The 57671-nt window shown below is 61.2% G+C and carries 52 protein-coding genes and 2 pseudogenes (1 of these 54 running past the window's edge); 34 read left to right on the top strand and 20 right to left on the bottom strand.

Features of this window, described 5'->3' with window-relative positions; translation table 11 throughout:
* The 4 genes from AB3X95_RS28130 to AB3X95_RS28145 all read right to left on the bottom strand — a co-directional run.
* Positions 1–840, bottom strand: an 840-nt coding sequence (locus AB3X95_RS28130; protein ID WP_368623114.1) for a cytochrome P450, incomplete at its 3' end; no start/stop codon positions are given.
* Positions 841–878: 38 nt separating this feature from the next.
* Positions 879–1199 carry a 2Fe-2S iron-sulfur cluster-binding protein gene (locus AB3X95_RS28135; RefSeq protein ID WP_368623115.1) on the bottom strand — a complete coding sequence of 107 codons (321 nt, stop codon included), beginning with the start codon at positions 1197–1199 and terminating at the stop codon, positions 879–881.
* Between the two features lie 50 nt (positions 1200–1249).
* Positions 1250–1990, bottom strand: coding sequence for an SDR family NAD(P)-dependent oxidoreductase (locus AB3X95_RS28140; protein ID WP_368623116.1), 741 nt, complete (start codon positions 1988–1990; stop codon positions 1250–1252).
* A gap of 114 nt (positions 1991–2104) precedes the next feature.
* Positions 2105–2908, bottom strand: coding sequence for an SDR family NAD(P)-dependent oxidoreductase (locus AB3X95_RS28145; protein ID WP_184228877.1), 804 nt, complete (start codon positions 2906–2908; stop codon positions 2105–2107).
* Positions 2909–3234: 326 nt separating this feature from the next.
* On the opposite strand from AB3X95_RS28145, the gene AB3X95_RS28150 reads away from it, so the two are divergent.
* From AB3X95_RS28150 to AB3X95_RS28160, 3 genes are all read left to right on the top strand, one after another.
* Positions 3235–4377 (top strand): phosphotransferase, encoded by a 1143-nt coding sequence (locus AB3X95_RS28150; RefSeq protein WP_368623117.1) that lies wholly within the window; start codon positions 3235–3237, stop codon positions 4375–4377.
* A gap of 96 nt (positions 4378–4473) precedes the next feature.
* Positions 4474–5427 carry a spirocyclase AveC family protein gene (locus AB3X95_RS28155; protein WP_368623118.1) on the top strand — a complete coding sequence of 318 codons (954 nt, stop codon included), beginning with the start codon at positions 4474–4476 and terminating at the stop codon, positions 5425–5427.
* Between the two features lie 42 nt (positions 5428–5469).
* Positions 5470–6345 (top strand): enoyl-CoA hydratase-related protein, encoded by an 876-nt coding sequence (locus AB3X95_RS28160; RefSeq protein WP_368623119.1) that lies wholly within the window; start codon positions 5470–5472, stop codon positions 6343–6345.
* A 15-nt stretch (positions 6346–6360) separates the two neighbouring features.
* On the opposite strand, the gene AB3X95_RS28165 is transcribed toward AB3X95_RS28160, so the two are convergent.
* The 5 genes from AB3X95_RS28165 to AB3X95_RS28185 form a co-directional block, all read right to left on the bottom strand.
* Complete coding sequence (locus AB3X95_RS28165) at positions 6361–7944, bottom strand: AMP-binding protein (protein ID WP_368623120.1); 1584 nt, start codon at positions 7942–7944, stop codon at positions 6361–6363.
* Positions 7941–8789, bottom strand: coding sequence for an alpha/beta fold hydrolase (locus AB3X95_RS28170; protein ID WP_368623121.1), 849 nt, complete (start codon positions 8787–8789; stop codon positions 7941–7943). The genes AB3X95_RS28165 and AB3X95_RS28170 overlap by 4 nt, the downstream gene beginning before the upstream one ends.
* 119 nt (positions 8790–8908) lie before the next feature.
* Positions 8909–9826, bottom strand: coding sequence for an NmrA/HSCARG family protein (locus AB3X95_RS28175; protein WP_368623122.1), 918 nt, complete (start codon positions 9824–9826; stop codon positions 8909–8911).
* Positions 9827–10060: 234 nt separating this feature from the next.
* Entirely contained in the window at positions 10061–11044 is a 984-nt protein-coding gene (locus tag AB3X95_RS28180; RefSeq protein WP_368623123.1) for a phytanoyl-CoA dioxygenase family protein, read from the bottom strand.
* Positions 11045–11083: 39 nt separating this feature from the next.
* A complete protein-coding gene (locus AB3X95_RS28185; RefSeq protein WP_176121383.1) occupies positions 11084–11512 on the bottom strand; it encodes a carboxymuconolactone decarboxylase family protein in 429 nt (142 codons plus the stop codon).
* Positions 11513–11884: 372 nt separating this feature from the next.
* Here AB3X95_RS28185 and AB3X95_RS28190 point away from each other — a divergent pair, with 372 nt between their 5' ends.
* Entirely contained in the window at positions 11885–12667 is a 783-nt protein-coding gene (locus AB3X95_RS28190) for a helix-turn-helix domain-containing protein (RefSeq protein WP_217710284.1), read from the top strand.
* A 13-nt stretch (positions 12668–12680) separates the two neighbouring features.
* Here the strand turns inward: AB3X95_RS28190 and AB3X95_RS28195 are convergent, their stop codons facing one another.
* Positions 12681–13661 (bottom strand): LysR family transcriptional regulator, encoded by a 981-nt coding sequence (locus tag AB3X95_RS28195; RefSeq protein WP_368623124.1) that lies wholly within the window; start codon positions 13659–13661, stop codon positions 12681–12683.
* A 222-nt stretch (positions 13662–13883) separates the two neighbouring features.
* Here AB3X95_RS28195 and AB3X95_RS28200 point away from each other — a divergent pair, with 222 nt between their 5' ends.
* Both AB3X95_RS28200 and AB3X95_RS28205 read left to right on the top strand, forming a co-directional pair.
* Positions 13884–15353 (top strand): aldehyde dehydrogenase, encoded by a 1470-nt coding sequence (locus AB3X95_RS28200; protein ID WP_368623125.1) that lies wholly within the window; start codon positions 13884–13886, stop codon positions 15351–15353.
* Between the two features lie 88 nt (positions 15354–15441).
* Positions 15442–16143: pseudogene (locus AB3X95_RS28205) on the top strand (GMC family oxidoreductase); the annotation flags it as partial.
* A gap of 144 nt (positions 16144–16287) precedes the next feature.
* Here the strand turns inward: AB3X95_RS28205 and AB3X95_RS28210 are convergent.
* Positions 16288–17880 (bottom strand): methyl-accepting chemotaxis protein, encoded by a 1593-nt coding sequence (locus AB3X95_RS28210; RefSeq protein WP_184228889.1) that lies wholly within the window; start codon positions 17878–17880, stop codon positions 16288–16290.
* 27 nt (positions 17881–17907) lie between these two features.
* Here AB3X95_RS28210 and AB3X95_RS28215 point away from each other — a divergent pair, with 27 nt between their 5' ends.
* The 4 genes from AB3X95_RS28215 to AB3X95_RS28230 all read left to right on the top strand — a co-directional run bounded on the left by AB3X95_RS28215 (position 17908) and on the right by AB3X95_RS28230 (position 21213).
* Positions 17908–19014 (top strand): LysR family transcriptional regulator, encoded by a 1107-nt coding sequence (locus AB3X95_RS28215; RefSeq protein ID WP_368623126.1) that lies wholly within the window; start codon positions 17908–17910, stop codon positions 19012–19014.
* Positions 19015–19144: 130 nt separating this feature from the next.
* On the top strand, positions 19145–19930 hold the full coding sequence (locus AB3X95_RS28220) for an SDR family NAD(P)-dependent oxidoreductase (protein WP_368623127.1): 786 nt from the start codon (positions 19145–19147) through the stop codon (positions 19928–19930).
* A 342-nt stretch (positions 19931–20272) separates the two neighbouring features.
* Complete coding sequence (locus AB3X95_RS28225) at positions 20273–20659, top strand: hypothetical protein (RefSeq protein ID WP_368623128.1); 387 nt, start codon at positions 20273–20275, stop codon at positions 20657–20659.
* An 11-nt stretch (positions 20660–20670) separates the two neighbouring features.
* Positions 20671–21213, top strand: coding sequence for a nuclear transport factor 2 family protein (locus AB3X95_RS28230; RefSeq protein WP_176121377.1), 543 nt, complete (start codon positions 20671–20673; stop codon positions 21211–21213).
* 91 nt (positions 21214–21304) lie between these two features.
* On the opposite strand, the gene folE is transcribed toward AB3X95_RS28230, so the two are convergent.
* Positions 21305–21940, bottom strand: coding sequence for a GTP cyclohydrolase I FolE (gene folE / locus AB3X95_RS28235; protein WP_368623129.1), 636 nt, complete (start codon positions 21938–21940; stop codon positions 21305–21307).
* A 186-nt stretch (positions 21941–22126) separates the two neighbouring features.
* Between folE and AB3X95_RS28240 the strand changes: the two genes are divergently transcribed.
* Positions 22127–23104: an NAD(P)H-dependent flavin oxidoreductase gene (locus AB3X95_RS28240; protein WP_368623130.1), complete on the top strand. Its 978-nt coding sequence runs from the start codon at positions 22127–22129 to the stop codon at positions 23102–23104.
* Positions 23105–23181: 77 nt separating this feature from the next.
* On the opposite strand, the gene AB3X95_RS28245 is transcribed toward AB3X95_RS28240, so the two are convergent.
* Both AB3X95_RS28245 and bktB read right to left on the bottom strand, forming a co-directional pair.
* Positions 23182–24846 carry an MBL fold metallo-hydrolase gene (locus AB3X95_RS28245; protein ID WP_368623131.1) on the bottom strand — a complete coding sequence of 555 codons (1665 nt, stop codon included), beginning with the start codon at positions 24844–24846 and terminating at the stop codon, positions 23182–23184.
* 40 nt (positions 24847–24886) lie between these two features.
* Entirely contained in the window at positions 24887–26068 is a 1182-nt protein-coding gene (gene bktB / locus AB3X95_RS28250; RefSeq protein WP_368623132.1) for a beta-ketothiolase BktB, read from the bottom strand.
* A gap of 354 nt (positions 26069–26422) precedes the next feature.
* Between bktB and AB3X95_RS28255 the strand changes: the two genes are divergently transcribed.
* From AB3X95_RS28255 to AB3X95_RS28290, 8 genes are all read left to right on the top strand, one after another.
* Positions 26423–28357, top strand: coding sequence for an AMP-binding protein (locus AB3X95_RS28255; protein WP_368623133.1), 1935 nt, complete (start codon positions 26423–26425; stop codon positions 28355–28357).
* 3 nt (positions 28358–28360) lie between these two features.
* On the top strand, positions 28361–29572 hold the full coding sequence (locus AB3X95_RS28260; protein WP_368623134.1) for an acyl-CoA dehydrogenase family protein: 1212 nt from the start codon (positions 28361–28363) through the stop codon (positions 29570–29572).
* A 78-nt stretch (positions 29573–29650) separates the two neighbouring features.
* A complete protein-coding gene (locus AB3X95_RS28265) occupies positions 29651–30811 on the top strand; it encodes an acyl-CoA dehydrogenase family protein (protein WP_368623135.1) in 1161 nt (386 codons plus the stop codon).
* Between the two features lie 19 nt (positions 30812–30830).
* Entirely contained in the window at positions 30831–31568 is a 738-nt protein-coding gene (locus tag AB3X95_RS28270; protein WP_368623136.1) for an enoyl-CoA hydratase, read from the top strand.
* Positions 31569–31615: 47 nt separating this feature from the next.
* Positions 31616–32410, top strand: a complete 795-nt coding sequence (locus tag AB3X95_RS28275) for an enoyl-CoA hydratase/isomerase family protein (RefSeq protein WP_368623137.1) — start codon at positions 31616–31618, stop codon at positions 32408–32410.
* A 52-nt stretch (positions 32411–32462) separates the two neighbouring features.
* Complete coding sequence (locus tag AB3X95_RS28280) at positions 32463–33242, top strand: SDR family NAD(P)-dependent oxidoreductase (RefSeq protein ID WP_176121367.1); 780 nt, start codon at positions 32463–32465, stop codon at positions 33240–33242.
* Positions 33243–33263: 21 nt separating this feature from the next.
* Positions 33264–34256 (top strand): nitronate monooxygenase family protein, encoded by a 993-nt coding sequence (locus AB3X95_RS28285; RefSeq protein ID WP_184228898.1) that lies wholly within the window; start codon positions 33264–33266, stop codon positions 34254–34256.
* Between the two features lie 132 nt (positions 34257–34388).
* Positions 34389–35069, top strand: a complete 681-nt coding sequence (locus AB3X95_RS28290; RefSeq protein ID WP_368623138.1) for a TetR/AcrR family transcriptional regulator — start codon at positions 34389–34391, stop codon at positions 35067–35069.
* 20 nt (positions 35070–35089) lie between these two features.
* Here the strand turns inward: AB3X95_RS28290 and AB3X95_RS28295 are convergent, their stop codons facing one another.
* Positions 35090–35977, bottom strand: coding sequence for an SDR family NAD(P)-dependent oxidoreductase (locus AB3X95_RS28295; protein WP_368623139.1), 888 nt, complete (start codon positions 35975–35977; stop codon positions 35090–35092).
* A 180-nt stretch (positions 35978–36157) separates the two neighbouring features.
* Here AB3X95_RS28295 and AB3X95_RS28300 point away from each other — a divergent pair, with 180 nt between their 5' ends.
* From AB3X95_RS28300 to AB3X95_RS28310, 3 genes are read left to right on the top strand one after another with little or no spacing between them, the layout of a single operon-like run.
* Positions 36158–36601 (top strand): nuclear transport factor 2 family protein, encoded by a 444-nt coding sequence (locus tag AB3X95_RS28300; protein WP_176121363.1) that lies wholly within the window; start codon positions 36158–36160, stop codon positions 36599–36601.
* Positions 36598–37617 carry an SDR family NAD(P)-dependent oxidoreductase gene (locus AB3X95_RS28305; protein WP_368623140.1) on the top strand — a complete coding sequence of 340 codons (1020 nt, stop codon included), beginning with the start codon at positions 36598–36600 and terminating at the stop codon, positions 37615–37617. The genes AB3X95_RS28300 and AB3X95_RS28305 overlap by 4 nt, the downstream gene beginning before the upstream one ends.
* Before the next feature lie 37 nt (positions 37618–37654).
* Positions 37655–38806, top strand: a complete 1152-nt coding sequence (locus tag AB3X95_RS28310; RefSeq protein WP_368623141.1) for a Gfo/Idh/MocA family protein — start codon at positions 37655–37657, stop codon at positions 38804–38806.
* 21 nt (positions 38807–38827) lie between these two features.
* On the opposite strand, the gene AB3X95_RS28315 is transcribed toward AB3X95_RS28310, so the two are convergent.
* The 4 genes from AB3X95_RS28315 to AB3X95_RS28330 all read right to left on the bottom strand — a co-directional run bounded on the left by AB3X95_RS28315 (position 38828) and on the right by AB3X95_RS28330 (position 41641).
* On the bottom strand, positions 38828–39274 hold the full coding sequence (locus AB3X95_RS28315) for a hypothetical protein (protein ID WP_368623142.1): 447 nt from the start codon (positions 39272–39274) through the stop codon (positions 38828–38830).
* Positions 39275–40006: 732 nt separating this feature from the next.
* Positions 40007–40516 carry a GNAT family N-acetyltransferase gene (locus AB3X95_RS28320; protein WP_176121358.1) on the bottom strand — a complete coding sequence of 170 codons (510 nt, stop codon included), beginning with the start codon at positions 40514–40516 and terminating at the stop codon, positions 40007–40009.
* A 97-nt stretch (positions 40517–40613) separates the two neighbouring features.
* Positions 40614–41003 (bottom strand): VOC family protein, encoded by a 390-nt coding sequence (locus AB3X95_RS28325; protein ID WP_176121357.1) that lies wholly within the window; start codon positions 41001–41003, stop codon positions 40614–40616.
* Positions 41004–41107: 104 nt separating this feature from the next.
* On the bottom strand, positions 41108–41641 hold the full coding sequence (locus tag AB3X95_RS28330; RefSeq protein WP_176121356.1) for a GNAT family N-acetyltransferase: 534 nt from the start codon (positions 41639–41641) through the stop codon (positions 41108–41110).
* Positions 41642–41832: 191 nt separating this feature from the next.
* On the opposite strand from AB3X95_RS28330, the pseudogene AB3X95_RS28335 reads away from it, so the two are divergent.
* Positions 41833–42963: pseudogene (locus AB3X95_RS28335) on the top strand (IS110 family transposase).
* A gap of 326 nt (positions 42964–43289) precedes the next feature.
* Here the strand turns inward: AB3X95_RS28335 and AB3X95_RS28340 are convergent.
* The gene (locus AB3X95_RS28340) at positions 43290–43766 is read right to left on the bottom strand and encodes a GNAT family N-acetyltransferase (protein ID WP_368623143.1); all 477 of its coding nucleotides are present in this window, start codon (positions 43764–43766) and stop codon (positions 43290–43292) included.
* Between the two features lie 1319 nt (positions 43767–45085).
* On the opposite strand from AB3X95_RS28340, the gene AB3X95_RS28345 reads away from it, so the two are divergent.
* From AB3X95_RS28345 to AB3X95_RS28395, 11 genes are all read left to right on the top strand, one after another.
* Entirely contained in the window at positions 45086–45658 is a 573-nt protein-coding gene (locus AB3X95_RS28345; RefSeq protein ID WP_176126193.1) for a helix-turn-helix domain-containing protein, read from the top strand.
* A gap of 342 nt (positions 45659–46000) precedes the next feature.
* Positions 46001–48757, top strand: coding sequence for a TonB-dependent receptor (locus AB3X95_RS28350; RefSeq protein ID WP_176369453.1), 2757 nt, complete (start codon positions 46001–46003; stop codon positions 48755–48757).
* Between the two features lie 162 nt (positions 48758–48919).
* Positions 48920–49639, top strand: a complete 720-nt coding sequence (locus AB3X95_RS28355) for an energy transducer TonB (RefSeq protein WP_008917474.1) — start codon at positions 48920–48922, stop codon at positions 49637–49639.
* 108 nt (positions 49640–49747) lie between these two features.
* On the top strand, positions 49748–50656 hold the full coding sequence (locus AB3X95_RS28360; RefSeq protein ID WP_368623144.1) for a MotA/TolQ/ExbB proton channel family protein: 909 nt from the start codon (positions 49748–49750) through the stop codon (positions 50654–50656).
* A 31-nt stretch (positions 50657–50687) separates the two neighbouring features.
* Positions 50688–51113, top strand: a complete 426-nt coding sequence (locus tag AB3X95_RS28365) for an ExbD/TolR family protein (RefSeq protein WP_368623145.1) — start codon at positions 50688–50690, stop codon at positions 51111–51113.
* 9 nt (positions 51114–51122) lie between these two features.
* Positions 51123–51554, top strand: coding sequence for a biopolymer transporter ExbD (locus tag AB3X95_RS28370; protein WP_008917477.1), 432 nt, complete (start codon positions 51123–51125; stop codon positions 51552–51554).
* Between the two features lie 10 nt (positions 51555–51564).
* Complete coding sequence (locus AB3X95_RS28375; RefSeq protein WP_176126188.1) at positions 51565–52761, top strand: lipopolysaccharide assembly protein LapB; 1197 nt, start codon at positions 51565–51567, stop codon at positions 52759–52761.
* A 142-nt stretch (positions 52762–52903) separates the two neighbouring features.
* Positions 52904–54742: an extracellular solute-binding protein gene (locus tag AB3X95_RS28380; RefSeq protein ID WP_368623223.1), complete on the top strand. Its 1839-nt coding sequence runs from the start codon at positions 52904–52906 to the stop codon at positions 54740–54742.
* Positions 54743–54750: 8 nt separating this feature from the next.
* A complete protein-coding gene (locus AB3X95_RS28385) occupies positions 54751–55806 on the top strand; it encodes a microcin C ABC transporter permease YejB (RefSeq protein WP_368623146.1) in 1056 nt (351 codons plus the stop codon).
* A complete protein-coding gene (locus AB3X95_RS28390; protein WP_368623147.1) occupies positions 55760–56869 on the top strand; it encodes an ABC transporter permease in 1110 nt (369 codons plus the stop codon). Before AB3X95_RS28385 ends, AB3X95_RS28390 begins: the two co-directional genes overlap by 47 nt.
* Positions 56866–57671 carry the beginning of an ABC transporter ATP-binding protein gene (locus tag AB3X95_RS28395; RefSeq protein ID WP_184228918.1) on the top strand. 838 nt of this gene lie beyond the right edge of the window, so only the first 806 of its 1644 coding nucleotides appear in the window; the start codon lies at positions 56866–56868; its stop codon lies off the right edge, out of view. The genes AB3X95_RS28390 and AB3X95_RS28395 overlap by 4 nt, the downstream gene beginning before the upstream one ends.

A 57671-nucleotide genomic window follows, 5' to 3' on the forward strand; every position in this document is an offset into this window, starting at 1 on the left:
TTCCTCCACCGCGTTGCCCGCCAGTTCCGGGTGTTCCGCCAGCTGACGACGATGCGCGGGATTACGAGCGAGATAGAGCACCGCAAAGCCCATGGTGGACGCGACAGTGTCGAGTCCGCCAAAGATGACGTTCACCATCATGCCGCGGATCTCTTGCTCCGTGAGGGGCCGGTCGAATACGGTTCCATTCACTATCGCGCTGATCAGGTCCGTACCCGGCTCTTTCTGGCGCTCACGAATGATGCTCTCCAGGTAGCCGAACAGCATGCGCTGCGACCATTCGCGACGCTCGGGATCGTTGGCGCGAACGCTCGCCTCGGTCCACGCAAGCAGATCGTCCAGATCGGTGAGCGGGAGGTTCACGAGCCGCATGAAGATCGTGATGGGAAACTTCATCGCGAAGTCGGCCATGAATTCGCATCGGCCTCTTTCCCGGAAGCTTTCGATCAACGAGACAGCCAGTTCACGGATCTCGCCTTCCATGTCGCGTATCACTTTCGGCGCGAAGAAGCGGTTGATCAGTGCGCGATAGTCGGCATGCTCAGGCGGATCGGCCGAGAGCGGCAAGATCTGCATTGTTGTACTAGCGGGCAGCGTGATTGCGCGCATGGAGAACGGATCGTGATTGCGCTGCGCGAATTCGATGTCTTCCGCTCGCGTGAGAATCCAGTGACCGCCGTTGTACGGCGTCCAGATGATGTCCGGACCATCGTGCAGACGTTTCCAGGCGCCGACGATGTCGGCTTCGCCGCCGGGAGGTTTGCTGAAATCCCAATCCACCACGAGCTCGTGAGGAACGTGGTCGGGGACTGGTACGAGAGGGACCGCGCTGTGAGACATGTGTGTTCTCCGCGAGCAGGTTTTCGCCGTGGGCTTTGTCAGACTTGCGAAGCGGGTAGCCGGACGACTAACCCATCGAGATCGTTGGTCAATTGAATCTGGCAACCGAGTCGGCTGTTGTTGTTGGTATCGATGGCGCCGCCCAGCATGTCGAGTTCCGCGTGTTTTGCAGGCGGAATCTTTGCGGTCCACATATCGTCGACGTAGCAATGGCAAGTCGCGCAATTGCAATAGCCCCCGCAGTCCGCGAGGATGCCGGGCACCGAATTGTCGATTGCTGCTTGCATTAACGACTGTCCGGCAATCGCATCGACGATATGCTCGGTGTTGTCGTGCTCGATAAACGTAATCTTTGGCATTTCAGTGTCCTAATGTTTTGCAGCCGTGCGAGCCACGCAGTCGCAGTTACCTAGCTAACAGTGAAGCCGCCGTCCGCGGCGATGATCTGTCCAGTGACATAGCTAGCGGCAGGGCTTGCGAGGAAGAACACGCTTTGGGCGACCTCGATCGGGGCGGCCATCCGTCCCATCGGAACCCGGCCTGCACCAACGATTGGTCCTCGAATCTTGAAGGTCGCGCTGATGTTCTTGCCGCCTTCGCTGGCCATGCCGCCTGGGAGGATAGAGTTGACGCGGATGCCATCGGCGGCGAACTCGCTGGCGAGTGATCGCGTGATGCTATCAACGCCCGCCTTCGCAGCGTCGTAGTGGGCATTGACGCCCCACAGCGTGGGTCGAAGTGCGCCAACGGAGGAAATGTTGACGATCGAGCCACCGCCGCCCTTTGCCTTCATGCGCGTGATAGCCTCGCGGCAACACAGAAACGTGCCCCGCAGTGTGACGTCCTGCATCTGGTCCCATTGTTCGACGGACATTTCAAAGAATTCGGCTTTCGAACGGTGAGCGGCGTTATTGATCAGAATGTCCACACCGCCGAACTTTGCATCGACGGCGGCGAAGAGTGCCTTGACGGATGCTTCGTCGGCAACGTCGACTTTGCATGGAATCGCGATGCCGCCGTTGGCTTCGATCTCTGCTGCTGTTGCGGAAGCGGCATCCGGGTTCAGGTCGGCGATCACGACATTGGCGCCGGCCTCGGCAAGCAGTCGCCCGGTCTCGCGGCCGAGACCTTGCGCAGAACCGGTAATCACGGCGGTCTTGCCCGTGAGATTGAAAATCTGCGCGAGGCGCGCGCCGATCTGCGTTTCACTAAACATGGAATGCTCCGGTTTGATTGGTCGATGAAGTTCGAGCCGCCGACGCCTTCAACTAATCAGAAATCCGCCGTCGAGCGTAATCGATTGGCCCGTCATATAGCGGCCCGATGGCCCCGCGAGATACAGCACCGCGGCGGCGATATCGACGGGGTCGCCCCATCCGAGCGGCAGACGTCGCTCCGCATCCGTACCGGGTCCGGTGAGTTGTCCTGTCTTCAGGCGAGCCTGCATATCCGGATGAAACTGAACCTTGCCGGGCACCGCGCCGGGCAGCACGCAGTTGACGAGAATCCGGTCTCGGGCATAGTCGAGCGCTGCGGACCGCACTAACCCCGCGACGCCGGCGCGCGCGGCGCCATAGGCGCCATTGCCATTAAGCACGGCATGGGTAGCGCCCATGGTGGTGACGTTCACGATGCGTCCACCCCGGCCTGCGGCGAGCATGTGCTTGATCGCTTCTCGCATGCAAAAGAACACAGACTTCAGGTCGATCGCCATGACTTCGTCCCAGGCGGCTTCTGAGAACTCTGTAAGCGGGCCGTTATTGGTCATCGCCGCGCAATTGACTACGATGTCCGGGCTGCCCCAAGTGGCCTTGACCTGATCGAATAAGGCAATCACCGACGCTTCGCGTTCCACGTCCGTCTCGATGGCGATCGCTTCGCCGCCCGCCGAAAGGATCTTGTCGACGACCGGTTGCATATGCGCGGCACTGTGATCCGCCACTACCACCCGCGCGCCGGCCTCGGCCAGAACCGGCGCAATATCGATGCAGGAATTGCGTCCCTTGTCGGTAACGACAGCGGTTTTTCCGCTAATCCCGAATAGCCGTTCAAGCACGGTCGTGGTCATCGAGTTGTCTCCTGTGGGGCTCGGTGTAGGCCTTTTTATGAATTCTAGCCACAACACCCGACAGAAGATGGTTACCGGATGGAACGATTAGAGTGAAGATATTTCACTAATTCTGCGCTCTCGCGAACCGTTGGAATGAAGCCGGCTCGGCGCGGTGTTAGCAGACGAGTTTGAAGTGGTGCGCAGGAAAGCGTACGTCGTTCTAAAAAAGAAACGAAAATGCCAGCCGGGATTTCCCTCGTTGCGAGCCCTCAGACGTGCCGCGCAACATGCGCGTGGACGATGTCGAGCACGAACGCACACGGAACTCACAGGAGCGCGTCAAGATGAGTGTTGCGAAGAAAAGCCTCGCCCTGACGGAATCACACGGGCCACAGTCAGACACCTGCAGGCTTCCGTTGCAGGTCGAGGAAATCACCCCTTCATGGCTGACCTCGGCGCTCGCCCAGAGCCATGAGGGCGTGGCGATTGAATCGCTGGCTATAGACGACGTGATGTACGGCACGGCTACCAAAGTCAGGGTGCGTCTCGCTTACAACGCAAGAGGACGCGAGCTTGGCATGCCGGAGTCTCTGATCGTCAAGGGCGGCTTCGTTCACGAGTATCGCGATCTGAACGCCTACATATACGAATACGAGGCGAGATTCTTCAAGGAAGTCCACCCGTGCTTACTTGCGAATGTGCCTGCCTGCTTCTATGCAGAGACGGACAGTCGAAGCGGGCAGTCAATCGTGATCCTCGAGGATCTACGTTTTCGGCAAGTGGAATTCTGTCGCGTGCAGCGGCCGCTGACGTTTGCGCAGGCGGCGGCAAATCTGGATGCCCAGGCGCGGTGGCATGCGCAGTTCTGGCAATCGCCTGCACTCGAGAACGGTGGCGAACTGGGCTGGCTCGCCGCGCAGGACCCGCTGCCCGACGGCGAGGCGGGCACGTATCACTGGGGCCAACTGAAACCGGATGTGTTCGCCAGCTATACACAGTTGCCGCGCGGCGCTGCAGTGCCTAAGCGGTTTCATGATCGTGACTGGATGGAGCAGGCGCTCCTCGATCTGCGTGCTTTCGACCGGATCGGGCCGATGACGTTTCTTCACGGCGACGTACACCTCGGCAACCTCTATTTCGACCGCGACGGCACGCCCGGCTTTCTTGACTGGCAGTCGTATCGACGCGGACCGTGGGCCCATGACGTCACGTACTTCCTGATATCGGCACTCGATATCGCGGATCGGCCGCGATGGGAGCGTGAGTTGCTCGAATACTATCTCGAGCGGCTTGCCTTTCACGGCGTGGACAAGCCGCCGTCATTTGAAAGCGCGCTGGATGCTTACCGGCGCCACATCGTCTATGGGCTGTTCTTCTGGCTTGTGAATCCCGTGGAATGGCAGGCAGAAGTCAACAATTGCGCAGTTGCGCCTCGGTTCGCGATGGCGGCGCTCGATCACGAGATTCACGACCTCATGGGCCGATAACCTGCATATGCGCTTGACGTAGCCACGTCGGCAGGAGTACATTTTTGCGATCGGCATTCACAAATGTGAATGATTGCGTGATCGAGGAGGCAACGCATGTCGGAAATGGTCGCCCCGCGCAGCAGTACAACCTGGCATAGGGTGTATGCGTGGGCAGCGCTCGGTGCGCTTTTCGCTTTTGCACAAAGCCGCGCCTATGTGGCATGGATTCGTTCACAGGACTTCCGCCCCGTGGAATTGGGCGCGGATCCGATTCCAGAGTCCGTGAAAGCGACGATCGACCATTACCAGTGGGTCAGCGTGCTGATCCTGATTCCAGTAGCGATCTGGTATGTCTACGGAATCGTCAAGAGTCGCCGCATCGACGCGGTGCGTTTGATGATGATCGGCTGGCTCTCAGCATATTGGCTTGATCCGTGGCTGGACTTTCTTCGACCGATGTTCACCTATAACGCCCATGCGCTGAACTTCGGCTGCTGGTGCCGTTTCATTCCGTTCTGGCAATCGTCGCATGCTCGCATCGCCGAGCCGATCCTAATCGACGCGCCAAGCTACTTCTATACCTTCACGGGCACCGCCGTGGTGGCGTTGTGGGCGATGCGTGCGACCCGCAAGCGTTGGCCTCGTGCCGGCAACCTGCGACTCGCGCTCGCGGGCTTCGCCGTGATCTGGATGACAATGGGCTTGCTCGACATCGCTGCCAGCCGGTTCATGGGGTTCGACGCGTGGCCAGGTGCGTTCCAGAGCGCTTCTTTCTGGGGTGGTCACTACTACCAGTTTCCGGTCTATGAGTTTTTGCTGTTTCCGTCTGCTTTCGTGGCGTCGGCCTTCCTTCTGCTGAGCGTGGACAAGAACGGACATACGGCCATCGAGCGAGGCGTCGATCGTATCGACTGTCATCCAGCGGTTCGCGCGGCGCTTCGGGTGTTGGCTTTCATCGCGTTTTGCAACGTACTGAACCTGGCCTACACGACCGCGATGGGTGTGCACGCGGTGTACGCCGATCCGTGGCCAGCAGACATGCCCAGTTGGCTTTCGAACAGCCGCTAGCCACACATTACCGGCCTCGTCAAACGCTACAGCCAACAACAGATGATGCATTGCCAGCCGCAGCGCTTCGCCGACGTAACGTATCGTGTAGAAGACGACATCGCTATCGTCACGATGGACTATCCACCGGTCAACGGTCTAGGGCTGAGGCTCCGCCGTGGGCTCGTCGCTGCGTTCGACGCAGCCCAACGCGATGCGCTTGCTCGCGCGATCGTGCTTACCGGCAGTGGACGCGGTTTTTCGGCGGGAGGCGACATTCGCGAATTCGGCACTTCTGCTGCAACCGCTGCGCCAGCGTTGTCGATGCATGTTCATCCGGTGATCGAGGCGAGCGACAAGCCTGTTGTAGCCGCCATCCACGGGTTCGCAATTGGTGGCGGCCTGGAAACCGCGCTGGTGTGTCACTACCGTGTGGTCGAGGACAGTGCGCAGATCGGTCTGCCCGAATGCAAGCTCGGCGTGATCCCTCTTTCCGGCACGCAGCGTTTGCCGCGCGTGCTGGGCCTCGCAAAGTCGATCGATTTCATTCTTGGCGCTCAGATCTTGCGCGCAGGAACGTTCCGCGGCACCGCGTTATTCGACCGGATCGTTGAGGGCGATGAGGAGCACCTGTTGCGCGTTGCGATAGAACTGGCGCGTGAGAAGGTAGGGAGCACGTCATTGCCGTTGATTCGCCGGCTGCCGTTGCCCGATTGCGATTCGGTTTCCGTGGTTGCCGAGGCGCGCTCACGCCTCAGCTGTAGCGAGGCGGTAAAAAGCGAGTGTCTGAATGCCATCGCCGCCGCGGCCGAATCGGCCGATTTCGATGCGGGTATGGCCGCGGCGCGTGCGATCTATGACCGGCTTATTTCGTCCGATGAGGTGTCAAGGCAGCGAGATCGGTTTTTTAAGTCTCGCCACGACGGCCCCGCTGGATAAGCATCGACCGACCCACTATTGCGCCACAAGCTGCTTGCGCAAATCGCCTTTTTTCACCTTTCCCGAAGCCGTGCGCGGCAGTTCTGAAACCACGCAAAGGTGTTCCGGCGTCTTTTGCTTCGCCACTCCCGCAGCGGCAAAGTGGGTCTGGACTGCGCTCAGATCGAGCGAGGTGTGTTCGTGCAAGACGACGACCGCACAGACTCTTTCGCCATATCGCGCGTCTGGCTGCGCGACGACGGCGACATCGCGCACGGCCGGGTGCGTGGCAAGCACTCGCTCTACTTCGAGCGACGAGATATTTTCTCCCCCGCGAATGACGATGTCCTTCTTTCGATCCGTGATGGTCAGGCAGCCGTTCTCGTCGACGCGGCCGATATCGCCGGTCCGGAACCAACCATCGTGCGTGAATGCGGCCGCATTGAGCGCTGGATCGGTGTAGCCGACAAACAACTCCGGTCCCTTGATCAGAATCTCACCGTCGCGTCCCGTAGGCAGGTCGCTGTCCAACTCGTCGACGACGCGCACCTGCGAGCCGGGTTGAATGCGGCCGTCAGTGCAGGCCCGGATATCAAAGGGAGAATCGGCCCATCCGACGCTCACTGTCGAATGCTCGGTCAGCCCGTACGCGCGGGTTCCGGCGAATCCGGCCTGGTCGGCGATCGCGACGTGCTCCGGCGTGACGCCTGTGCCGCCCAGGCCGTAAGACACGAGGGATGCCAAACTGCGTCCGTCGCAACGAGCGGCTTCTAGAAGTGCCTGGAGATGGAACGGTGTGCCGCCAGAAAGGCGCACGCGATACTCATCGACCAGTCGCGCGGCAAGTGAGGCATCCCATCGGTCCATAAACACCATCTCGGTGCCGGTTATGAACGGACGCAACAGGAAATTGAAGCCTGCAATATGACCAGCAGGGAAGGGTGTCATATACGGCCCTGGCCCGTCGATGAACGGAATCTGCCACTCTGCGCCTACGGTGCGATGAGAGTGCTGCACGCCTTTCGGCGAGGCTGTCGTTCCCGACGTGTACAGCAGCAGGCAGATATCTTCCGACGTTGGCAGGTCGACAGGGCGCTGATCATGCGTTGTCGCGGCGAGTCGTTGCAGCGCGCTAAATGTGATGCCGTTCGAGGGTGCCCGATCGCCAACGACGATAACGCGCTCGAGGTCGGGCGTGTTGCCAAGCGCGGCGACACGCTCCAGATAGTCGGTGCCGGACCAGAAGTCGGGCACGCAAAGAAATCGGGCGCGCGATTGTCGAAGGATGAAGCCGACTTCGGCGGGACCGTAGATGTGCACGATTGGCACGAGCACCGCACCAATCTCGAGTCCAGCCAGATATAGCAGCGCAGTCTCACGCTGCGTGGGCAGTTGTATTGCGATCACATCGCCTCGACGCAGGCCGATGGCTCTCAGCGCCCGGCCGATCTCCTTCGCGTCGTGCAGCAGGGACCGGGTGGTGCAAGTGTAGGCACCGCCCTGGGTATGAAAATGCAGCGCAGTGGCGCCGTGCTTTTCGACCGCGTGCGCAATCAGGGCCGAGAGAGGCAGCTCGGTCGACCACGGCGTTGTCATCGGTTCTCGCATGTCGGGGTTCATGCCAGCAATGCTCGTAGCAGGCTCACCAGCGCGAGTGGCTGGTCAAGCATCATGTGATGGCCTGCGCGTGGCATCGTGATGGGGCCCTTCGCGCCGGGAATCGCATCCACGATGCGGCGAGCGCGATCGGCGCTGACCACGCTGCTGCACTCGGCGTGAACGTAGCTGACGGGTACTGTGATGCGATTCAGCAGGTCTTCCTCGCCTTCGACCGGCTGGAGAACCCGCAGCTTCGGGTCGAAGCGCCATATCCAGCCGTCGGCGCTTTGACGAAGCGATGTTTGCGCGAGATGCTCCAGCAGCCACGGTTCGCAATCTTGTCCAGGGATGAGTCGAAAGCGACTGACGGCGGTATGCCAGTCCGGATAGGGGCGTGGCGGCGGGCGTCTTTCCACCGTCGGCAAATTGTCACCGCGTAGCATGAAATACGAATCGAGCACGATTGCATGCGAGAGACGATCGGGAAAGGTCGCGCACGCCTGAAGCAGACGCGATCCGCCAAAGCTGTGGCCGACCACGAGGCACGGTCCGGAGCCGATTGCATCCACGACGGCGACGAGGTCGCGCACGAAAACGCCGGCGCTGTATTCCTGCCTGTAGGCACTGTCGCCCATGCCGCTGAAATCCAGGGCGAAAACGCGAAAGCGATCGGTGAAGAACGGCGCAATGAAGTCCCACCAGTGCACGTGCCCAAGAAAGCCGTGCGCGAAGACGAGGGGCGGCTTAGCTGTGTCTTCGGCATTCCACGAGACATAGTGCACGCTGACCCCGCTGCCTTCGGTGAAGTGGGATCGACGCGGCTGAGTCATCGCGCCATCGAACCATGAGGGTGCACGGTCATTCATCGTGGATTTTCCATTGCCTGAGGCTTGCCCACACCGGTTCACAGACGGACGGTGCGGAACGAAATGACATACGAAGGACTTCTCGCACGTGCGACAGATCGATTGCTTCGCAACGACCGCTATGCGAGTGGGATGCGCTGTCGATTCGCATCGATCCAGTCCACCATCGGAGTGAGCTGGACACCACGTTCGGAAAGCGCATCGAGATCGACGCGATACCCGACCGCGTTGATCCATTCCTGTGCATTCACCCATCCCGGTAAGAGTCCCTTTGCTCTGGCTTCATCCGGCGAGACGTGCGAAACGCTGATCTGTACACCCATTACGTTGGCGAGGCGTTGCGCGACTTCGGACATCGTGAGCTTTTCGGACGCCAGCGGCACGGTGTGACCGTGCCAGCGTTGCGGATCGGTTAGCGCGCTGGTTGCGAGCGCGCCCACGTCGTCGGCGGCAATCCAGTCGAGTCGTGCGTCGGGTAGTAATGCGGTGAGCAGCAGGCCTTCGCGTAGGTGCGGAAACATCGCGGCTGCTTTCGGCTCAGCCAGATTGTCCATCATGAATGCGGGTTGCAAGACCGTCCACGATTCGAAACCCGCCGAGCGAACGGCCTCTTCGACGTCCCATTTGTCCGTCCAGTATTTTCGGTTCCAACGCCTGTCGTTCCAGCCGGGAAACGTTTCGTGATTGCCCGCCTGCGCCACCGAGGTATGAACGAACTGCGCGACGCCCGCGTTACGTGCTGCGTTGATGAGCGCAATGCCTTGGCGGCGTTCGCTGTCGCTGCGATCAAAATCAGGAAGGAGAACGGAGAAGACGGAACCAACGCCCTCCAGCGCTTTTTCGAGGGACTCGCTGTCGTCCAGATCTCCCTGGAGGGCCTGCGCATTCATTTCGACAAGTGCACGCGCAGCCGGCGAGTCTGGATTTCGCGTCAGGAAACGCACCTTGCGCCCAGCCGCAACGAGATGCCGAGCCGTGGCACCGCCTTGCATGCCAGTGGCGCCGATGACGAGTACCGCGTCGGATGAATCGATCATGACTTGTCCCGTGGTCGAACGATACGCAAGCCAGGCGTGTCATGCCTGGACGGTTCGCGCGCGATGCCGCTGATCCCGGTGACAGTGATTGCAGATGCGCGGCCTCGTGCTCCGAAGCACGCGTTCTGATATTAGCACGATGTTCAATTAATGGGGGGCGTGAGCCGATGCTTAAAAAACGTAAGGCGTGTGGCGGCGCGAAGACGAACCTCGTCTTCACGCCTGATGCGGCGATCAGTGCTGCGGCCGCAGCGTTTGAACGAGGTCGCCTTCATGCGCAACGATCACTTCGCAGCCCGGCTGATAAACGTCGGCGATTTCGTCTCCGCGCAGACGATTGCCCTGGAAACCGCGCAGATAGCTCGTCTCGTCGAGTCGCAGAACGTGTTCGCCATGCGCGTCGCGCACGACGATCTGGTCCGATGCGATCGACGTCAGCGTCCCCACATACGGCAGGCGCGGCTCGAACGGGAAACTTCCGCCGTGCGGCAGAATGCGCGTGTCGAGAGAAAGACGAAAACGGTCCGAATGATTGCTGAGGCCGGAGTGGGGCGTGCGTCGACTCATCAACAGCACGTCGCCCAAGCGGTAATTCGTGCGGCGCCATGCGTCTTCGGGCACGCTAGCGAGATCGATCGGGATGATCTTGTCGCCGTCTTTCCTGTGCAGGCACGGAAGCTTGTGCAATCCTTCCGCTACGGCCAGCCCGCCAACTTGCGCATCGATATCGCTGAGCGGAATCCAGCAGATGATGAAATCGAGCCGGTCGCTGTAGATGGCATCTTCATGAATGAAGTCGAAGCGCGTGCGGCTTTTGTCGATAGCGGGCGGCGACGTGCGGTATTCGGTGAACGGCACCCAGTAAAGCGGTACGCCGAACAGCCGCTGAAAGAACGCACGAATCGCCGGGTCTTCCATCACGGTGCGTGCGGCACGCTGTTCATTCATCGCCTTCACAGGAAAGAAGCTGAAGTTTTCGCGTTCTTTGCCGGTCCATCGCACGTCTCGATCGTTGCGGTCCACGAAGCCGTGGCTGTCGAGGTGGTCAACCAGCAGACCGCGCATGCGCTCCAGCGGCTCATGGTCCAGAACGTCGCGGAAAAACAGGTAGCCGTCTTCGTCCCATCGTGCTTGCAGCGCGGCGTGATCGCCGATCAGGTCGTTGGAAACGTTGAATTCGCGCATTGCCGGCACGATATCCACGATTGGTGTGCTCATAAATCGTCTCCTTAGATCGCGGGGCGCTCCGATGGCGCCTTACAGCAAGCCGCGTTCTTCCGAGGTGCGGGTGGTGGTGTCGATGCCCAGTTCCCGCAGCGTCTCGAGAACCGCCGTGGTAGCGGAGGCGACGGCAGGAAAGCCGACATACGGGAGCGCCTGCATGAGTACACCTTCGAGTTCGCGCGCGCTCAGACCGTTGCGCACGGCAATGCGGACGTGGTTCTTCAGTTCGAGCGTCTGCCGGTTGGCGATGAGGATGCCCAGCGTGACGAGGCTGCGCTGCTTGCGCTCGAGTTTGTCGTCGCCCCATACATCCGCGAACGCGTAGTTGACGGCAAGGCGCGAAATGTCGGATCCGAAGCCGCTGGACTCGCTCGCGGCGCGCAAGCCGGCTGCCTTGTCTTCACCCATGATTTCGCCGAACACCTTTAAACCGTAGGCAAGCTTTTCTTCGAGGTTCTTCACTTCTGTCTCCTGTTTAACCGCGGCGGCGCGGCTATTGGCAGCGGATGCGATTCCGCGTTCCCCGCCGTTCTGGTGGCCGGCGATAGCAACGATGATGCGTGCTAAGATCGCGGCGAAAGAGGATCAAAATCTGCATATTGGGGGATCGAAATTCGCAAGCCCGCCGCTCCGACTGAACCGGTAAAAGACGTTGCCGCGCTCGTGCTGCCAGGCAGCTATCTATCGAGCGTCGGCGCGCTCGTAGACGGATTCGCGCTGATCGCACGACACATATTTGGGCAGTTCGCTCCTCCCTACCGGCACACGATGAAGACGCAGGTGCGTCTTCTCGGCGCCAACGGAAACGACCTGGAGTTCGCCGGCGGGCGAAGGATGGAGAGTGACGGGAACCTGCTCGGCGATACCGAGTACCGCATCGTCTATGTCCCGGCTTTTGCGGTCGCCAGTGAAGAGGCACTCGTTACGCTCCTCGACCACGCGGAGCCCGTGACGGACTGGTTGCGCTGGCAGCGTGCGCGGGGAGCAGTATTGGCAGCGAGCGGCACGGCAGGGGCGCTGCTCGCGCAGGCGGGCTTGCTCGACGGTGGCCCGGCAGCGGTCCCGCGAGTGCTCAGAAGCCTGTTCCGGTCGCGCTTTCCAAAGGTGCGCGTGGACCCGGGTTCCACGATCGCCGAGCATGACGGCGTGCACACTTGCAGCGTGCCGGCAAGCGAGTGGCAACTCGTGGCCCGTCTGGTCGATCGTGCGATATCGCCGCACACCGCTCAATGGCTCGCATCGACGACCGGCACCGACGGCGAGCGCGAGGAAGGCCGCCTGACGAGCGACGATCCGCTCGTGAGCAGCGCGCAATTCTGGCTCGCGCAGCGTTTCGCTCAGGACTTCAAGATCAGCGAGCTGGCGGACCTCCTCGCCGTCAGTCATGCCACGTTGCTGCGTCGCTTTACACGTAGCTTGGGCGTGACGCCGCGTGCCTATGCGAGTTCACTGCGCATCGAGTCTGCCAAGAGGATGCTGCGCAACACGCAGATCTCCATCGAGCAGATCGCCGTCATGGTTGGCTATTCGGACGTGCGCGCATTTCGCAACATCTTTCGCAAGCACGTTTCGACGAGTCCTTCCGCGTATCGGCGGCGCGGCACCGACCGCGAGTGAAGGCGGCCGGCGCTCAGGCCGAATATCTGTCGAGTTCCGCTTTGCCGAAATCGGTTGTCCGAAAGCGTTCGAGCAGGTAGTCCACGAAAACCCTGACTTTCGCGGGCAGATACTGGCGGTGGGGATAGTGCACGTAAATGCGTGGTCCCGCACCCTCCGCCTCGTCTCCGCGCACCCTGTAGTCGGGAAGCACGATCTTGAGCGCTCCGGAGTGCAGATACGGCAGCACCACAGGCACCGAGGACGGCGTGATGCCGGCGCCGCTGAGCGCGGCGATCAGGCTGGTATCCGGCTGACCCGCGACGGTGAGACGGCCGCGGGGATGATGGATGAACCCCTTTTCCCCGCGATTGGTTCGTTTTCGCGTACCGCCGGGCAAGCGTTCGAGATGAAGCGCCGCGAGCCCAAAAGGCATCCGGATGCCGATGAAGTCATGTGCGGCCAGTTGATCCGGCGATTGCGGCACGCCCTTGCGTTCGAGGTAGTCCTGACTCGCGACCAGTACGATTGGGTAGTCGCACAGCGGACGGGAGACATGGTTGGTTCCTCGTCCGCGCGCATGTTGAATGCTCACGTCGACACCGTCATTGACCAGACTTGGCGCAACCTCGTCATAGCTGATGTCGATTTCGACGAGCGGGTAACGTTGCAGAAACGCCGCGATCACCGGAGTCAGGCAATGCCTTCCGAACGTGGGCGTCACCGAAACCTTGATCACCCCCTCCGGATGCTCAGGGCTGCGCCGCACATCCGCGACGGCTTCGTCGAGTTGACTCAACAACGGCGCCACGCGTTGAAAGAACTGCCGCCCTTCGCTCGTCAGACTGAGCTTGCGGGTGGTCCGGTTGAAGAGGCGCACCCCCAGTTCACGCTCCAGAGCGGCAATGCTCTTGCTGACGGCAGGCGGTGTGACCTGGAGCCGGGTGGCCGCTGCGATGAAGCTGCCGCAACGGACGGCCTGAACGAAAGGCTGCAGGTTTCGGATTTCGGGCATCGTCAATTAATGAAAGAAAGTCACTCTAGATGTTCCGTTCGGTAAGCAGTGTAAAGCATGGGCCATCGCTAGAATCGAATTTATCAGAGCCGGCTCGCGTCGCGCGCCAGCCGGCCAGGAGAACATTCAGGAGACGACACGACCGACCGCGACGACGCGCCCGGCGTCTGTTCCTGCACGCGTCTTCTGCCTCCAGAAGTCAAACGCTCAATGGAACAGCACATGTCACTTTCCCCCGCGCACCAACACCCGCTCGACGTCCCCGGCCGACTCTTTATCGGCGGCGCATTTGTCGAAGGTGATGGCGACGCCATCGAGCACGTCAACCCTTCGACGGGTCGTCCTCAGGCCGTTGTGCGCCTGGCTAGCGCGAGCGACATCGACCGCGCCGTCAAGGCGGCCAAGGCGGCCCAACGCGTATGGACGGAGATGGGGCCGCGCGCGAGGACACGATGCTTCAGGCGCCTCGGCGAGCTGCTCGAAGCGAACCAGCAGCAGTTGGCATTTCTCGGTGCCCGGGAGTCCGGCATTCCAGTGGGACTGCCGCTGATGGACATGGCGCTGGGTTGGGTCGATCACTACATGGGCTGGATCGACAAGATCGAGGGTTCGTATGGCGAGTCTTATCCGGCGCCAGGCTTCAATTACACCCGGCGAGAGCCTTATGGTGTGGTGGGCGTCATCATTCCCTGGAACGGTCCGCTGATGGCGACCTGCATGATGGCGCTGCCGGCAATCGCGGCCGGCAATGGCGTCGTTCTGAAGCCGCCAGCGCTTGCGCCTTTCGTCGCGCTGCGAATTGCTGAACTCGCTCATCAGGCCGGCTTGCCAGCGGGCCTGTTCAATGTGGTGCCCGGCGAGACCGAGGCTGGCGAGGCGCTCGTGGCTCACCCCGACGTCGCCAAGGTCACGTTCACGGGCGGCGAAGGCGTCGCGCGGCGCGTGATGGCGACAGCGGCGGCATGTCTGAAGCCGGTCGCGTTGGAACTGGGCGGCAAGTCCGCCAATCTCGTCTTCGAAGACGCCGATCTCGACGCCGCAGCGATGCAGGCGGTATATGGCGCATTGGGGCTGAGCGGGCAGGGTTGCGTGAACCCGACCCGTTTGCTCGTGCACCGATCCCGCTACGACGAAATGGTGTCGCGCGCCGCGGCGGTGGCTGCCAGCATGAAGATAGGTGATCCCTTCGATTCCGGCACTGTCGCCGGACCGGTGATATGCCAGTCGGCTTGCGATCGTATCCTCGGCATCATCGCGCAAGCGCGACGCGACGCGAAGCTGGTTGCGGGCGGCGAGCGATTGGGCGGCGAACTGGCCGACGGCTTCTTCATCCAGCCGACCGTGTTTGCCGATGTGCAGCCCGGAAGTGCGCTGGAACAGAACGAGGTGTTCGGTCCCGTGTTGTCGATCACTCCGTTTGCCGGTGACACAGAAGCGCTGGCGATCGCCAACGGTACGCGTTACGGGCTCGGTGCTTATCTGCACACCAATGATCTCGATCGGGCGCACGCATTCGCCGAGCGCCTCGACGCGGGCTACGTGAACATCAACGGCTTCGCGTCGATGGCACCCGTCGCACCGTTCGGCGGATACCGCCAAAGCGGCTTCGGCAGGGTGGGTGGCTGGGCCGGTATGGAGGAGTATCTGCAACTCAAGAACGTCTTCGTTGCGCGCAGAGAAGGCAAGCGATGAGAGAAAGCGTTTTCGACTATATCGTGTCGGCGGCGGTTCGGCTGGATGCGTCATTGCGGCGAGATTGAGCGAGAATCCTTCGACACGCGTGTTGTTGCTGGAGGCGCAAGGAAGGAAAGGGATTTCTCTTCGACATGCCAGCCGGCAGTTTCGCGCTGATGGGCAATCCCCCAGGGCGGACTGGATTTATCCGACCCGCGCCAGATCCCTCCGCTTGTGTGGAAGCAGCAGCATCAATGGGATGGTTTATATCCGTGGCCAGCGTGGGGATTACGACGCGTGGCGGGACAGCGGGTGCCCGGGCTGGGGATTCGACGATCTGCTTCCGTATTTCCGCAAGTCCGAGAATTTCACCGGTCGCGCGTCCATGGCGCATGGCTCTGATGGCCCACTGACCGTCTCGCCGCCGCGCGTACTGCATCCATTGGCTCACACTTTTCTCGAGGCTGCGGGGCAGTGCGGGATGCCAGCGCGTGCCGAGTATTGCGCAGGCGACCTGCATGGATCATTCATCGTCTATGGCACGACCCGGAAGGGCAAACGCTGCAGCGCTCGCAAGGCCTACCTCGAACCTGCGCTAGATCGGCCCAATCTCACTGTCACGACTGACGCGATCGTGGACCGTGTGCTCTTCGAACAACGGAGGGCGATTGGTGTGAAGGTGATTGTCGCAGGCGAGAGGCGCACTTTTACCGCTCGCCGCGAAGTTGTGCTGAGTGCGGGAACGATCGCTTCGCCCGGCGTGTTGCTGCGATCCGGCATCGGCGCTGGTGCCGATCTGTCCGCGATGGGTGTTGAAATCGTCGCCGATCTGCCCGGCGTCGGCCGTAACGTGCAGGAACATTGCGTCGTAGCTATGACGTCGGAGATCAGGACGGTGTTATCGAATGGCCGGGACGCTGGAGACATCGTCCAGACATCTACCATTACGGCTTTACGCGGCAGTTCCGCTCAGCAGCGCGTTTCGTTCGTCGCGGGAAAGCGTGAAAACGCACAGCATTTCGGCGAGTCGCTGGGTCTGCTGCTTCATGCTATCGGCTGCGGCCGTGTGCTGCTGAACGAGCGTTGAGTTCACCTGCGTCATGCGGTCCAGCTGTTCTACCGCAACGCTGACCTGACTGACTCCGGCCGACTGCTCTCGCGATGCCTCCGCGATCTGGCTGACCAGATTGGTTACGCCACGAACTTGTGCGACGATGTCGGCAATCGTCTTGCCTGCCGAATCGACCAGCTTCGATCCTCCTTCGACCGTTTCGACGCTTTGCGTGATCAACGCCTTGATTTCCTTTGCGGCCTGCGCGCTGCGTTGAGCGAGATTCCGGACCTCGCCCGCTACCACGGCGAACCCACGTCCGTCTTCGCCGGCTCTCGCGGCTTCGACCGCGGCGTTCAGGGCCAGAATGTTGGTCTGGAAGGCAATGGCATCGATGACGGAGATGATGTCCGAAATCTTGCTGCTCGACTGCGTGATTTTCTCCATCGTCGAGATGACCTGATCTACTACTCGTCCCCCATCTTCGGCCGCCTGGCTCGCGCGGGCGGCCAGACTACTCGCCTGTCTGGCTGCGTCGGCATTGTGACCCACCGTCGAGTTGATCTGCTCCATCGAAGCAGCCGTCTCTTCGAGACTGCTGGCCTGCGTTTCCGTTCGTCCGGAAAGCTCGAACGTGCCCGCGGCAATATCGTTCGTGGCCTGTTGCATGGTCTTTACGCCATTACGGACGTCGAGCACGGTGGCACGCATGTTGATACTGACCTGATTCAGCGTTCGGAGCACATCACCGATTTCATCGCTTCGAGCGCTGTGGCACGTGGCGCTCAGATCGCCCGCGGCAATCTTCATCGCAGTTCGCGCGGCTTCCTGCAACGGGGCAGCGATGACGCGAGACAGGAACACGCCCGCAGCGGAGGTCAGCAGAATCAAGGCGACGAGTTCGCTCCAGAAAGAGAACGAGGAAAGCCCCTCGGCGCAGCTCGCCAGTCCGAGTATGTCCACCAGAGCGAGCACGCCGAGGACGCCCCAGATGTAGCGCTTCAGACCAACCGAGCGAATCCGGCCGGCGGCCTTGCCAAAAATGCCGCGGCGCACGATGCGCCCTTGCTCCCATCCGAGCTTTCCGTCATGGTCAGAGCGAAAACGTCGATACAGTGCTTCGGTCTGCTCGATCTCACCATGAACCGGCTTGCTGAGAACCATTAGGGAGCCGATGTATCGTCCGTGCGAAACGAGTGGCGCCATGTTCAGGCGGCACCACACGAGGGTGCCACGCTTGCAGGCGAGCTTGATCAGTCCGCTCCAGGGCTTGCCCTGCTTAACAGCCGCTCCGAGGTCGGCCAGTACCGGTTGGGGAACGTCGCGTATGCGGTCCGCTCCCTGCGTAGCCTGGAGTTCCTGCAGCGAAAAGCCCGTGACGCGTTGATAAACCGGGTTCGTATAGACCACCTGAGATTGCACGCCTACGCAGCAGACCATCAGTTCATGGTCCTGTAGCTCGTAATCGCGATTCGTATTGTCCTGTTGCCCCATATCTGTCCAAGCTCACCTGAGCTGTCTTTGGTTATTATTCGTATTGTAGAACGTCATTCTAAAATGTATGTGGATCGATGCTTGACGTCAAGCTGGGGAGCACCCGATATGTCGTTGGGGCCCCCGCGTTCACCAAGCGGCGTTCAACAATGTGACCAGGGTTCGTCCGCAGTGCCCCGCAACGGGACAAAGGCGATATGCTGGCGACACTCGATATCAAAGTCATATCAGCTCATGGAATTGCGGCATCTCAGACATTTCGTTGCGGTTGCGGAGACCCAGCATTTTGGCCGTGCGGCTGCGCGACTGGGCATGGCGCAGCCGCCGCTCAGCCAGTCGATCATGCGGCTGGAGGAGCAGCTTGGTATCAAACTGCTCGAACGCACACCGCGAGGCGTTTCGCTCACGCCCGCCGGAGCCGCGTTGCTCGCGGAAGCCAAGCCACTGATTGCGCAAGCCGAGCTGGCCGAGCGGCGCGTGCGGCAAGCCGCCGACGAACTGGCGAGTTTGAGCGTTGCGTTCGTGCCGATGTGCGCGGTTCGAATCATGCCGCTAGCCATTCAGGGGCTCCGCAAGCAATGGCCCGGTGTCGACGTCCGGTTGATCGAGCGCGGCAGTGCTTTGACCGTCGCCAGCGTGAAAAACGGCAGCATTGACCTGGGCGTGGTGGTCACCAGCGCCGCGGACGTCTCGGGTTTGGAAAGCGTGGTTATCGAGCGTCTGCGTGTGGTCGCCGCGGTTCCGGCGAAGTGGCCGGTGGCGACGCAGCGTTCGATTCGCATCGCGGATCTCGCGCGATATCCGCTCATCATGTTCCCTCAGCAGATGTCGCAGCCGCTCTTCGCCGCGTTCGAGGCCGCGCGCCGCGAGGCGGGGCTGTCGCCGCGCGTGACCCAGCAAGCGCGCCATCCTTATACGATGCTCAATCTCGTGGCTCACGAGCTGGGTGTCGGCCTGATGCTGGACTCGGCGCGGTACTTGCCCGTGGAGGGGGTCGCCTACATCGACATCGAGGATGTTCCAGCTTCGGGCGAAACCGAAGTGTCGCTGGTGTGGGCGGATAGGCCTCACAAGCCCTACCATCGTTCGATGCTCGACATCATGCGTGAAATCGCGTCGTCGACTGCTACGTGATATCCACAGTAGCTGCTCCTTCCGTCATGCGGATCCTCGTTTATCTTGACACCTTCAAACGGGGCGTTTATGTTTCCGAATGACGTTCAGAAAATAACTTTGCTCGCGACGCGAGCCAAAAGGAGGAGCAGTGAGCACGAATGTGGCGAGTCTATTCAATCTCGATCAGAAAGTAGCGGTGGTGACAGGGGCAGGTTCGGGCATCGGACGTGAGACGGCCTTGCTGCTAGCGTCGGCCGGCGCGGCGGTGGTCGCGGCGGATCTGAACGAGGAAGCGGCACAGCAGACGGTCAAACAAATCGAAAGCGCGTCAGGCAAGGCTATCGCGGTCAAAGTGGACATCGGCAATGAAGCGTCGATTCTCGCGATGTACGAAACCGTGCAGGCGAAGCTCGGGCGCCTCGATATTCTCGTCAACAACGCGGGTATCTATCCGAAGACGCAATTCGTCGAGACGTCGGCCGAGAAGTGGGACAAGGTGCTCGGCGTCAACCTGCGCGGCACCTTCCTGTGCATGCGCGAAGCGATCAAGCGGATGCAGGGTGCCAAAAACGGCGGTTCGATCATCAATATTTCGTCGGTGGCTTCGCTGCAGCCGGTGATTTTCGACAACGGCGACTACGGCGCATCGAAGGCGGGTGTCAACAACCTCACCAAGGTCGCAGCTCTCGAATTCGCACCATATGGAATTCGCGTGAACGCAGTGCTGCCCGGCGGCGTGGCAACGGAGGGCGCGGCCGCATCGACGAAGGTTCATCAGGCCCACGGGCCCATTACGCAGCCTGGCCGCATGCCGCTGGGCCGCATCGGTGTCGCCTCCGATATCGCGAGGGCTGTGCTGTTCTTCGCGTCGCCGGCATCGGACTATGTCACCGGACAGCTTCTCGCTGTCGATGGCGGCTTCCAGGTCTCCTGATTGCCCGTCCGCGTCTCATTGCCGACCCCGTTGCACACATGACCATGTGTGTGCAACGGCCGCTCGCGCATGCGATCCGGTCTATCCCTTCACGGCTAGTGAAAACACCGACGCCATTAATTGAACGACTTGTTGCATAACAGTTTTCCGTGACCTAGGATGTCTATCTAGAGGCGTCATGCAAGCGCCCGCCAGGCATAAGTCTGATCGGAGACATGCGATGTACTTTCTCGACAGCGATTTACGAGGTCCACTTGCGGACTACACGTTCGACTATCGTCGTCAGCGCGCTGAAAACGGCGCTCCCTCGTCGAACGAATCGGCTCGCGCAAGACAGCCGAATTGGGTGACGCGCGCGCTGGAAGCAATGGCGGCTGGTACTCTCGGCAAACCGCGCATGGGGGGCCGGACACGATGAAAACGCTGACTCGCGAGAGCGCACGAGAAGCGCGCAGAGTATGGCTGCCGCTCATTCTTCTGTCGATTTCGGCAGCAGCGGTCTGGCTGCTGCAACGTGACCTGCACATGGAAGAACTAGGTCGGTCCGCGCTGTTCGGCGTCGTGATGACGTTTGCCGTGCTTGGCCTGACGGCACTTGCGGGCATCATCGGATGTGCGATCGCGAGCCGTGCGCGAGCGCAGGAGACTGATTTGTCGGCAGGAGAAGGCTATTGCTTCGTTGGCGCCGTGATTGGCGCGGTCGTCTTTTTTGTCGCCATGACCATCTAACGGTAAAAACGATGAATGAAGAGTTGAACGCACGCGTGCAAGCGCTGCTGGACAAACAGGACATACTCGAATGCGTGCACCGGTATTGTCGCGGGGTCGACCGCATGGACCGTGAGTTGACGCTGTCGGCATACCATCCGGGCGCCATCGACGATCACGGCGCATTCGTTGGAAATGCAGAGGAATTCGTCGACTGGGCTTTTGGATACCATACCGAGCATCAGTTGTCGCACCACCATATGGTGTTCAATCACAGCGTCGAATTGCAGGGCAATGAGGCGCACGCGGAAACATACTGGCTTTTCTTCGGAGAAAATCGCGTCAAGCCGGACACGCTGGCGGTGGGGCGCTATATCGACCGCTTCGAGAAGCGTGATGGTGTGTGGGCCATTGCCGCTCGTGTTTGCATCTCTGAAGCGATCAACGAACTGACGCCTGCAGAAGTACCTGCTGCATGGCGCGAAATCCTGATGAGCAACGGCGTTAGTTCAAGAGATCGTGAAGACGTTTCTTATGAACGGCCTCTAACGACGCGTCAACCCGCCGAGGTTTGACGCCGCACGCAAGCCTGTAACGACGCTCGCCGCGCATACGCAAATCGATTTGCCCAAAAAGCCAACGTCGGCTGGAAGCCGACGTTGGCTTTTAGCTATTGGGTAATGAGGTATTCCCGCCGTGACCGACAATCGAGAGAAACTCGCGGCGCGTGGAATGATCGTCACGGAATGCGCCCAGCATTCGACTCGTCACCAGCGACGCGCCCGGCTTATGCACGCCCCGCGTGCTCATGCACTGATGTGCGGCTTCGAGAATGACGGCGACCCCCTTGGGTTGCAGCACGGTGTTCAACGCGTCGGCGATCTGAACGGTCATCTTCTCCTGAATCTGCAAGCGCTTGGCATAGACATCGACGAGGCGCGCGAGTTTGGAAATGCCGACCACGCGATGCTCGGGCAAGTAGGCAACGTGCGCGCGTCCGATGATGGGCACCATATGATGTTCGCAGTAGCTTTCGAAGCGAATGTCCTTTAGCACCACCATCTCGTCATAGCCATCCACCTCGGAAAACGTGGTTGCCAGGATCTGCATTGGATCGGATTCGTAGCCCGAGAAGAACTCGCGGTATGCGCGCGCGACGCGCGCGGGTGTTTGAATGAGGCCTTCCCTTTCGGGGTTGTCGCCTGCCCATCGGATGAGTGTTCGCACGGCTTCTTCCGCTTGATCCATGGTCGGGAGAACCGACACTTCCTCAGCGCTAATCTCGTTGTCTCGCTTGTTCATCAATTCTCCTGATCGTTCATGCCGCGTGCAATCACATGCGTGTCCGCGAGTGCAGCACATGAGCATCGGCAATGGAGAAGTGTATATAATGGCACGATGTTCGTAAATATAAACGAATGACGCATTTCACACGCGACGACCGCTGCACGTTGACGAATCAGGATGCACTTACACAGGAATCAGCAGATGAAAACGCGCATTACAGAGTTGCTTGGGATTCGATACCCGATTGTTCAAGGGGGCATGATGTGGGTGGGCCGCGCGGAATTGGCCGCTGCTGTCTCGAACGCCGGTGCGCTCGGCACCATCACCGCTCTCACTCAGCCCACACCGGAGGCATTGCGCAACGAGATAGCTCGCGTTCGCTCGATGACGGATCGGCCATTCGCCGTGAACCTGACAATTCTGCCGACGATCAAGCCGGTGCCGTACGACGAGTACGTACAAGCGGTCGTGGAGAGCGGTGTGCAGATCGTCGAGACGGCGGGACGCAATCCCGAGTCATATATGCCGTCATTCAAGGCTGCGGGGATCAAGGTGATCCACAAGTGCACTTCGGTGCGTCACGCGCTGAAAGCCGAGGCGTTGGGGTGCGACGCCGTGAGCGTGGACGGATTCGAATGCGCCGGCCATCCCGGTGAGGACGACGTGCCGAATCTGGTCCTGTTGCCGGCCGCGGCCGCGAAGCTGCGCATCCCGATGATTGCCTCGGGTGGCATCGCCGATGCGCGCGGCATGGTCGCCGCACTCGCGCTCGGCGCGGATGGCATCAACATGGGAACGCGTTTCATGGCAACGCGGGAGGCGCCGATTCACGAGAACGTCAAGCGCAGGCTAGTAGAGCATGATGAGCGCAATACGGCATTGATCTTCCGCACGCTGAAGAACACGTCGCGTATCTTCAGGAATTCGGTAGCGGAGCGAGTGCTGGAGCTGGAGCATAAAGAGGGTGCGACGTTTGCGGATCTCAAGCCGCTCGTCAGCGGGGAGCGCGGCAAGCGTATGTACGAGACGGGCGATACGGAAGATGGAACGTTCCCGGCCGGTCTGGCAATCGGGCTTATCGAAGATATTCCCACCTGTGCGGAACTCGTGAATCGGATGGTGGCTGAGGCGCGCGCACTCATTCATGACCGGCTGACCGCGCTCGTAGCAGAGAGTTGAAGCCGAAAGAAGACGGCAATCGAATGCGGCTGTCCGCGCTTGAGATTCAGGGGGCGAGTGGACAGCCGATACATGCATTACGAGCGCAAGCACGCTCGCGCGGTCAGATGACGGTGTTCGTCGAGCCGATCCAGATGAGCCAGCAGCGACCGGGAAGCGGCTGGCCAAAGTCTTTCGGGAACATCGGTGTAAGCAAGCCGCAGCCAATCGTCGATCGAACCGCTCGGCAGCGCCTTGACCGCGGCGGCGATCTTGGCTTCCCGGGCGAACCGGTGTGCCTTGAGGTGCGCGATCTGGTCACGCGCACGGTCGAGCACGTACCCGTGTGCGGGGAGAATAAATTCGATCTCACGTTCGGTACAGATCGCGTCGAGTCGGTCTAGTGACGCAAGGTACGCCGTCATATTGCCGTCCGGAGGATCGATGATGGTCGTGCTGCCATTCAGAATGTGATCGCCGCTGAATAGCAGTCCGTCCTCCAGAAGGACCAGGCACACGTGGTTGCTTGCGTGCCCGGGCGTCGAGACCACCAGCAATCGATGCGTCTCTCCGTCATGCGCAAGCGTGAGCACCTCGCCGTCGAGCAATTCACGGTCGGGGACGAAGTGATTGCTTGCCTTGGCGGCAGGTCCGGACGGCACGCCGAGGATGGGTGGCTTGTGCGGGCATATGGACTGCAGCGGCCTCGCTCCGGGCGCATGGTCCACGTGGGAGTGCGTGCAGACGATCATGCGAATGTCGCCGCCCGTTGCCGAGAAGATGCGTTGAAGGTGCGCCTGGTCGTCTGGTCCTGGATCGACGACGATGAAGCCAGTCGTCGCCGTGCCGACGATGTAGCTATTCGTGCCTGGACCGGTCATCAACCCGCCGTTCGTCGCGGTCAATCGCATCACGTTTCGCAGGAGTGGGATCGCTTCTGTGGATCGCCAATCGAGACAGTGGAGGACCTGGCCATCGGGGCACACGAGGCGCAGTTCGCCGTATGGGGTATCGCCTTCCATGCACCGCATGACACTGCCTGCTTTCATCCCACCACGCGGACAACTGCTCCAGAGTGACTTTTCCGCCCTACACGCGGCGAGCAGTGCATCAACCGAGTCGAACGAGCGAAGGCGCTCGAGCGTGCGCACCGTTGGGAAGATCATCGCGAAGTCGCCAGCGGCATGGCGTGCCAGCGCCTCGTCGGGACGGACCCACAAGGGTTCGAACTGCTCGGCGCCGTCCGCGACCGCGGTTTGATCGACCGGCATGCGCGCCACGAAAAACTGGACGTCAAAGCGCCGCGGCAGATCACGGTCGGTGATCCAATGAGCAAACGGATAAACGCAATCCGCAGCGAGCGTGAGCCCATGCTGCGAGCAATCCTCGATCGCTGTTGCCCGCTCGAGCTTCGCAATGTCGTGGTCGTCGACGAGCACACCGTCGTGTCGCCATGCCAGCAGCACGCCGAGTTCTTCGAATGTTTCCCGAATGGCAGCCACGGCCTGAACCGCCTGCGTATCGTCTTGCGTGGCGCGCCGTCGTGCGCTGCCGGCGATTCGTGCATCGGAGGAGTCGATCGCTCCGCCGGGGAAGACGAACGCGCCCGGCGCGAAGCTCGCCTGCGCCGACCGTCGTGTCATCAGCACTTCGATGGTTGGCGAACCTTCGTACTGCGCGTCGCGGACCAGGAGCATCGTCGCAGCGGGACGTGGCGCCACCGGCTGTCGTTGCGCGTGAAGCAGTTGTTCGGGACGTACCACGTCGCTCCCTCTGGTTGAACGAATAACGCTGCGGAAAGCCTTAAATGCGCTCGAAGATGGCCGCGATGCCTTGGCCCCCGCCGATGCACATCGTCACGAGCGCATAGCGGCCGCCGCAACGATGCAACTCGTGAATGGCTTTGACCGCAATGACGGCGCCGGTCGCGCCAATCGGATGACCGAGCGAAATACCCGATCCGTTCGGGTTGACCTTCGCGCTGTCGAATTCCAGTTGCTTCGCCACCGCGCAAGCTTGCGCGGCGAAAGCCTCGTTCGCTTCGATCACATCGAGGTCGGCGACGGTCAAACCCGCGCGCTGCAGCGCCTTCCGTGTTGCAGGCACCGGACCAATGCCCATGAATTGCGGGTCGACGCCCGCGTGAGCCCAGGAGACCAGTCGCGCAAGAGGACGAAGGCCACGTTGTTCGGCGGTGCGGCGGGCCATCAGCAGGACAGCTGCGGCGCCGTCATTGAGACCGGACGCATTGCCGGGCGTGACCGTACCGTCTTTCTGGAACGCCGGGCGCAATTTGGCGAGATCGGCGAGGGTCGTGCCCGACCGCACATGCTCATCGGTATCGAAAGCGATTTCGCCTTTTTTCGTACGCAAGGCTATCGGCACGATCTGCTCGCGGAAGTTGCCGTCGTGAATGGCTTGCGCAGCGCGCCGGTGCGATTCGACGGCGAGCGAGTCCTGGTCGTCGCGCGTGATGCCGTACTTCTTCGCGACGTTCTCTGCGGTTACGCCCATATGGCAAGCACTGAACGGATCAGTCAACGCGCCGACCATCATGTCGATCAGACGGATGTCGCCCATGCGCGAACCCCAACGCGCGCCGGTGGCCACGTAGGCTGCGCGCGACATGCTTTCCGCACCTGCGCCGATGGCAATTTCGGTGTCGCCGTGCGCGATGGCCTGGGCGGCGGAGATGATTGCCTGGAGGCCGGAGCCGCACAGCCTGTTGAGCGTCAGCGCCGGTGCTTCGGCGCTGACGCCGCCTTCCATCGCGGCGACGCGCGCAAGATACATGTCGCGAGGCTCCGTATGGATCACGTTGCCGAACACCACATGACCCACCTCTTCACCCGGCAGATTCGTACGCTCGAGCAGCGCGCGAACGACGGTTGCGCCGAGCGTCGTGGGCGGAACGCTCGATAGCGCGCCACCGAAATCTCCAATAGCGGTGCGAACGGCAGCGGTGACGACGACCTCATCCGACATGATGGCTCCTTGGTCCCGAGAATCGGTGACGATCCGGTTCGTGTTTAACAATATGAATGATGTTCGAAAAGTAGCGCATTTTCGCTTTCGTGTCCACGCAATTGTGCAGTGCGCAAGGGTGAGATCGTGCCGAGCATTTCGTGCTTCATTCGCGCCAGATCGCGGCTTTGATATCCGGGCTTCCTTGTGGGTGACAACGGATAGACGCGCGTTCGATTTCACGCTATGCTGGTTCAACATGGTGATCGACGTTCAATTATTGGTTTATCTTGATCCGCGAGATTTTGCGTGTATCGGATGGCGATGCGAGCGCGCGCGGGACATGACTTGCCAGATAACAACAGGACGACTCAGATGGATGCATGTACGGCTTCGCACGATGCCCTGATGGATGTGCCGTTTCGCCCGATCCGCCTCGGCAGCATGGACGCGATCGTCGAGCGAAGGCCCGATGGAAGCGTGGTGTATCAACTGAAGGAACCGCTCGAACCGTATCCCGTCCGCTTGACGGAGCGGCTCGAACACTGGGCGAGTGTCACACCCGAGCGTGCGCTGCTCGCGCGGCGGACGCCGGACGGCAAGTCATGGGAGTCCCTGACCTATCGGCAGGCGTTCGACGGCGCGCGTGCGCTGGGGCAGGCGTTGCTCGACCGAGGCTTGTCGCCGTCCCGTCCGTTGATGATTCTTTCGGATCGGAGCTTCGAACACGCGCTGTTCGCGCTCGCCGCATTGCACGTCGGGGTTCCCTATATTCCGGTGACGCCCGCATATTCGCTGTTGTCGCAGGACTTTTCGAAGCTCAGGCAACTCGCTGCCGTATGCACGCCCGGCCTCGTCTTCGCTGATGACGGCGCGCAATATGGCCGTGCGTTGCGCGAGGTGTTTGGCGACGTCGAATGTGTCGTCGTCGGTCCGTTGCCGGAGGGGCGTGCCGGTTCGCGTGTCGCCGACTGGCTGAAGACGCCGGTTACGGCCGACGTCGAAAAGGCGTTCAATGCGGTCGGCCCGGATACGGTGGGCAAGATCATGTTTACTTCGGGAACGACGGGCGTACCGAAAGGCGTCATCTACCCGCAACGCATGTTGTGCAGCAATCGACAGCAAGTCGCCCAGGTGTTCGCGTTTCTTCAGGATGGGCCACCGGATCTCGTCGACTGGCTGCCGTGGCATCACACCTTTGGCGGCACGCACAACTTCGGCATGGTGCTGTACGGCGGGGGTACGTACTACCTGGACCCAGGCAAGCCGACGCCGGAGGAAATTGGGCCGACGGTGCAGGCGTTGCGCGAAATCGCACCGGTCGTCTACCTCAATACGCCTCAAGGGCTGGCCTCGCTGATTCCGCATCTGAAGGCGGACGACGCGCTGCGCAAAAAATTCTTCAGCAAGCTCGCGCTCATCTACTACGGCGGCGCCAGCCTGCCGAAGCACATCTGGGCGCAACTCGACGAGCTCGCGGTGCGAACCATCGGCCAGCGCGTTCTTATCATGTCGGGCATCGGCGGCACGGAAGCGGGCCCGACGCCAATGTCGGCAGCCTGGGATCCGCGACGCGAGGCGATTGCGGGCTTGCCCGTGCCCGGCGTCAAAGTGAAAGTGGCTCCGGTGGACGAGAAGCTGGAAATCCGCTTTTTCGGCGACTGTGTTACGCCCGGCTACTGGAAAGATCCCGAGCGCACCGCCGCCTCGTTCGACGAGGAGGGCTATTTCCGCTCGGGTGACGCCGCAACCTTCATCGACCCGCAGCGTCTGGAACTTGGACTGCGTTTCGACGGACGCATCGCGGAGAACTTCAAGCTATCCACGGGTACATGGGTCAACGTCGCGGAGTTGCGACTGTACGCGCTGAACGTGTTTGGCCCGTATGCGCGCGACATCGTGATCGCCGGGCACGACCGCGAATACCTGAGCGCGCTCGTCTTCCCCGACATCGAAGCGTGCCGTGCGCTTTGCGACGACCTTCACGATCCGATGCCGGACGTCGACCAGATCATCAACAGCCGCGGTGTGCGCGCCTTCTTCCAGGCGGGGCTCGACAAGCTCGCCGCGCGTGCTGGAGGTAGCTCTGCCCGCATTGTCCGCATCGTGCTCGAAAGCGAGCAGCCGACGCTCGATAACGGCGAATTGAGCGCGAAGAGCGCAATCAGCCAACGCAATGTGCTCGAGCGGCGGCGTGGCGTCGTCGACGAGCTGTATCGCGTGCCGCCCACGCCGCGCACCCTGGTCGGTAACGCGGCCGCGGCAGCGGATGCAGATCGAGTTCAACGTACTGAAAACGCTGGAAGCTAAACAATGGATTTTCGCGTAGACCCCGCGGACTTGGCGTTCCGTGAAGAAGTTCGGGCGTTTCTCAAGCAGCATCTGCCGGCGGATATGGCCTTTCGCGGGCAGCAGGGCTTTCTCGCAGGCGACGACGATTCGCAGCGCTGGACCCGCATTCTGCATGAGACGCGCGGATGGTCAGTGCCGCATTGGCCGGTTGCGGACGGCGGCACCGGCTGGAGCGCGATGCAGCGCTACATATTCGAAGAAGAGTGCTATCTGGCGGGCGCGCCGGCGCAGAATCAGGCGGGTGTGTCGCTAGTTGGCCCGGTGATTTGCGAGTTCGGCAATGAAGAGCAGAAGCGCCGCTTTCTGCCGCCGATTCAACGCGGGGAAGTGTTCTGGGTACAAGGCTTTTCGGAGCCGGGCTCGGGCTCCGATCTCGCGTCGCTGCGTACGACGGCGGTTCGCGATGGAGACCATTACATCGTCAACGGGCAGAAGATCTGGACCAGCTTTGGCACCTCTGGCCAATGGAATTTCGTGCTGGTGCGCACGGATACCGAAGCGAAGCCGCAAAAAGGCATTTCCTTTTTGCTGCTCGACATGACGTCGCCGGGTGTTACCGTGCGACCGATCGGCTCGCTCGACGGCTGCAACCACCTTGCCGAAGTGTTGTACGACAACGTGCGCGTGCCCGCCGAAAACCTGATCGGCGAAGTGAACAAGGGCTGGGGGTATACGAAATTTCTGCTCTTCAACGAGCGCGCGTTCCTCGGCGCCGAGGCCCCGGCGCTCAAGCGCTATCTGCGCAAGATCCGGCACTACGCGTCGCGCGAGCACGCGGCCGGCAAGCCGTTGATCCAGGACCCGACGTTTGCGGCGCGTCTTGCGCAGTACGAGCTGGAGGTTCGCGCCATCGACATGGCGGTGCAGAAGATCCTGCATCAAGGGATCGACGAGCGCAGCGGCGGAATGGCAATCGGCTCCATGCTAAAGGTGCGAGGCTCGGAGCTCCATCAGAAGCTGACCGAGATGCTGCTCGAGGTGATCGGCGACTACGGTGCCGTGTTCTATCCCGATCCGAACGAAGAGCGAGCGCTGCGCGACGCGTCGTTTATCGGGCCCGAGTACGCGCCGGGCCTCGCGGCAGAGGTTTTCTATCGACGTGCTTGCACGATCTATGGCGGGACGGCCGAAATTCAGCGAAACATCATCGCCAAGGCGATGTTCGACCTGTGAGCTCGAGTCGATCCACGAACATCCGTCGATTCCCGTTGGGGGGAATCGCATCAATTGCCGGCAGAAAGAGGGTGCAGCATGGATTTTGAGTTGAGCGACGAACAGCGGATGCTACAGGAAAGCGCGCAGCGCTTTGTGCAAAAGAGCTATACGTTCGAACATCGCCGCAAACTGGCCTCGGAACAAGGAGGCTTTTCGCGCGACACGTGGCGCACGCTCGGCGAAATGGGCTGGCTCGGTATCGCGGTTCCGGAGGAAATGGGCGGGCTCGGTTTCTCGCCCGTCGAAAGCGCCATTGTGGCCGAGCAGATCGGCCGCGCGCTGGTGTTGGAACCGTATGCGATGTGCGGTGTGTTTCCCGCGTCGTTGGTGACTCGCTGTGGGCGCGAAGGGCAGCGCGAGACGCTGCTTGCCGAGATCGTCTCGGGGGAGGTTGTTTATGCGGTCGCGCACAGCGAACGCGAGGCGCGAGGCCAGGTGCACTATGTGACGGCCACCGCCAAGAAGACCACCGACGGGACCTGGCGGCTGGATGGCTACAAGACGCTCGTGGTGGGCGCACCTGTCGCCGATCGCCTCCTCGTCGTCGCACGCACGGCCGGTGCGGCCGGCGACAAGGATGGCATCGGTATTTTCGTCGTCGATCCGAAGCAGGCAGGCGTGACGCTCAAGACCTGCGCGTTGCTCGACGGCACGCCATCGGCCGACTTGCTGCTCGAAGGCGTCGTGGTGGCGCAATCCGATGTCTTAGGCGAAGCGGGCAATGCCTTCGAAGGGCTGCAGGCCGCCGTCGACGAAACGATCGTCGCGATCTGTGCGGAACTCGTAGGCGATATGGAGGATGCCATCGAACTCGCTTCGGAATATCTGAAGACCCGCAAGCAGTTCGGCGTCGCGATCGGCAGCTTCCAGGCGCTGCAACACCGGATGGCCGACATGGCGATCGATGCGATGCAGGCGCGAGCAACACTGCATCGCGCATTGCTCGCGCTCAGCGAGAACGGGCCAAATAGAAGCGTCGAGGTTTCAGGCTGCAAGGCGCAGACCACTCGCAGCGCGAAGTTCGTGACGCAGCAAGGCATCCAGTTGCACGGCGGTTACGGCATTACGAATGAATACAAGGTCGGCCATCACTATCGCCGCCATCTGGTACTCGGCGCGTTGTTCGGCAACATGGACTATCACCTGAATCGTTACGCGCGCCAGATTCAGTGCGAGGTATTGGCTGCGCTGGCGTGAACCCTATCGAGGAATTGCGATGGACGCGAAAGTAACCGATTTGCTCGGCGTGACTCGAGAAGACGCCGTTCTTACGCTGACACTGAATCGGCCCGAAGCTCGCAACGCGCTGAACCTTGCATTGACCGAAGCACTCGTCGGCGCGTTGAACCGCTTCGAAGCGGACGAAAGCCTGCGTGTGCTGATCGTGACCGGCGCAGATCCGGCCTTTTGCGCGGGGCTCGATCTGAACGACTTCTCGGCGCCCGATGCGCCGCGCTCGTGGGTCGCGGAAATGATCGATATGTGGCCGCGCATCACCAAGCCGGTGATCGCGGCGGTCAACGGCGCTGCCGTTACCGGCGGTCTGGAACTTGCGATGGGATGCGATTTCATCATCGCGTCCGAGCGCGCGCGCTTTGCCGATACGCATACGAAAATCGGCGCGCTCGCCGGCGGCGGCATGACTGCGAGATTGCCATATATCGTGGGTCCGAGGTGGGCGAAGCAGATCAGCTATACCAGTGAGCCGATTGACGCGGCCACGGCTTTGCGCATTGGCCTCGTCAACGAGTTGGTCGGCCACGATCAACTGATGGAGCGGGCAAGCTCACTCGCGAAGACGATCGCGAGCCGCCGGCCCGATCTCGTCGCGACGGTCAAGCGTGTGATCGATCAGGGTGCGCTAACTTCACTGGAGGAGGCCTTGCGAATCGAGAAGGCTGCTTTGGCGCAAAGAAAGAAGAATGGCGGCATGGCGTGGCAGGTGGGGAAATAACCGGCTGCTCAACCAAAGCGCTTAACTCAAGGGACGTGGGTACCCGCATGACAAATCTCTACGATCTTCCAGACGATATTCAGGTGACAGCCGCCGGCGGCCTGCGCATCATCACGCTCAATCGGCCAGACGATCTGAACGCGTCGACCACGGAGATGCTGTTCAACTATCCCAAGCTTTTTGCTGCGCTAGCCTCGGACTCCGACGCGCGTGTCGGCATTCTCACCGGTGCGGGACGAGCGTTCAGCGCTGGCGGAAACATGCATCACTTCGTCAAGACGCTCGACGACCCCGAGTTCGCCACGCAGGTCCAGGAGAACGCACGTCGAACGATACACGGCTTCATCGACGTGCCGATTCCGCTTATCGCTGCGGTCAACGGGCCGGCCGTCGGCTGGGGCGCGACAATGGCGACCTTGTGCGACATCGTTCTGATGTCGGAGAAGTCGTTTCTCGCGGAACCGCATATCAACATCGGTCTGGTCGTCGGTGATGGGATCTCCGTGGCGTGGCCGCTCTACACCAGTCTGCTGCGAGCGAAAGAACTGATCTTCACCGGGGACCGGATCACACCGCAGCAGGCGGTCGAGTTCGGTCTTGCCAATCGCGTCGTCGAGCCCGAAAAGCTGATGGACGAGGCCTTGGCGCTCGCTGAAAAGCTGCTCAGGCAACCACGCAGCGCGCTGCGTGAAACCAAGAAGCTGATGAATCTCCATCTACATCGCAGTGCGGCGCAGGTGCTCGATACGACGCTTGCGCGGCAGTTGGCGGCGACGCTCAGCAACGAGCATCATCAGATCGCGTCGGCTTTCATCGCTCAGCAGAAACGCAAGCAAGGCTAATTCCGCTCGCCGAGTCTCGTGTTCATCCGTCCGCTCATTTCGTGGAATACCAATGCGCTCATCACTATTCGACCTCACCGACAAGGTCGCGATCGTCACCGGATCGAGTCGCGGCATCGGTTACGCCAGCGCCCTCGGCATGGCGGAGCACGGCGCGAAAGTCGTCATTTCCGGCCGGAACGCCGACGCCTGCGAAACTGCCGCGCAAACCATCAACGATAAGATCGGCAGCCGCGTGGCCATGCCGTTCGCGTGCAATATCGGCCGGAAAGCCGAACTGCAAGGACTAGTGGCCGCGGCGAACGGCGAGTGGGGCCGAGTCGATATCGTGATGGCGAATGCGGCGATTCATCCGTGGATCGGATCCACCCTGGATCTGCAAGACGAAACGTTCAACAAGTTCATGCAGGTCAACGTTCAGAGCAATATCTGGCTCGCGCAATTGACCGTGCCCGGCATGATCGAGCGTGGCTATGGCCGCTTCATTTCGGTGGCATCCGTGGTTGGACTGTTCGGTGATGTCGCGACGGGAACTTACGGGCTCACCAAAGCCGCCGACATGCAGCTCGTGAGGAACCTCGCGATGGAATTCGCAGCAAAGGGCGTCACCGCCAATTGCATCGCGCCCGGAACGTTCAAGACCGAGATGGCGCGATCGCAATGGGAGGACGAGGCGATGGTCGAATGGTACCGTGGCCGCAATCCATCGCAGCGCTTCGGCGAGGTCGAGGAGATCGCCGGGCTCGCCGTGATGCTCGCTTCGCCTTCGGGCGGTTATATCAACGGCCAGACGATCGCGGTGGATGGCGGCCACACGATCTCGTTTCGCTGACGTGCGGGAGGAAATGGCATCATGCGTCCCCACACGTTCCGCACGCGAATCACCGATCTGCTCGGTATTCGCCACCCGATTCTTTGCGGCGGTCTCGGGCCGCGCGTATCCGACGCACGGTATGTCGCGGCGGTGGTCAACGCAGGCGGCATGGGCTTCATTGTCGGCGCGGGCTTTCCCGATTCCGACGAATTCCGCAATGAGTTGCGCACCTGCCGTGAGCTCACCGGTGCCAGGAACTTCGGCGTCAATCTGTACATATCGCGGCAAGCGGGTGGCGTGGAGCGGGTCAAGCAACAGATCCGCATTCTGATCGAAGAAAAGGTTGCCTGCGTGGAGACGGCCGGTGCGAGCCCGGAGGCGGTCGTGCCGCTGCTCAAGGAGGCGGGCATCAAGGTTTTGCACAAGGTGCCCGCCGTGCGCTATGCACATACGGCGGCGCGGATGGGCGTCGACGGCGTGATCGTCGTCGGTAATGAATGCGGCGGCCATCCAGGCGTCTACCAGATCGGCAGCATCGTGCAGGCCGCGCAGGCGCCGCGGGAAATCGGCTTGCCGGTCGTGATCGGCGGCGGCATCGGCACCGGGCGGCAGCTTGCAGGGGTGCTCGCGATGGGCGCCGACGCGGTCCTGATGGGTACTCGCATGATGGTCGCCGAGGAGCTATGGATTCATCCCGAGGTCAAAGCGAAGGTCGTGGCGGGCGACGGCAGCGAAAGCGTCGTGGTCAAGTCTGCGATTCGCGATCACCACCGCGTGCTGCGCAACGAGAGCGCCGAGGCGGTCATGGAACTGGATCGTGCGCAGGTGAGCGAGTTCGAGCGGTTCCGTCCGCACGTGATGGGCGCGCTCGCGCACGAGGCTTACGTGACTGGCGACACCCGCAAAGGCATGATCGACTACGGGCACGCCGCGGTCTTTGCTGACGCGGTCCGGAAGGTCGAGGCAATTTTCGATGAGATCATTGACGACGCGGTGGCGGCGTCGAGCCGGTTGAACAGACTGATGACCTAGACGGCCAGCGCGGCGACGATAGAGCGGGCAGCAGCGCGTCACGAGGCTCAGGCGGCTGCGACCCCCAGGCTACAATCTGACGCGAAATGGTTCCAATACCGGCGAGCCATACGCATCATCTATCGACAAGTCATGAGCGCAGAAAAAGGATCGCGAGCCGCGCGTAAGGGGGAGGCTTTACCACGCGCAAAACGGGGTCGCCCATTCAAGGCCGATGCAGAGAGGCGCCAGGACGAACTGCTCGACCATACGCTGGAACAGTTCATGGCCGTCGGCTATCGAGCCGCGACGATGGACGGCATTGCGGCATCGTTTGGCGCGAGCAAGTCTACGATCTACCGGCGCTATGGAAGCAAGGCGGGCCTGCTGCGCGCGGCGATGGAGCGCGGCGTTCCGCTGCTGCTCGATCCGCTCACCAACGTGTCCACCGACGCACGTCGTTCGCCGCGCTCCGTGCTGCGCGACTATGGGGAAATCATCCAGTCCTATCATGCGGACCCGAGCATACGCGCGATGTGGAGGGCGGTAAGCGAGGCGCGAGAGGAACTGAACGAGATGCTCGAAGACGTCGTCGATCAGCAAGACAGGGCGTTGGCTCCGATCGCTGACTATCTCACTGCGTTGGCAATCAATGGAAAGATCGTGGTCTCCGATCCGCGCGCGGCGGCCGCGTGCTTTGGCGCGCTGACGAGTGGCGGCCTCGCCAGCTTCCTTGGCGAGCCGCTTCGCGATAAAGAGCGGCATGCCGCGCTAGAGCTCGCGCTTACGCTGTTCCTCGACGGCATACTTCCGCGCGCAATGGATCGGAAGTAGTCGCGATTTTCGTTACGGCATTAGCCAAACAGTTTGCGCAAGGTGCCGCCCATCGGAACGGGGAGCGTTGCGCCATCGTCGTATGGCCAGCGCAACATGCCGAGGGCGGCCGCGGCGCCTCCATCCACATGCAGCACCTGACCCGTGACCGATTTCGCAAGGTCAGACGCGAGGAACAATACGGCATTCGCCAGATCGTCCGCACTCGGAGGAGCTTGCAACGGGATGTACATCTCGAAGGCCTTCGCCCACCACTCGGGCGGGGCATCGGCGTTGAGGGAGCGCCAGGGTTCGGGAATAGCCGCGGCGTTGCCCGCGCTGGGCGTCGTGTCGGGCGCAATCAGGTTCACGCGGATTCCGAGCGGCCCGAGCTCCCAGGCCATTGCCTTCGAGAAGTGGGTCGTTGCGGCCTTCGCGCCAGCGTAGACTGCGAAGCCGCCGGCGCCGCGATGCGCTTCGATGGTCGTAAAGTTCACGATCGAGCCGCCACGGCCGCCGCGCTGTAACAGCGGCACTGCGTGACGCATGGATTCAATCACGTAGCCGAAGTTGCGCTGAATGTCGTCCGCGCAATCGCGTTGCGTGCGTTCGATGAACGGCTGCATACCAGTGCCGCCAACCACGTTCACGAGTAGTTCGATCGCACCGAAGAAGCCCGCAGTCGCATCATAGAACTGCGCGAGCTGCTCTGGCTGTGTGGCATCCGCGTGCATGCCGAGCACGCGGCGGCCGAGCGCTCGCAATTGCGCCGATGTGGCCGCAATGCCTTCGTCATCGATGTCGCACAAAGCGATATCGACGCCGGCCTCGCCTAGTGCCAGGGCGACCGCTCTTCCAATTCCTGCGGCGCCGCCAATCAACACCGCTCTGCGACCTTCAAGTGCGCCTCTGCGATCCAGAATACCCATTCGCCTTGTCCTTTCGTTTAGTGATGTGCGCGACCGAAGCGTGTCGCAATCTCATGTATTGAATAATGGTACTGGCGGTGCTATTGTTGATCAAGAACATCAAGGCAATCAGCGGAACACGCGATAGCGGGTTTCGATAAAGACTCCGATGCGACCGCGTCGATCAATGGAGGAACCCGAGTGACCGACATCGAAAAGCTCGTTGCAATCGAGGAGATCAAGCAACTCAAAGCGCGCTATTTCCGTTGCATCGACACAAAGAACTGGGACGGATTCAAATCCGTGTTCGCGCCTGATGCCCGGTTCGATATCAGCGATGACGTGCCCGGATGCATTCTTGTCGGCAGGGAAAAAATCGAACAGGCAGTCAGTGTTCCTCTTGCGGAATGCGTGAGTGTTCATCACGGCCATTGTCCGGAAATCGAGATCACGTCGGGCACGACGGCGAGCGGCATCTGGGCGATGGAAGACATGTTGCGCTGGGAAGCGGACTCGGGATATCCGAATCGCACGCTCCACGGCTACGGCCACTATGTCGAGACCTACGAGAAGATCGACGGCCAGTGGCATATCAAGAGCATGAAGCTGCAGCGACTGCGCGTCGATGCCGGAGCGCCGGCATGAACGCGCAGGACGTGTTGGATGCGGATTCGACAATTCGCTTCGACGGCCGCGTTGCGATCGTGACTGGCGCGGGAAGCGGATTGGGCCGCGACTACGCGAAGGCGTTGGCGGCGCGTGGCGCCGCCGTCGTCGTGAACGATCTGGGAACCGATCCGCGCGGCAATGTGCTGTCGGACATCGGTGCCCGGAGCGCGGCTCTGGGTGTCGTCGAAGAAATAGAAACCGCAGGTGGCAAAGCGATCGCCTGCCATGAAAGTTGCGCGACGAGAGCCGGTGGAACTGCAATCGTGGACGCCGCGCTGGACGCATTCGGCAGGGTTGATGTCCTCATTCACAACGCCGGATTTCTATGCAACGCGCCATTTGAGGAACTCACCGACGAGCAGATTCGCTCGATCATGGATGTTCACCTGATGGCCGCATTTTATGTGGGCCAGCCAGCGTGGCGCGCGATGCAGGCCGCGAAATATGGGCGAATCGTCTTGACCAGTTCCGCATCCGCGATGTTTGGTTCCGTGTGGCAAGCCAACTACGGTGCCGCAAAGGCCGGTTTGGTGGGGCTGATGAACAGTATCGGCGTGGAAGGCGAGAAGTACGGCATTCGGGTCAACGCGTTGCTCCCGTGCGGCGCCAGCCGGCTCGGTCAGGGCAGCGACGAATGGCCTGCCGATTTCCACCACGGTATGCCGGAAGATTTCGCGCTGGTCGCGCCGGGCATCCGCAACGAATTCGTCGTGCCGATGGCGATATGGCTGGCAAGTGAACGGTGCAAGGCCAATCGCGCGCTCTACACGGCAACGGGCGGGCGGTTCGCACGCGTTTTCGTCGGCGAGGCCGATGGGTGGTTGAGCCAGCACGGCCGTCCTCCTACGCCGGAAGACATCGAGCGACATCTGGCCGAAATCGATGACACGACGCACTTCGACCAGCCGCAAAGCGTTTGGGGAGAGTTCGAATCGATCATCAGCGGCTATCGGGCCGAGGCAAAGCGGCGGCTGGACCCGCCAGGCCTTTGACCAACGACAGGGAGCAACGAGACATGGAGAAACGATCGTGACACGCAGAATCGGCATCATCGGCGCCAACTGGAGCCTGAAAGTGCATGGCAGCGCCTGGCGGCTATTGCCGGATGTGGAGGTGGCGGCAGTCTGCACCGCGCACCGCGAGACCGCCGAAGCAGCGGCGAAAGCCTTCGGCGTGCCGCGCGCCTATTGGGGCGTCGCGGATCTCGTCGCCGATCCCACTCTCGACATCATCGATGTCGGCAGCCGGCCTTCGTATCGCTATGACATGGTGATGGCCGCGCTCAACGCGGGCAAGCACGTCTATGACGCGCTGCCGTTCGCGGTCGATACGGAGCATGCGCTCGCGCAGAGCGAACTGGCTGCGAAAAAAGGGCTGGTCGGTGTGGTCGACGCGCAGTTCCGCTGGGTGCCCGCGGCGATGCACATGCTGAAGCTTGTTTCAGAGGGCTTCCTTGGCGAGCCACTCGGTTTCAATTTTCAGCTTCTTCAGCCATTGCGTAACCACGATGGATTCATTTATCCCCATGCCTCCTATCCTGGTGGCGGCGTGTCGCCGTACAAGTGGTTAGCCGAATCCACAAGCGGCGGCAGCGCATGGCGCAATTTCGGCAGCCACATGGTCCTGTTTCTGATGCCATTGCTCGGCCGTGTGAAGGCGGCGACCGGGTCGGACACGACGGGCATCAAGCAATGGCGTTTGCCGGACGGTAGCACGTACGCGCCAGACACCGCCGATCTCGGCTGCGGCGTGTTGCGCATGGAAAACGGCGCGTTGGGCACGATCCAGACAAGCTGGGCAGTCGCCGACGGCCCCGGCATTCGTGCCGAATTGTGGGGAACGAAAGGACGCCTGCTCTACGTCGATCCTACGTTCGGCGATGGCATTTCATCGCGTCTCTATGCGGGCAAGCCGGAGCCGTTCGAGTTCGGCACGGCCGCGGGCGAATGGCTCGAAACCCCGGAGCACTATTTCGCCGTGCCGGGAACGGGGTTCTCGAAACAGAATGCTCCGTCGTACATGGTGTCGATGGGCTGGATGTTTCACGACATGCTCGAAGCGATCAAGCACGAGCGCACACCATCGCCGAGCTTCGAAGAGGCTGCCCACGCGCACCGGGTAGTGGAGGCGGTGATCGAGTCCGGCCGCAGCGGACGATGGATCGAGATCGCCGATCGTTGAAGCGGCCGGCGTGGCCACCCACTACTCGAGCCACGTCCTGATGCCCGCGATGTACTCGGCAATCTGCCCGCGAGCCTGTTTCCTGTCGCGGGCGATGATTGCCCGTGCGATCTCATGCGCATCGGCCAGTTGCAGGACGATGCCGCCGGCCATCCCAGATCGATGATGTGTGTCAGCATCGATACGAAGAGCGTCTGCGCGCGCGTGACTGGCGCGCCGAGCGCATTGCGTTTGCGGCGCGGTGCGCATCCGATCAATCGATGCATAGACTTGCGTAGCGGGCTTGGCGTTTTCGTGGACGCACGTCTGATTCGGCATCAGCGGATTATCGGACTGGTACAGATGGGTGTCCCCGTTGATGACGAGGCCAGGCTTGCCGAATTCAGCGGTACGGCGAGCAATGATGTCCACGTGCTGGGCATATTCCGATAGACGGGAATTGTTGCCCAGGTTTTCCGCATTCCACATGTCCGCCTGCACAGCGATTACCAGTGCAGTTGCCTTCTGTGCTTCCGCCTGGTCGAACGCGTTGTTCAGCTAATCGATGGTTGCCTGCGTACGGTTCGCGACTTCCGTAGCCTGTCGCGAAGTCATATTCGCCCAGTCCGGAGTTTGCGGCTTCTTACCCGAGAACCAGACGTCAGTACAATTGTTTGAACCGCCCGGAATGTTGACGGTAGCGAACACCACGCCTTCGGTCGCCCACCAGACGTTTCCACAAACTGTTTGTCGGCAGCGTTCGTCCCTTCCTGGGCCTGACTGTGAACCTGGAGAGCACTCGAACCCAGTGTCGAGCCGGCAGCGGGAAAGAACAGTTGGCGAATCAGGGCCAAGGTTCCAAGCGAAAATAGGAGTAGATGCACTGCGACTCCTCAGTTGTTGTTGTGCGCCATCAGGGACAGCCGTCGGCTAACAACTATTGAAGCGGCTAGGGTTTGAGCGTGAAGGCTTGGCTCGTTCCTATCTGAGGATCAATGGGGTATGGGTCGACCACGTTCTCACATCGCTAATCAACCACATTCGAGAACGTTGAACCAGTCTGGCAGCTTTCGCTCCTACCTTTCTATCTTCACGGACGCAAAGCTGGCGGCGCCGTCGGAAGGGCGGAAATAAGTTGAGCCTACCGGAAAGGGGCCCAACGGATCTTCATCGTGAGCGATCAATATCGTCACTTCCGGGCCGCAGTCGCCGGTCGCCGGCTCAGGCGCACGGAATATCCAACAAGGTCCGAATCCGCTTTCCCATCTCGAACGCGCGAATCTCGTAGCCCAATTCTCGGTACAGATTGACCGCCTGTTCGTTAAACTCCCAAACGGCTAGTCTGATATCGGTGGCACCCTGCTTCCGCGCCCACTCTTCTGCGAGTTTAATAAGGGAGCTGCCGACCCCGCGTCCTCTGATTTGTTCTAAAACCGCGACGGAACCGATGCGACCGACGACCATCGGTTGCAATAGCGGGCTTATCGGCTTCACCACCTGAATCGTAATGAAACCGACGGCGTTGCTGCCAAACTCCGCAAGAAACGTCGCTCGATCTTCTCCTTGGAGGCTGGCGAGCCAGTGCGGCTCGTCGCGGCCGAATTCTGTGGTGGCATCTGCGTAGATGTCGGGGCGTGCTAAGTGGTGGCTCGCATTCAAAATTTGACCCAATTCGCAGATTGTCAGAACGTCTTCGATTGTCGCGCGTCGATAGCTTATCGGATAGGTCATTGTCAGCCGTGATGAGGGAAATTTTCGGGGGCGGTCGCCTCAGTGCGACCCCACAAGACGTGCGGACAGCCGGTAAGAAGACCGATACGCGATAAGGTCAGGCGCTCCACGCTGCATTTTGCAAGACGAGCCGATAGCCGTCAGGATCCTCGAATGTTCGACCCGACACGTCCCAGTAAGGATTGAACGACTTTACGCAAACAAATCCATTTTCGACAAGGCGATCACACATCGCCCTCCACACTTGTCGATCCGGTATGTAAAACACCAGCAAGTCCTCACTCGTTGGGCGAGGCATCACGGGATGTTCGCTGCAATGGGTAAACTCAAAATGATAGTCCATGCTGGGACTTCCAAGCATCACCCCGTCGAATTCCTGATGATCCTGAAATCTGGCGAGGACGGCCAGACCAAGCGCTGAGCAATACATGCGTTCAGTACGGGCAAGATCGGAAACGGGCCGTGCGACTCTGAGATGCATCGTCATCGAATGGAATCGTGGAGATTGTTGAAAACGTATCAAACATCTGCTTGCAACACAAAGCCGAGCGACATCCGTGCCGAAGGATGTCGATCTGAAGGCCGAACCGCTTACACCTGGTTTGTGACTGGCAGGCGTGGAATTCGGTAAACGCAGGATGTGTACTTTGGCGTCACGCGGCTTTCCACGATGACGCCGCCTAACGATTCGGCAATGTGCCGGCTCGAGCGGTTCTCTTCTGCGACCGGATAGGTGAAGCTTGCACAGCCAATGGTTCGCGTTGCCCATTGCGCAACAGCAGTTACGGCCTCGCGGCCGAAGCCATTTCGATGACGATCTTCACGAATCCATATGCCGAGTTCCGGGCTCTCCATGCGTACGCGGTGGAGTCCGGCCAACCCAAGAAAACTCCCGTCTGCGCGGTGCCGTATCGCGAATACATAGTCTGACCCGTCGTCTATCGACGGTATCCACGACTGCCAGACCTCGTCGAAGTCTTGCCGGGATGCTGGCGTGTCCCAGGCCATGTGACGGGTGAGCGAAGGGGTGATGCATGCGAACGCGGCATCGGCGTCGCTGGCCGTGAACGGTTTAATCAGGAGCCGGGTTGATTCAATCTGGATTTCTGTTGGCCGCTGCAGCATCTCAGGTTTCCGTCGAGGTTTGTTCATATGTCGACGAATTAGAAACATGCATCGACCGGTTGAGGCAGTATGACTTTCCGTGAGGTGGTGGCTGGCCCGCCGTGAGAAACCAGACGCGGGTTAGCATTGCTGCCAGAGCCGCATGGTGTGCACGAGGGCGACACCCGGCGATTTCCAGCACGGAGGCCAGCATGGGACACGATAACACGGTGTACGTCGGTCTGGATGTCCACAAGGAATCCATCACGGCAGCCTACGCCGTCGGGATAGGCGAGGTGGAATTGCTGGGCAAGATCGGCACTTTGAAGACTGACATCGACCGCCTGTGCCAGCGCGTGCAGTCCAAGGCGACGCACGTTCGCATCGTCTACGAAGCAGGGCCATGCGGCTATGGTCTATACCGGCAACTGGTGTAGAAGGGATTCGACTGCATGGTATGTGCCCCGTCGCTGATTCCGAGGAAACCAGGCGAGCGGGTCAAGACCGACCGCCGCGACGCCCTCAAACTCGTGCGCTCGTTGCGCGCAGGTGATCTCTCGTCAGTCTACGTGCCGGGCGTCGAAGATGAGGCATTCCGGGATCTGGCCCGGGCGTGGGCTACCGCCAAAGCGGATCTCAAACACGCGCGTCAGCGGGTCAAGTCCTTTCTGCTCTCCCACGGTGTTCGTTATACCGGCAGCGCCAACTGGGGTCCGGCACATCGAAGGTGGATCAGCACCTTTGCGTTCCCCAACCACTGGCAACAACTGGCCTTTGACGAGTGCCGCCGTGCCGTCGAAGACAGACTCGCACAATGCGACCGCCTCGAGGCGGCACTACGCGAGGCTGTCGTCAACTGGCGCTTCTATCCGGCGGTACTGGGCCTGCAGGCAATGCGGGGCATTCAGTTCACCACGGCCGTAGGCATGCTCGCCGAACTCGGCGACCTGTCGCGATTCGAGCATCCGCGTCAACTGATGGCCTGGCTCGGGGTGACGCCCTCCGAACACTCTTCAGGAGACCGGCGCCGTCAAGGCAGCATTACAAAAAACGGGAACAGCTATGCAAGAAAGCTGCTCGTGGAGGCTGCGTGGAGTTACAGATACCCCGCTCGGGTGAGCCCGGACATTCAACGCCGCCACGAAGGAATCCCGAAACCGATCATTGACCGCGCATGGGATGCCCAACTGCGGCTATGCCGGCGATATCGCAAGCTCGCAGCGCGCGGCAAGAATGTGAACACCAGTGTGGTTGCCGTTGCGCGAGAACTCTCAGGGTTCATCTGGGACATCAGCAGACTGGCGATGTCCCTCGCCATACCGAAAGATGCCGGGCCGGTCTGACACTCCATCATCTTAACGAGGACACTGAGAGTTTCCTGAAGGCGGCGTAGCCCGGCACCCGAGTAACCCGCGAGCGGATTATGCAACACATCTAATGCGATTTGCGACTTGAGGCAGCGGCAGGCTCATAGGGCGGACCACAGTAATGCGGTAACCAACCCGCGGATATCAGTGTGACCCACCGTCGAGACGTACTGCTACGTCGCCCTCAGGAAATTCAGATGAACCAAAACCGAGAACCGATCGCGATTGACACGGAAAGTCATATCAATCCGCCGCCGACCATTACCCCCTGCGGGCAACAGTCGTCGGCCAAGAGAGGCACCTTAGCCACCCACGATGACAAGCTTCGTCATTGGCACGCAAGCCAATTCCAGTCCGCGCGCGGTACGGTACGTTGAAACCGAATCGCCCGACCAGCCACACTTACGATAGAACGGTACCGCGTTCAGCGTCGCATCGAGCCGCATTGCGTCAAGGCCGTGCTCGGCGGCCAACGCCTGAAGAAAATCCAGCATCTTGCGTCCAATGCCGCGACCCATATGAGACGGCCGGACGAAGATCGCGTCGACTTGCCCGCTGGCGAGCGTAAGCATCCCTGTTCCGACAACCGATCCCCGATCGACGGCGACATAGAAGTCACGTTCGACAACGCTAACCCATTTGTCGCCTGGCGAGCCATCGACCCACGCCGACAGGGCCGCTCTGGGATAATGCTCAGCGCACGCAGCATGCACCGATGTTTTACGGATATCCCACGCGTCGAACGCGTCATCGCGATTCGCTTTTCGTATCGTCAGCACGCAACGCTCCTTGATTCGAGCGGCCAAAACGGCACGTCGGCAACGTCACCGAGAACGGAAACACGTACTCTGTCATGCATGCAATCATTCCTATTTGCGCCAACGCAATTCGGAGCGGCGTAAAAGACGCGGCCCCCGTCATGATTCGCGGGGCCGTTGGAAAAGGCTATGTACGGTGTATGGACGTCGCGCTCCCCTCGCCTTACCACTGCCGGTCACGGTGCAGGTGATGACATTGAGCGCGTTGGAATTCATTGAAGCATGTTGCCTTTTGAAGAAAATGCCGTCAATGTCGATTTGCGCATTATCAATAATCCGCGGGGCGTCGTGAATCTCTGAAAGTAGCCGGTCAGCGTCCCATCGCTGACGGGCCATCATCCTACTGCTTAGTCTGTTCTGCCATTTCAGGTGCGTCGTCTACCTCGATGCAGGTAGCGCACCGTACCTGCCAGTTTGTGTGGCCACGCAGTAGCTGCACAGCCCGGAGGTTCTTGCTGCGACGATAGATCGTAAGCGGTCGCTTGCCGACGTCCCTCGGAGGCCAGGCGCAGCCGGGGAGTACTTATGGCATGAGCCCGGCATAGTCGTCGGCGTTTTTCGACGAGCGAGTAAAGATCAGCACTGGCTTGCGCCCCGGCAACGGTGTCGGCGAACAGCCATGACTTCCGGTCAACGACGACTGGGGTGATCATGAGCGATGCCGTTGCATAGCTCGTTCGTTCATCTTGCTAAGGGCTTTTACGCTGGCCACTTCACTTCCTCAACGGCAAGTCATGCACGATTCCGCTCCTATTTTTTTGGGTGAAGCTCGATTCCACTAAACTTGTCCATGCTGGCGGTGTTCGCACCATGACTCCACGCCTCCGTTCGGCTCGAACGGTGGGCGCTAGCTATCTAATTATTAAAACTAGCAAGAAGGGTTGACTAGAGGAAGTAATCTAAAGCGACGTTCTGTGCATAGAGAAAGCCATGACATTTTTGGTGCGATATCCCCAATGCGATGCATTTAGGGGAATTGTGTCTAAGGTCGTTGCGCCAAGGCGGCGAATTTCCGAAGGCTGGAACTTCAGGTTTTCTCAACCAACGTTCTTATTTCGGCTGCCGCCCGGCGACGCTACTCATTTGATAAACAAAGCAATCTTGATCAGCCGGGGGCGCAATGCCGCTTTTACCTTCAAAGCTCGAGCGACGCGCTGAAGTGAAATGAGTGCAAGCACCAATACGGCGCATTGGCGTAGCGTGGCCTAAAAGAAGAAATATTTTGCTGTCATCAAACAAATTTTGACGCGGTTTTTTTACTGATATCTTTGGTTACAGACATGAAACGTGATGACAGAAAAAGCAACGCCCCTCTTGTGATGGGCAGCAAGATAAGAGCGCTGCGCAAGCGACTCGAGCGTACCTTGGACGAAACTGCAACGGCGGCCGGAATCTCGAAGCCGTTCCTTTCCCAGGTGGAGCGAGGGCAGGCGACACCGTCCATTTCGTCATTGGCCGGTATTGCGCAAGCGCTTGGAGTAACGATGCAGTACTTCGTCGAAACGCCGACCGAAGCGAAGTCCGTGCGCCGCGCAGACGAAGGGCAGTACTTCAGCTTTGCCGACTCGGCGAATCGGTTTGCTCGCCTCACCAATGCAGCGGTCGGCAGGCAGCTTGACGCGATTCTCGTCCGAATGCCTGCTGGTCAGCCGCCGTCGGAAGTGACGACACATGCTGGAGAGGAGTTTCTCTATGTACTCAGCGGTAGGCTTTCGCTGAGCCTGGAGGGTCGTACGTTTATGCTTGATCCGGGTGACAGCGCGCACTTCGAGTCGACGGTCCCACACGGCTGGGCCAATGCGGCTAACGAAGAAACCGTGATTGTCTGGGTAGGTTCGCCGAGGTTGTTTTAAGCATTGGTGGCTTCGCTGCGTTCGCGGCGAATCTCCGTTTCATACATTTGACAGTCCTAAGTGTATGAATCTATGTTGAATACAGAGTGATCCATCGATTCCTTGCGAACGATGGTTAGGGATTCGTTTTCCCTGGATTTTTCAGCAACTTCAATATGTACATTTTGGTCTCCTTTGATATTCGACGAAGTGGTTCAGGAGTGGCTTTGGTTGTTCGCATAGTCGGTGGTATGCGGGCGTCATGAAGTAACGGGGCGGTCTCGGACGGGTGCCGCACGGGGGAAAGTGCCAAAGGTCTTCTCTGGCATGTCGACTTGGGTCAATGACACACGAAGGGAAAAAATGAAACTCACGGTTTTGGGATCTGCCATACGGAAAATAGTGTGGGCAGAGATTGCGCTGACAGCTGCGCTTGGGACCACGGCGTTTGCACAGGTTCAACCGGCAGCAACCGCGGCGGCGACGAAAGCTGACACTGCCTCCGCTCAGAAGGATGGCCAAGACGCGAATGCGACGGCCGCCGCACCGACCGCAGCATCGGGCGCTTCGGCGGGCACCAGCTCGGTGAAGCAACTGCAGAAGTTCGAGGTGACGGGTTCTCTGATCCGCAGCGCAGACAAACAAGGCCGCACTGAAGTTCAGGTCATCACCGCGAAGGAAATTCAGCAAAGCGGCTACACAACCGTGGCCGACTTCCTGCGCGGCACAGCGGTCAACTCCGCAAGCAGCTGGTCGCAATCGACGGCTCAGAGCTCGGCACCGGGCGGTGCGGGCCTTGCGCTGCGCGGCCTCAGCGAAAAATACACGCTCGTGCTCATCGACGGGCAGCGCGTGGCCAACTACGCGCAGCCCGTCAACTTCACCGACACGTTCTTCGACATCAACACGATCCCGATGAACATCGTGGAGCGCATCGAAATCGTGAAGACGGGCGCCGTGTCCGTGTACGGTTCGGACGCGATCGCGGGGGTCGTGAACATCATCACGAAGAAGAACTTCGAGGGCTTGCAGATCGACGGCCAGCTTGGCAAAGCCCAGCATCCCGGTAACGCTCAGGGCACCTTCAGCGTTCTGGGCGGTCTCGGCAACCTGACGTCCGACCGCTGGAACATCACGGCGGCCGCGAGCTACTACCGCGACAGCGGCTCGACGCTCGCCGACCGCGACATGACCAAAAACCAGGACTTCACGCAGTTCCCGGGCGGTAACGCGGCGCCGCTAGGTCCGAATCAGCAGTCGTACTGGCAGCTCGCGGACGGCACCCATCAGGCGTTCAATCCGTGTCCGCCGGGCAGCAACGCGACGGCGACGGGCGGCCAGTCGTGTACGTACAACGTGGCGAACAGCACGTCGCTGATCCCGTCAACGACACGCCTGAACGCAAAGGTGCGCGGCACATTCAAGATTGACGACACCACCGAAGCCTATGCGGGTTTCTGGGCGAGCCGCAATGAAACCGTGCAGTTGAACGGTCCGGCGTCGCTCAGCAGCCAGACCAACGTGTTCGACCCGTCGACGGGCACGGTCTCGCCGGTCGGGCGCACCGTCTCGGCTTCGAACCCGTTCAACCCCTTCGGCGTTCCTACGCGGATCAACCTGACGTTCCCGGACAACAAACGAGTCACCGATACAACCTCGACGTTCCTGATGGCGAACACGGGCGTCAAGGGTTCGTTCGACACCGCGAAGTTCGGCAACTGGGATTGGTCGGCAGAGTACGCCCATTCGCAAAGCACCGTCGCAAGCACCTTCAGCAACCAGCTAAATGTGGCTGGCCTTGAGAACATGCTCGCGAACGGCACCTACAATTTCTCGAACCCGGGTTCCACGCCGAATGGCCTGAACGGCGTGTTCCAGGATGACAACCAGCTGTCGATCACGAAGCTTGACCAGGTGCTCGCGAAGGCCTCGACGACCAGTCTGTTCACGCTGCCGGCCGGCGGCGTCGGCCTCGGTGTCGGCACTGAGTTCCGTCACGAGTCGACGGTCATCAACTCGCAGACCTATGCGACGCAAGGCATCACAGCACCTGCGAACGTGCAATCGGTGGACGGCGAGCGTAACGTCGCGGCCGCCTTCTATCAGGTCGACATTCCGATCATCCGCAATCTGACGTTCACGCAGTCGGGCCGTTACGACCACTACAGCGATTTCGGCGGCGCCTTCTCGCCGAGCTTCGCGCTGCGCTTCCAGCCGATTCGCATGCTGACGGCCTACGCTTCGTACAGCCGCGGATTCCGCGCGCCGACGGCGGTCGAGAACGCGCAATCGGTCTATCTGGCCCACCAGAACCTGGTGGACCCGAACGATCCGAGCGGCGTGCCCACCAAACACTTCACGACGGAGCAGACGACCGGCAACCCGAACCTGCAGCCTGAGCACACCAAGAACTACAACATCGGCTTTACGCTGTCGCCGGACGCGACGACGGACTTCGGTGCGGCCTTCTACAAGGTGCACATCGACAGCGTCATCGGCACGCCCGATCCGAACGCGATCTTGCAGGCGAACGATCCGAATTTGGTCGTGCGTAACCCGGACGGCACCATTCGCTACATCAAGATGCCGTTCGTGAACCTGGGCTCGCTCGATACGGACGGCTTCGACCTCGATTTCCGCAAGAGCGTGGGCACGAAGTACGGCACGTTCACGCTGTCGGGAGACTGGGCGTACGTCTGGCACTTCAAGCTGAAGAGCGGTGGCGAGACTCAGGACTTCGCGGGCAACAACCTGGCGCTGCTGCAGCCGTTCGGCGCGAGCAACCCGCGCTGGAAGGGCAACACGAGCCTGAGCTGGGATTACCGCCAACTGACCACCACGCTCACGTGGCAGTACACGGGCCCCTACACGAACGCGGTTGCGGCCGAGTTCGGCGATGGCGGCACGCTGTCGGTTGCCTCGTACAGTCAGTTCAACCTGGTGGCCACCTATCGCGGCTTCAAGCACTGGACCATTTACGGTGGTATCCAGAACCTGTTCGACAGGAAGCCGCCGTTCGACGTCGAATGGCAGTCGACTCCTGACATCACGGGTTACGACCAATCGCTGTACACGAACCTGGGCCGCTTCTTCCAGGTGGGTGCGACTTATCGCTTCTGATCGTGGCAGGCCGGCGCCCGACCGTGCGAGGCACCGTCGGGCGCCGGCCCGCGTGTTATGGCAGTGGCAAGAAATCCCTTGTGAACAGCCTCGTTCGCGGTTCGTGGCGCGACCAGCGCCGCGACTACGGAACAGGTGAATCACGCTGCGAGGATCGAAGGTATGAAAGTAGAAGCAAGCATGACTGCGACATCAGCCGTGGACGCGGGCGGGGTCGCGAGACCCGGCCGCCCGCGCGAATTCGGGCGCAAGCAGCAAAATCCGGTTCGCCGCTTCGGCGGCATCGCAGTCGTCATCGTCCTGCACATCGTGCTGGTCTATGCGCTGCTCAACGGCCTCGCGACCAAGGTCGTGCAAGTCATTCAGCATCCCATCGAAACGAAGATCATCGAGCCGGTCAAGCCGCCGCCTCCGCCACCTCTGCCCGAAGTGAAGCTGCCGCCACCCAAGTTTGCGCCGCCACCGCCCCCCTTCGTGCCGCCGCCCGAAGTGCCGGTGCAAGCGCCGCCGCAGCCGACCATCGCGCACACGGCCACGCCGGTGCAGTCCGCGCCCGTGACGGCACCACCCGCACCGCCTGCGCCGCCCGTCAAGGCTGCTGCGCCCGTGCGCACGGAAGTCGGTGTCGTCTGCCCGAATTCCGATCAGATCCGCAGCTCGATCGCCTATCCGAAGGAAGCGCAGGAGAACGGCGATACCGGCGAAGTGTTGATCGAATTTACCGTCGATCCGGAAGGACATCTCGGCAACGTTCGTGTGGCCAAGTCGTCGGATCACGACAGTCTGGACGAAGCGGCATACAAGGCCGTCAAGCGGTTCAACTGCATCGCGCAGGGCCAGGCCGTGCGCGTGCAGGTGCCTTTCTCGTTCAACCTCAATTGACTCGACAGATAACAAACCGCGCATGCTGCGCCCGCGGTGCAGGCACGAAAGCCTGCACCGACGGTTTAACCCGATTTCTTAAGTTCAACGTTTGAACTGGAGCTCAACATGAATAAGCGTTCCGTCGCCACCCTGGCAACCAGCCTCCTGATCGCTGCCGCCGCGGTGAATACCCTCGTCGCACCGCAACTCGCGCATGCTCAAGCAAGCGTGGCCGCCTCCGCCGCGCCCGCCGTAGCAGCACCGCAGATGAACGCGTCCGCCACCGCAGCCGACGAGCCGGCGCCGCCGCCCGCCCCGGCGGCAACGCAATCCGTCGAGAACCCCTACGGTCTCGGCGCGCTGTGGAAGAACGGCGACTTCGTCGCGCGCTTCGTGCTGCTTCTGCTCGTAATCATGTCGATGGGCAGCTGGTACATCATGGTCACGAAGTTCTTCGAGCAGTTCCGCGCCAACCGCCGCGCGAAGCATGCCGACGAGCAATTGTGGAGCGCGCCGTCGCTCACCGAAGGCGCGCAGCAGCTCGACGAGTCATCGCCGTTCCGCTTCATCGCCGAGACGGCCATCGAAGCAGGGCAACATCACGACGAGGCGCTGCTCGAAGCCGTCGATCGCAACACGTGGATCGACGTCTCGGTCGACCGTGCGATCACGAACGTGTCGAACCGTATGCAAGACGGTCTCGCGTTCCTCGCGACAGTCGGCTCGACGGCCCCGTTCATCGGTCTGTTCGGCACCGTCTGGGGTATCTATCACGCGCTGACCGCGATCGGCATCGCGGGCCAGGCCTCGATCGACAAGGTGGCGGGCCCCGTCGGCGAAGCGCTGATCATGACGGCCATCGGTCTTGGCGTCGCGGTGCCGGCTGTGCTCGGCTACAACTTCCTCGTTCGCCGCAACAAGTCGGTGATGGAGCGCGTCCGTGCCTTCGGCGCTCAACTCCATGCCGTGCTGCTCGCCGGCAGCAAGCGTCCCGCCCGTCCTGTCGCGGTGCGTTCCGCCGCGACCGCCCCATAACCGGCAGTCTGAAGCCTGAACGAGGTCCACCATGGCCATGAGCGTGGGGCAAAACGAAGATAGCGACGACGTTATTGCCGCTATCAATACGACGCCGCTCGTCGACGTGATGCTGGTGTTGCTGATCATCTTCCTGATCACGATCCCGGTCGTCACGCATACGGTGCCGGTGCAGTTGCCGAAAGAGACGATCCAGCCGCTACAGACGACACCGACGAGCATCGAGATCGCGGTCAATCGCGACGGCGACTTCTTCTGGAACGAGAAGCACGTTGATAGTGCGACGTTGCTGTCGCGGCTGAAGGACGTCTCGATAATGCAGCCGCAGTCCGAGGTCCACGTGCGCGGCGACCAGAACACGCGCTACGAGTTCATCGGCCGCGTGATCACGAGCTGTGAACGCGCCGGCATCGCGAAAGTGTCATTTATCACTGAGCCGCCCGCGCGCGGCGGCTAGGAGGCGAAGATGGGAATGAACGTTCCTTCGGGCGGCGGTGGCGGAGATCCGGAAGTGATGGTGGACATCAACACCACGCCGCTCATCGACGTGATGCTGGTGTTGTTGATCATGCTGATCATCACGATCCCGATTCAGATGCATGCGGTGAAGATGAATCTGCCGGTCGGCAATCCGCCGCCGCCGCTCACGCAGCCTGAAATCGTGCAGATCGACATCGATTTCGACGGCACGACGACCTGGAACGGCACGCTGGTGCCGGACCGGGCGGCACTCGAGGCAAAGCTTGCGCACGTCGCGGCCGAGCCCGTGCAGGCCGAGATTCATCTGCGGCCGAACAAGCTCGCGCCTTACAAGGATGTGGCAGCCGTCATGGCGTCGGCGCAGCGCGTTGGCGCCACGAAGATTGGGCTCATCGGTAACGAGCAGTACATGCAATAAGGATGCTGTGATGAGAATAGTGAATCGACGGCTCAAACAGGCGTTGTCGGCGGCCGTCGTCGGCGTGGTCTTCGCCGCGGCAGCGCTGCCGGCCGCGGCCGACACACTGCGTCCCGATGTCGGCAAGCCACTCAGCGCGGCCCAGGATCTCTATCGGGCGCACAAGTACAAGGACGCGCTGGCCAGGATCGCGCAAGCCGCGGCGGTGCCGAACAAGACGCCGTACGAGATCTACATGGTCGAGGAAATGCGCGGCGCGACGTTGATGGCGGACGGCGACGAGGCGTTGGCCGCCCAGGCGTATCAGACGCTGCTCGGCACCGGGCAGTTGAAGGGCGACGACGAGCAGCGCGTGAGCGAGACGCTGGCAGGCATCTACTTCCGGCAGCACGACTATGCGCGAGCGATCGCGACCGCGCAGCGTTACGAGAAGGCGGGAGGCAGGGATCCGCAGATGAAGGAGCTGCTCGTGCAGTCGTACTACCTGTCAAACGACTGCGCGAGCGTGATCGGTGCACTGAAGCCGGCGATCGACGCGCAAGTGCGCGCCAACCACGCACCCGATGAGTCGCAATTGCAGCTATTGAGTACATGCGCGCAACGCGGCAAGGACGACGCGACCTATCGCACCGCACTTGAAGCGCTGGTCGCCTACCACCCGAGGCAGGCGTACTGGGACAACCTGTTCTCGGCGATTCGCGCGAAGCCGGGCTTCTCGCCGAAGCTCGACGTCGACGTGTACCGCTTGCGGCGTGCCAACGGTGCGTTCGGCTCGGTGGACGACTACATGGAGATGACGCAGCTTTCCCTCGTCGCGGGTACGCCGGCCGAAGCGAAACAGATCATCGATCAGGGCTTCGCCTCGGGCGTGCTCGGCAAAGATGCGCAGGCGGAGCGCGAAAAGCGCCTGCAGGCGCTCGCGGCGAAGCGCGCGCAGGCGGGCAGCGATGGGGAGAATCCCGTCGCGCCGGTCGACCAGGGGTTCAACCTCGTGTTCGCTGGCCACGCGAAGGACGGGCTCGCGATGATGGAGTCGGCGATCGCGAAGGGCGGCCTCGACCATCCCGATCAGGCGCAACTGCATCTAGGCATTGCCTACTACGTGGCGGGACAGAAGCCGCGTGCGATTCAGGCGTTCCGGGTGGTCAAGGGCACGGACGGATCCGCCGACCTTGGCCGGCTGTGGACGCTGATGGCGTCGAAGTAGGCCCATCGGCCGGGCTCGCGCCCGGCCTTGCGCTCCGATCCGATCAATGTCACGCCGGCTTCCGTCCGGCGTGCGCACACGCACAGTGACAATGAAACTTCTGACGTTCCCCTCGTTGGGCCGGCGCGCGCCGCTTGCGACGATGATCACGCCCCTGATCGCCGCGATGGTCGCGACGACCGGCGCGACCATCGCGTTGCCGGCCGACGCCAAACCGGCGATTGCGCAATTCGGCGAACCGAAATACCCAGCGGATTTCACGCATTTCGATTACGCGAATCCCGACGCGCCGACTACCGGCGAATTGACTTTTCAGAACTACAACGACAACCAGAGCTACGATTCGACGAATCCGTTCATCGTTCGAGGAATGCCCGCGCCGGATATCCGTAACCTGATGTTCGATACGCTGATGCAACGCAGCTGGGACGAACCGGCTTCCGAATATCCGCTGATCGCGGACGATGTGGTGCTCGCGCCCGACCAACGCTCGGCGACGTTCCACATCAATCCGGCGGCGCGATTCTCGAACGGCGATCCGATCACCGCACAGGACGTCAAATCCTCGTTCGATACGCTCAAGAGCGCGCAGGCGTCCCCGTTGATTTCGTCGCAGTTCGTGCAGATCAAGCGAGCGACGGTGGTCGACCGTCAAACCGTGCGCTTCGACTTCGCCGACAACTCGAGAGCCAATCCGTTGATCGCCGGTGATCTGCCGGTGTTTTCGCCGAAGTGGGGCATGCAACGGGATGGCAAGCGCCTGCCGTTCGATCAACTGTCCGTCGATCCGCCTATTGCGAGCGGCGCTTATCTGATCGAGTCGCGTAAGAACGACAAGCAGATCACCTATCGCCGCAACCCGAACTATTGGGCCGCAAATCTGCCGGCGCGGCGTGGGATGTTCCGCTTCGAGCGCGTGACGTTCAAGCTCTATGTCGACCAGTACACGATGCTCGAATCGTTCAAGGCTGGCAACGAGGATGTGCGCGTCGAATACAGTGCGACCCAGTGGGCGCGCAAATATGTCGGCAAGAACTTCAAGTCGGGGTTCCTTCACAAGGGCGAATTTGAAGAGGGCCCCGCGCAAATGCAGGGCTTCATCATCAACACACGCAAGCCCCAATTCCAGGACCGGCGGGTTCGCCATGCGCTTGCGCTTGCATTCGACTACGAGTGGATGAACCGGATGATGTTCTACGGGCAGTATCGCAGGCTGAACAGCTTCTGGGAGGACAGCCCGTTCGGTGCGACCGGCATGCCCAGCGAGAAAGAGGTGAAGCTGCTCGAGCCGTTCCGCGCATCGTTGCCTCCTGAGGTGTTCGGCCCGATGGTCAAGCTGCCGAACACGCTGCCGCCCGGCTCGCTACGGCAGAACCTGCGGCAGGCGCGCGACCTGCTCGCCGACGCGGGCTGGCACTACCGCGACGGCGCATTGCGCGATCCGAGCGGCAAGCCGATGACGATCGAGATCATCGATAACCAGCCGGGCATGGACCGCCTCATCATCCCCTACACGCAGGCGCTGCAGACGTTGGGCATTCACGCTTACTTCCGCGAACTCGACAGTGCGCTTTATCAGAAGCGACTCGACAACTTCGAGTACGACATGACGACGTACGTTTATCCGCCCGTCACGATCCCGGGGCCGGAGCTGATACGCCGTTTCACGAGCCCTGCTGCATCACAGGTCGGTTCGGAAAACTACATGGGCATTCGCTCGAAGGCCGTGGATACGCTCGTGCACGCAGCCATCTCTGCCGACACGCTCGATGACCTTGAGACGGCCACGCGCGCGCTCGATCGCGTACTGATCAACGAGTACTACCTCGTGCCGCACTACTACCCGCCGAACGCGCGGATCGGCTACAAGTCGACCATCGGGTTCCCGAAGGTGACACCGATCACGTATCAGTACGAGGACTGGGTCATCAATTACTGGTATCGCAAACCGCAGGCGCAGACAACCGCCGCAGTGCATTGAGGAGCGTCATGTTCGCCTACATTCTCAGACGTCTTCTGTTGATGGTGCCGACGATCATCGGTGTCGTCACGCTGACTTTCGTCGTGACCCAGTTCGTGCCGGGCGGGCCGGTGGAGCAGATGGTGACCCAGCTTCGTCACGGCCAGTCGCGCCAGGGTGCGGACGGCGGTGGCGGCGGCAGCGGCTATCACGGCAACCAGGGCCTCGACCCGCAGCAGATCGAGCAGATCAAGAAGCAATTCGGTTTCGACAAGCCGGCGCACACGCGTTACCTGCTGATGTTGAAGAGTTACGCGACGTTCGATCTCGGCCAGTCGTACTTCCAGCACAAGAGCGTGTGGGAGGTCATCCGCAGCAAGTTGCCAGTCTCCATTTCGCTCGGGCTCTGGACCGTGATGCTGACTTACGCGGTGGCCGTGCCGCTCGGCATCGCCAAAGCCGTGCGCAACGGCTCGCGCTTCGATGCGGTGACGAGCGTACTCGTCCTCGTCGGCTACGCGATTCCCGGATTCGTGCTCGGCGTGCTGTTGCTGATGCTGTTCGGCGGCGGCACGTTCTGGCAGCTCTTTCCGATGCGCGGACTCACATCCGACGACTTCGCCGATCTGTCCGCCGTGGGCAAGGTGCTCGATTACGTCTGGCACATGGTGCTGCCCGTGACGGCGTCCGTGGTCGGCAACTTCGCGATCGTGACGATACTGACGAAGAACACATTTCTCGAAGAGATCGGCCGGCAATACGTGCTGACGGCGCGCGCCAAAGGCGCGCCCGAGCGCGACGTGTTGTGGAAGCACGTGCTGCGCAACGCCGCCATTCCGCTGTTGACGGGCCTGCCCGCTTCGTTCGTCGGCGCGTTCCTGAACGGCAACCTGCTGATCGAGACGCTGTTCTCGCTCGACGGCATGGGGCAGCTGTCTTACGACTCGGTGATTCGCCGTGACTACCCCGTGGTGCTCGGCTCGCTGTTTCTTTTCACCCTGATCGGCCTTTTAACCAAACTCATTGCTGATGTCTGCTATGTCATCGTCGACCCCCGCATCCAATTCGACAGCGTGGACCGCTGAGGCGCCCGTGGCGCCGGCCGCGCCGGTCTCGCCGTGGCGACGCACGTGGCTGCGCTTCAAGAGCCAGAAGCTCGGCTACTGGAGCCTGATCATATTCGTCGCGCTGTTTGTCGTCAGCCTTGCCGGCGAACTGCTCGCCAACGACAAGCCGCTCGTCGTGCGCTACGACGGGCACTACTACTTCCCGATCCTGAAGGAGTATCCGGAGACGCAGTTCGGCGGTGATTTCCCCGCGAAGACGAACTATCTCGATCCGTATATCGGCTCCCGCCTGGAGGCAAACGGGAATTTCGCGGTCTATGCGCCGAACCACAACTATTACGACACGATCGACTATTTCGCCGAGCGGCCGTTCCCGGCCCCGCCGAACGCCGCGAACTGGCTCGGAACCGATCAGTTCGGGCGTGACGTGCTCGCGCGGCTGCTCTACGGCTTTCGCGTGTCGGTGCTGATGGCGATCGCGCTGACCTTGTCAGGCGTGTTGTTTGGCGTCTTGACGGGTGCGCTGCAGGGCTTCTACGGTGGACGGACCGACCTCATCGGCCAGCGCCTGATCGAGATCTGGTCGTCGATGCCGGACCTCTATCTGCTCATCATCTTCGCCTCGATCTTCGAGCCGACGCTTTGGCTGCTGTTCATCCTGCTGTCGATGTTCGGCTGGCTGCTATTGTCCGACTACGTGCGCGCGGAATTCCTGCGCAACCGCGCGCTCGACTATGTGAAGGCCGCGCGCACGATGGGACTCTCGAACTGGCAGATCATCTGGCGTCACATATTGCCGAACAGCCTGACACCGGTCATCACGTTCCTGCCGTTTCGCATGAGCGCGGCGATCCTTTCATTGACGAGCCTGGACTTTCTCGGGCTCGGCGTTCCGCCGCCCACGCCGAGCCTCGGCGAGCTGTTGCAGGAGGGCAAGAACAATCTGGACGCCTGGTGGATCTCGGTATCGGTGTTCTCCGCGCTCGTCGCCACGCTGCTGCTCCTGACGTTCATGGGCGACGCGCTACGCAACGCGCTCGATACGCGCAACCGCGGCTCGGCGTTCGGAGGTGGCCAATGAGCGAAAACTGCAAACCGCTGCTCAGCATCGAAGATTTCTGCGTCTCGTTCGGCGACAGGCAATGCGTGTTCGACGTCAACCTCGCGATCGGCCGTGGCGAGCGTGTCGCGCTCGTCGGCGAATCGGGCTCGGGCAAGAGCGTGACGGCGCTGTCGGTGCTGCGCCTCGTGCGCGATGCGACGCACACGGGCCGCATCGTCTTCGATGGAGAGGACCTGCTGACGAAGAGCGAACAGCAGATGCGCGGTGTACGCGGCGCCGATATCGCGATGGTGTTTCAGGAGCCGATGACGGCGCTCAATCCGCTCTATACGGTGGGCCAGCAGATCGCGGAGAGCCTGCGGCTGCACGAGGGGCTGCGCCCGAACGCGGCGCGCGAGCGCGGCATCGAGTTGCTGCGCCGGACGGGCATTCCCGAGCCCGAACGCCGCATCGACAGCTACCCGCACCAGCTCTCGGGGGGCCAGCGCCAGCGCGCGATGATCGCGATGGCGCTCGCGTGCCGTCCGCGCCTGCTGCTGGCCGACGAGCCGACCACGGCGCTAGACGTGACCGTGCGCCAACAAATCGTCGACCTGCTGATCGGCTTGCAGGAGCAGGAGGCGCAAGAGCGCGGCATGGCCGTGCTGTTGATCACGCATGATCTGAATCTGGTGCGGCGGTTCGCGCAGCGCGTCGCCGTCATGGAGAAGGGCGTGCTCGTCGAAACGAATACGACGGAGGCGCTGTTCGCGAATCCGCAGCATCCGTATACGAAGCGATTGCTCGACAGTGAGCCGCGCCGCGCAATCGAGAGCGTGCC

Origin of the sequence: Paraburkholderia sp. BR13444 (genome assembly GCF_040948755.1) — a bacterium.
GTDB lineage: Bacteria > Pseudomonadota > Gammaproteobacteria > Burkholderiales > Burkholderiaceae > Paraburkholderia > Paraburkholderia youngii.

Excerpts from the sequence above, each read along its gene's own strand:
- AB3X95_RS28135 (WP_368623115.1), bottom strand. The coding sequence starts at position 1,199 with ATGCCAAAGATTACGTTTATCGAGCACGACAACACCGAGCATATCGTC.
- AB3X95_RS28145 (WP_184228877.1), bottom strand. The coding sequence starts at position 2,908 with ATGACCACGACCGTGCTTGAACGGCTATTCGGGATTAGCGGAAAAACC.
- AB3X95_RS28150 (WP_368623117.1), top strand. The coding sequence starts at position 3,235 with ATGAGTGTTGCGAAGAAAAGCCTCGCCCTGACGGAATCACACGGGCCA.
- AB3X95_RS28155 (WP_368623118.1), top strand. The coding sequence starts at position 4,474 with ATGTCGGAAATGGTCGCCCCGCGCAGCAGTACAACCTGGCATAGGGTG.
- AB3X95_RS28160 (WP_368623119.1), top strand. The coding sequence starts at position 5,470 with ATGATGCATTGCCAGCCGCAGCGCTTCGCCGACGTAACGTATCGTGTA.
- AB3X95_RS28165 (WP_368623120.1), bottom strand. The coding sequence starts at position 7,944 with ATGAACCCCGACATGCGAGAACCGATGACAACGCCGTGGTCGACCGAG.
- AB3X95_RS28170 (WP_368623121.1), bottom strand. The coding sequence starts at position 8,789 with ATGAATGACCGTGCACCCTCATGGTTCGATGGCGCGATGACTCAGCCG.
- AB3X95_RS28175 (WP_368623122.1), bottom strand. The coding sequence starts at position 9,826 with ATGATCGATTCATCCGACGCGGTACTCGTCATCGGCGCCACTGGCATG.
- AB3X95_RS28180 (WP_368623123.1), bottom strand. The coding sequence starts at position 11,044 with ATGAGCACACCAATCGTGGATATCGTGCCGGCAATGCGCGAATTCAAC.
- AB3X95_RS28190 (WP_217710284.1), top strand. The coding sequence starts at position 11,885 with ATGGAGAGTGACGGGAACCTGCTCGGCGATACCGAGTACCGCATCGTC.
- AB3X95_RS28195 (WP_368623124.1), bottom strand. The coding sequence starts at position 13,661 with ATGCCCGAAATCCGAAACCTGCAGCCTTTCGTTCAGGCCGTCCGTTGC.
- AB3X95_RS28200 (WP_368623125.1), top strand. The coding sequence starts at position 13,884 with ATGTCACTTTCCCCCGCGCACCAACACCCGCTCGACGTCCCCGGCCGA.
- AB3X95_RS28210 (WP_184228889.1), bottom strand. The coding sequence starts at position 17,880 with ATGGGGCAACAGGACAATACGAATCGCGATTACGAGCTACAGGACCAT.
- AB3X95_RS28230 (WP_176121377.1), top strand. The coding sequence starts at position 20,671 with ATGAATGAAGAGTTGAACGCACGCGTGCAAGCGCTGCTGGACAAACAG.
- folE (WP_368623129.1), bottom strand. The coding sequence starts at position 21,940 with ATGAACAAGCGAGACAACGAGATTAGCGCTGAGGAAGTGTCGGTTCTC.
- AB3X95_RS28240 (WP_368623130.1), top strand. The coding sequence starts at position 22,127 with ATGAAAACGCGCATTACAGAGTTGCTTGGGATTCGATACCCGATTGTT.
- bktB (WP_368623132.1), bottom strand. The coding sequence starts at position 26,068 with ATGTCGGATGAGGTCGTCGTCACCGCTGCCGTTCGCACCGCTATTGGA.
- AB3X95_RS28255 (WP_368623133.1), top strand. The coding sequence starts at position 26,423 with ATGGATGCATGTACGGCTTCGCACGATGCCCTGATGGATGTGCCGTTT.
- AB3X95_RS28260 (WP_368623134.1), top strand. The coding sequence starts at position 28,361 with ATGGATTTTCGCGTAGACCCCGCGGACTTGGCGTTCCGTGAAGAAGTT.
- AB3X95_RS28265 (WP_368623135.1), top strand. The coding sequence starts at position 29,651 with ATGGATTTTGAGTTGAGCGACGAACAGCGGATGCTACAGGAAAGCGCG.
- AB3X95_RS28270 (WP_368623136.1), top strand. The coding sequence starts at position 30,831 with ATGGACGCGAAAGTAACCGATTTGCTCGGCGTGACTCGAGAAGACGCC.
- AB3X95_RS28275 (WP_368623137.1), top strand. The coding sequence starts at position 31,616 with ATGACAAATCTCTACGATCTTCCAGACGATATTCAGGTGACAGCCGCC.
- AB3X95_RS28280 (WP_176121367.1), top strand. The coding sequence starts at position 32,463 with ATGCGCTCATCACTATTCGACCTCACCGACAAGGTCGCGATCGTCACC.
- AB3X95_RS28285 (WP_184228898.1), top strand. The coding sequence starts at position 33,264 with ATGCGTCCCCACACGTTCCGCACGCGAATCACCGATCTGCTCGGTATT.
- AB3X95_RS28290 (WP_368623138.1), top strand. The coding sequence starts at position 34,389 with ATGAGCGCAGAAAAAGGATCGCGAGCCGCGCGTAAGGGGGAGGCTTTA.
- AB3X95_RS28295 (WP_368623139.1), bottom strand. The coding sequence starts at position 35,977 with ATGGGTATTCTGGATCGCAGAGGCGCACTTGAAGGTCGCAGAGCGGTG.
- AB3X95_RS28305 (WP_368623140.1), top strand. The coding sequence starts at position 36,598 with ATGAACGCGCAGGACGTGTTGGATGCGGATTCGACAATTCGCTTCGAC.
- AB3X95_RS28315 (WP_368623142.1), bottom strand. The coding sequence starts at position 39,274 with ATGTGGAATGCGGAAAACCTGGGCAACAATTCCCGTCTATCGGAATAT.
- AB3X95_RS28320 (WP_176121358.1), bottom strand. The coding sequence starts at position 40,516 with ATGACCTATCCGATAAGCTATCGACGCGCGACAATCGAAGACGTTCTG.
- AB3X95_RS28325 (WP_176121357.1), bottom strand. The coding sequence starts at position 41,003 with ATGACGATGCATCTCAGAGTCGCACGGCCCGTTTCCGATCTTGCCCGT.
- AB3X95_RS28330 (WP_176121356.1), bottom strand. The coding sequence starts at position 41,641 with ATGCTGCAGCGGCCAACAGAAATCCAGATTGAATCAACCCGGCTCCTG.
- AB3X95_RS28345 (WP_176126193.1), top strand. The coding sequence starts at position 45,086 with ATGAAACGTGATGACAGAAAAAGCAACGCCCCTCTTGTGATGGGCAGC.
- AB3X95_RS28350 (WP_176369453.1), top strand. The coding sequence starts at position 46,001 with ATGAAACTCACGGTTTTGGGATCTGCCATACGGAAAATAGTGTGGGCA.
- AB3X95_RS28355 (WP_008917474.1), top strand. The coding sequence starts at position 48,920 with ATGAAAGTAGAAGCAAGCATGACTGCGACATCAGCCGTGGACGCGGGC.
- AB3X95_RS28360 (WP_368623144.1), top strand. The coding sequence starts at position 49,748 with ATGAATAAGCGTTCCGTCGCCACCCTGGCAACCAGCCTCCTGATCGCT.
- AB3X95_RS28365 (WP_368623145.1), top strand. The coding sequence starts at position 50,688 with ATGGCCATGAGCGTGGGGCAAAACGAAGATAGCGACGACGTTATTGCC.
- AB3X95_RS28370 (WP_008917477.1), top strand. The coding sequence starts at position 51,123 with ATGGGAATGAACGTTCCTTCGGGCGGCGGTGGCGGAGATCCGGAAGTG.
- AB3X95_RS28375 (WP_176126188.1), top strand. The coding sequence starts at position 51,565 with ATGAGAATAGTGAATCGACGGCTCAAACAGGCGTTGTCGGCGGCCGTC.
- AB3X95_RS28380 (WP_368623223.1), top strand. The coding sequence starts at position 52,904 with ATGATCACGCCCCTGATCGCCGCGATGGTCGCGACGACCGGCGCGACC.
- AB3X95_RS28385 (WP_368623146.1), top strand. The coding sequence starts at position 54,751 with ATGTTCGCCTACATTCTCAGACGTCTTCTGTTGATGGTGCCGACGATC.
- AB3X95_RS28390 (WP_368623147.1), top strand. The coding sequence starts at position 55,760 with ATGTCATCGTCGACCCCCGCATCCAATTCGACAGCGTGGACCGCTGAG.